At 40.6% G+C, this 57,671-nt stretch carries 54 protein-coding genes and 2 riboswitches (2 of these 56 only partly in view); of the genes, 37 read left to right on the top strand and 17 right to left on the bottom strand.

Annotated features, from left to right (window positions below; translation table 11 throughout):
* A protein-coding gene (yhfZ, locus tag EDD70_RS07565) for a GntR family transcriptional regulator YhfZ (RefSeq protein ID WP_092751400.1) crosses the window boundary here: on the bottom strand, positions 1–344 show its 5' end (the start). The gene continues 574 nt to the left of window position 1, outside the view; the window shows 344 of its 918 coding nt (coding positions 1–344); its start codon is at positions 342–344; its stop codon lies off the left edge, out of view.
* A 421-nt stretch (positions 345–765) separates the two neighbouring features.
* Complete coding sequence (locus EDD70_RS07560) at positions 766–1,338, bottom strand: acetylglutamate kinase (RefSeq protein ID WP_162840772.1); 573 nt, start codon at positions 1,336–1,338, stop codon at positions 766–768.
* Between the two features lie 179 nt (positions 1,339–1,517).
* On the opposite strand from EDD70_RS07560, the gene EDD70_RS07555 reads away from it, so the two are divergent.
* From EDD70_RS07555 to EDD70_RS07530, 6 genes are all read left to right on the top strand, one after another.
* Positions 1,518–2,177 (top strand): sporulation initiation factor Spo0A C-terminal domain-containing protein, encoded by a 660-nt coding sequence (locus EDD70_RS07555; RefSeq protein ID WP_092751402.1) that lies wholly within the window; start codon positions 1,518–1,520, stop codon positions 2,175–2,177.
* A gap of 467 nt (positions 2,178–2,644) precedes the next feature.
* Positions 2,645–7,180 (top strand): glycoside hydrolase family 97 N-terminal domain-containing protein, encoded by a 4,536-nt coding sequence (locus tag EDD70_RS07550; RefSeq protein WP_092751404.1) that lies wholly within the window; start codon positions 2,645–2,647, stop codon positions 7,178–7,180.
* Positions 7,181–7,444: 264 nt separating this feature from the next.
* The gene (locus tag EDD70_RS07545; protein ID WP_092751407.1) at positions 7,445–9,079 is read left to right on the top strand and encodes a response regulator transcription factor; all 1,635 of its coding nucleotides are present in this window, start codon (positions 7,445–7,447) and stop codon (positions 9,077–9,079) included.
* A gap of 52 nt (positions 9,080–9,131) precedes the next feature.
* Complete coding sequence (locus EDD70_RS07540; RefSeq protein WP_092754448.1) at positions 9,132–10,865, top strand: sensor histidine kinase; 1,734 nt, start codon at positions 9,132–9,134, stop codon at positions 10,863–10,865.
* 4 nt (positions 10,866–10,869) lie between these two features.
* On the top strand, positions 10,870–11,817 hold the full coding sequence (locus EDD70_RS07535; protein WP_092751409.1) for a substrate-binding domain-containing protein: 948 nt from the start codon (positions 10,870–10,872) through the stop codon (positions 11,815–11,817).
* A gap of 71 nt (positions 11,818–11,888) precedes the next feature.
* Positions 11,889–12,935, top strand: coding sequence for a galactose ABC transporter substrate-binding protein (locus EDD70_RS07530; protein ID WP_092751411.1), 1,047 nt, complete (start codon positions 11,889–11,891; stop codon positions 12,933–12,935).
* 303 nt (positions 12,936–13,238) lie between these two features.
* On the opposite strand, the gene hisIE is transcribed toward EDD70_RS07530, so the two are convergent.
* The 8 genes from hisIE to EDD70_RS07490 form a co-directional block, all read right to left on the bottom strand.
* Positions 13,239–13,889 carry a bifunctional phosphoribosyl-AMP cyclohydrolase/phosphoribosyl-ATP diphosphatase HisIE gene (gene hisIE / locus EDD70_RS07525; protein WP_092751413.1) on the bottom strand — a complete coding sequence of 217 codons (651 nt, stop codon included), beginning with the start codon at positions 13,887–13,889 and terminating at the stop codon, positions 13,239–13,241.
* A 16-nt stretch (positions 13,890–13,905) separates the two neighbouring features.
* On the bottom strand, positions 13,906–14,178 hold the full coding sequence (locus EDD70_RS07520) for a hypothetical protein (protein ID WP_092751415.1): 273 nt from the start codon (positions 14,176–14,178) through the stop codon (positions 13,906–13,908).
* Positions 14,179–14,243: 65 nt separating this feature from the next.
* On the bottom strand, positions 14,244–14,999 hold the full coding sequence (hisF, locus tag EDD70_RS07515; RefSeq protein WP_092751417.1) for an imidazole glycerol phosphate synthase subunit HisF: 756 nt from the start codon (positions 14,997–14,999) through the stop codon (positions 14,244–14,246).
* Between the two features lie 2 nt (positions 15,000–15,001).
* Positions 15,002–15,727, bottom strand: a complete 726-nt coding sequence (hisA, locus tag EDD70_RS07510) for a 1-(5-phosphoribosyl)-5-[(5-phosphoribosylamino)methylideneamino]imidazole-4-carboxamide isomerase (protein ID WP_092751419.1) — start codon at positions 15,725–15,727, stop codon at positions 15,002–15,004.
* A 35-nt stretch (positions 15,728–15,762) separates the two neighbouring features.
* Positions 15,763–16,371 (bottom strand): imidazole glycerol phosphate synthase subunit HisH, encoded by a 609-nt coding sequence (gene hisH / locus EDD70_RS07505; RefSeq protein WP_092751421.1) that lies wholly within the window; start codon positions 16,369–16,371, stop codon positions 15,763–15,765.
* A complete protein-coding gene (gene hisG, locus EDD70_RS07500) occupies positions 16,368–17,009 on the bottom strand; it encodes an ATP phosphoribosyltransferase (RefSeq protein WP_092751423.1) in 642 nt (213 codons plus the stop codon). The genes hisH and hisG overlap by 4 nt, the downstream gene beginning before the upstream one ends.
* A gap of 1 nt (position 17,010) precedes the next feature.
* On the bottom strand, positions 17,011–18,135 hold the full coding sequence (locus tag EDD70_RS07495) for an ATP phosphoribosyltransferase regulatory subunit (RefSeq protein ID WP_092751425.1): 1,125 nt from the start codon (positions 18,133–18,135) through the stop codon (positions 17,011–17,013).
* 135 nt (positions 18,136–18,270) lie between these two features.
* Positions 18,271–19,677: an MATE family efflux transporter gene (locus EDD70_RS07490; protein ID WP_092751427.1), complete on the bottom strand. Its 1,407-nt coding sequence runs from the start codon at positions 19,675–19,677 to the stop codon at positions 18,271–18,273.
* A gap of 278 nt (positions 19,678–19,955) precedes the next feature.
* On the opposite strand from EDD70_RS07490, the gene EDD70_RS07485 reads away from it, so the two are divergent.
* The 6 genes from EDD70_RS07485 to EDD70_RS07460 all read left to right on the top strand — a co-directional run bounded on the left by EDD70_RS07485 (position 19,956) and on the right by EDD70_RS07460 (position 25,998).
* The gene (locus tag EDD70_RS07485; protein ID WP_162840773.1) at positions 19,956–20,543 is read left to right on the top strand and encodes a DUF4358 domain-containing protein; all 588 of its coding nucleotides are present in this window, start codon (positions 19,956–19,958) and stop codon (positions 20,541–20,543) included.
* A gap of 144 nt (positions 20,544–20,687) precedes the next feature.
* A complete protein-coding gene (locus EDD70_RS07480) occupies positions 20,688–22,271 on the top strand; it encodes an ABC-F family ATP-binding cassette domain-containing protein (RefSeq protein WP_092751431.1) in 1,584 nt (527 codons plus the stop codon).
* A 186-nt stretch (positions 22,272–22,457) separates the two neighbouring features.
* Positions 22,458–23,855 (top strand): S1C family serine protease, encoded by a 1,398-nt coding sequence (locus EDD70_RS07475; protein ID WP_092751433.1) that lies wholly within the window; start codon positions 22,458–22,460, stop codon positions 23,853–23,855.
* 23 nt (positions 23,856–23,878) lie between these two features.
* Complete coding sequence (ispD, locus tag EDD70_RS07470; protein ID WP_092751435.1) at positions 23,879–24,595, top strand: 2-C-methyl-D-erythritol 4-phosphate cytidylyltransferase; 717 nt, start codon at positions 23,879–23,881, stop codon at positions 24,593–24,595.
* Positions 24,592–25,068 carry a 2-C-methyl-D-erythritol 2,4-cyclodiphosphate synthase gene (ispF, locus tag EDD70_RS07465; protein ID WP_092751437.1) on the top strand — a complete coding sequence of 159 codons (477 nt, stop codon included), beginning with the start codon at positions 24,592–24,594 and terminating at the stop codon, positions 25,066–25,068. Before ispD ends, ispF begins: the two co-directional genes overlap by 4 nt.
* Before the next feature lie 93 nt (positions 25,069–25,161).
* Positions 25,162–25,998: a DegV family protein gene (locus tag EDD70_RS07460; protein ID WP_205408576.1), complete on the top strand. Its 837-nt coding sequence runs from the start codon at positions 25,162–25,164 to the stop codon at positions 25,996–25,998.
* A 143-nt stretch (positions 25,999–26,141) separates the two neighbouring features.
* Here the strand turns inward: EDD70_RS07460 and EDD70_RS07455 are convergent, their stop codons facing one another.
* Positions 26,142–27,371, bottom strand: a complete 1,230-nt coding sequence (locus tag EDD70_RS07455) for an MFS transporter (protein WP_092751441.1) — start codon at positions 27,369–27,371, stop codon at positions 26,142–26,144.
* A gap of 450 nt (positions 27,372–27,821) precedes the next feature.
* On the opposite strand from EDD70_RS07455, the gene EDD70_RS07450 reads away from it, so the two are divergent.
* The 17 genes from EDD70_RS07450 (at position 27,822) to EDD70_RS07370 (ending at position 46,669) form a co-directional block, all read left to right on the top strand.
* Positions 27,822–28,058, top strand: coding sequence for a putative Se/S carrier protein (locus EDD70_RS07450; protein ID WP_092751443.1), 237 nt, complete (start codon positions 27,822–27,824; stop codon positions 28,056–28,058).
* Positions 28,055–29,209: an aminotransferase class V-fold PLP-dependent enzyme gene (locus EDD70_RS07445; RefSeq protein WP_092751445.1), complete on the top strand. Its 1,155-nt coding sequence runs from the start codon at positions 28,055–28,057 to the stop codon at positions 29,207–29,209. The genes EDD70_RS07450 and EDD70_RS07445 overlap by 4 nt, the downstream gene beginning before the upstream one ends.
* Positions 29,210–29,345: 136 nt before the next feature.
* On the top strand, positions 29,346–30,215 hold the full coding sequence (gene cdaA / locus EDD70_RS07440) for a diadenylate cyclase CdaA (RefSeq protein WP_092751447.1): 870 nt from the start codon (positions 29,346–29,348) through the stop codon (positions 30,213–30,215).
* On the top strand, positions 30,212–31,483 hold the full coding sequence (locus EDD70_RS07435) for a CdaR family protein (RefSeq protein ID WP_092751449.1): 1,272 nt from the start codon (positions 30,212–30,214) through the stop codon (positions 31,481–31,483). Before cdaA ends, EDD70_RS07435 begins: the two co-directional genes overlap by 4 nt.
* A 61-nt stretch (positions 31,484–31,544) precedes the next feature.
* Positions 31,545–33,134: an NAD(P)/FAD-dependent oxidoreductase gene (locus EDD70_RS07430; RefSeq protein WP_092751452.1), complete on the top strand. Its 1,590-nt coding sequence runs from the start codon at positions 31,545–31,547 to the stop codon at positions 33,132–33,134.
* A 263-nt stretch (positions 33,135–33,397) separates the two neighbouring features.
* Complete coding sequence (locus EDD70_RS07425; RefSeq protein ID WP_092751455.1) at positions 33,398–35,185, top strand: N-acetylmuramoyl-L-alanine amidase; 1,788 nt, start codon at positions 33,398–33,400, stop codon at positions 35,183–35,185.
* Between the two features lie 151 nt (positions 35,186–35,336).
* Positions 35,337–36,227, top strand: a complete 891-nt coding sequence (locus tag EDD70_RS07420) for a MurR/RpiR family transcriptional regulator (protein ID WP_092754451.1) — start codon at positions 35,337–35,339, stop codon at positions 36,225–36,227.
* Positions 36,211–37,452, top strand: coding sequence for a BaiN/RdsA family NAD(P)/FAD-dependent oxidoreductase (locus EDD70_RS07415; protein ID WP_092751457.1), 1,242 nt, complete (start codon positions 36,211–36,213; stop codon positions 37,450–37,452). Before EDD70_RS07420 ends, EDD70_RS07415 begins: the two co-directional genes overlap by 17 nt.
* A 28-nt stretch (positions 37,453–37,480) precedes the next feature.
* Positions 37,481–38,152 (top strand): (d)CMP kinase, encoded by a 672-nt coding sequence (cmk, locus tag EDD70_RS07410; protein ID WP_092751460.1) that lies wholly within the window; start codon positions 37,481–37,483, stop codon positions 38,150–38,152.
* A gap of 20 nt (positions 38,153–38,172) precedes the next feature.
* Positions 38,173–38,766 carry a lysophospholipid acyltransferase family protein gene (locus tag EDD70_RS07405; protein ID WP_092751462.1) on the top strand — a complete coding sequence of 198 codons (594 nt, stop codon included), beginning with the start codon at positions 38,173–38,175 and terminating at the stop codon, positions 38,764–38,766.
* A 3-nt stretch (positions 38,767–38,769) separates the two neighbouring features.
* Positions 38,770–40,725, top strand: a complete 1,956-nt coding sequence (locus EDD70_RS07400; protein WP_092751465.1) for a bifunctional 4-hydroxy-3-methylbut-2-enyl diphosphate reductase/30S ribosomal protein S1 — start codon at positions 38,770–38,772, stop codon at positions 40,723–40,725.
* A 229-nt stretch (positions 40,726–40,954) separates the two neighbouring features.
* Positions 40,955–41,809, top strand: a complete 855-nt coding sequence (locus EDD70_RS15145; RefSeq protein ID WP_242943066.1) for a transporter substrate-binding domain-containing protein — start codon at positions 40,955–40,957, stop codon at positions 41,807–41,809.
* A 112-nt stretch (positions 41,810–41,921) separates the two neighbouring features.
* Positions 41,922–42,575: an amino acid ABC transporter permease gene (locus EDD70_RS07390; protein WP_242943067.1), complete on the top strand. Its 654-nt coding sequence runs from the start codon at positions 41,922–41,924 to the stop codon at positions 42,573–42,575.
* 3 nt (positions 42,576–42,578) lie between these two features.
* Positions 42,579–43,328 (top strand): amino acid ABC transporter ATP-binding protein, encoded by a 750-nt coding sequence (locus tag EDD70_RS07385; protein WP_092751467.1) that lies wholly within the window; start codon positions 42,579–42,581, stop codon positions 43,326–43,328.
* A 123-nt stretch (positions 43,329–43,451) separates the two neighbouring features.
* Positions 43,452–43,964, top strand: a complete 513-nt coding sequence (locus EDD70_RS07380) for a DUF4358 domain-containing protein (RefSeq protein WP_162840774.1) — start codon at positions 43,452–43,454, stop codon at positions 43,962–43,964.
* A 145-nt stretch (positions 43,965–44,109) separates the two neighbouring features.
* Positions 44,110–45,486 carry an MBOAT family O-acyltransferase gene (locus EDD70_RS07375; protein WP_092751471.1) on the top strand — a complete coding sequence of 459 codons (1,377 nt, stop codon included), beginning with the start codon at positions 44,110–44,112 and terminating at the stop codon, positions 45,484–45,486.
* Between the two features lie 16 nt (positions 45,487–45,502).
* The gene (locus EDD70_RS07370; RefSeq protein WP_162840775.1) at positions 45,503–46,669 is read left to right on the top strand and encodes a DHHW family protein; all 1,167 of its coding nucleotides are present in this window, start codon (positions 45,503–45,505) and stop codon (positions 46,667–46,669) included.
* A gap of 57 nt (positions 46,670–46,726) precedes the next feature.
* Here EDD70_RS07370 and EDD70_RS07365 read toward each other — a convergent pair whose 3' ends face one another.
* The 5 genes from EDD70_RS07365 to EDD70_RS07345 form a co-directional block, all read right to left on the bottom strand.
* On the bottom strand, positions 46,727–47,047 hold the full coding sequence (locus EDD70_RS07365) for a hypothetical protein (RefSeq protein WP_092751475.1): 321 nt from the start codon (positions 47,045–47,047) through the stop codon (positions 46,727–46,729).
* A 50-nt stretch (positions 47,048–47,097) separates the two neighbouring features.
* Positions 47,098–47,640 (bottom strand): hypothetical protein, encoded by a 543-nt coding sequence (locus EDD70_RS07360; protein WP_092751477.1) that lies wholly within the window; start codon positions 47,638–47,640, stop codon positions 47,098–47,100.
* A 33-nt stretch (positions 47,641–47,673) separates the two neighbouring features.
* A complete protein-coding gene (locus EDD70_RS07355) occupies positions 47,674–48,294 on the bottom strand; it encodes a J domain-containing protein (RefSeq protein ID WP_092751479.1) in 621 nt (206 codons plus the stop codon).
* Complete coding sequence (locus EDD70_RS07350; protein WP_092751481.1) at positions 48,278–49,156, bottom strand: DUF5685 family protein; 879 nt, start codon at positions 49,154–49,156, stop codon at positions 48,278–48,280. Before EDD70_RS07350 ends, EDD70_RS07355 begins: the two co-directional genes overlap by 17 nt.
* A gap of 137 nt (positions 49,157–49,293) precedes the next feature.
* Positions 49,294–50,154, bottom strand: coding sequence for an NAD(P)/FAD-dependent oxidoreductase (locus EDD70_RS07345; RefSeq protein WP_092751483.1), 861 nt, complete (start codon positions 50,152–50,154; stop codon positions 49,294–49,296).
* Between the two features lie 198 nt (positions 50,155–50,352).
* Between EDD70_RS07345 and EDD70_RS07340 the strand changes: the two genes are divergently transcribed.
* The 6 genes from EDD70_RS07340 to EDD70_RS07315 all read left to right on the top strand — a co-directional run bounded on the left by EDD70_RS07340 (position 50,353) and on the right by EDD70_RS07315 (position 55,749).
* Positions 50,353–50,922, top strand: a complete 570-nt coding sequence (locus EDD70_RS07340) for a manganese efflux pump MntP (RefSeq protein ID WP_092751485.1) — start codon at positions 50,353–50,355, stop codon at positions 50,920–50,922.
* 172 nt (positions 50,923–51,094) lie between these two features.
* On the top strand, positions 51,095–52,834 hold the full coding sequence (gene iorA / locus EDD70_RS07335; protein ID WP_205408577.1) for an indolepyruvate ferredoxin oxidoreductase subunit alpha: 1,740 nt from the start codon (positions 51,095–51,097) through the stop codon (positions 52,832–52,834).
* Between the two features lies 1 nt (position 52,835).
* The gene (locus EDD70_RS07330; protein WP_092751487.1) at positions 52,836–53,423 is read left to right on the top strand and encodes an indolepyruvate oxidoreductase subunit beta; all 588 of its coding nucleotides are present in this window, start codon (positions 52,836–52,838) and stop codon (positions 53,421–53,423) included.
* 4 nt (positions 53,424–53,427) lie between these two features.
* Positions 53,428–54,735, top strand: a complete 1,308-nt coding sequence (locus EDD70_RS07325) for a phenylacetate--CoA ligase family protein (RefSeq protein WP_092751488.1) — start codon at positions 53,428–53,430, stop codon at positions 54,733–54,735.
* 187 nt (positions 54,736–54,922) lie between these two features.
* Positions 54,923–55,354 (top strand): ACT domain-containing protein, encoded by a 432-nt coding sequence (locus EDD70_RS07320; protein WP_092751490.1) that lies wholly within the window; start codon positions 54,923–54,925, stop codon positions 55,352–55,354.
* 44 nt (positions 55,355–55,398) lie between these two features.
* A complete protein-coding gene (locus EDD70_RS07315) occupies positions 55,399–55,749 on the top strand; it encodes a hypothetical protein (RefSeq protein WP_123811021.1) in 351 nt (116 codons plus the stop codon).
* 49 nt (positions 55,750–55,798) lie between these two features.
* Here EDD70_RS07315 and EDD70_RS07310 read toward each other — a convergent pair whose 3' ends face one another.
* Positions 55,799–56,041: a hypothetical protein gene (locus tag EDD70_RS07310; protein WP_092751494.1), complete on the bottom strand. Its 243-nt coding sequence runs from the start codon at positions 56,039–56,041 to the stop codon at positions 55,799–55,801.
* 128 nt (positions 56,042–56,169) lie between these two features.
* On the opposite strand from EDD70_RS07310, the gene EDD70_RS07305 reads away from it, so the two are divergent.
* Positions 56,170–56,802, top strand: a complete 633-nt coding sequence (locus tag EDD70_RS07305; RefSeq protein WP_162840776.1) for a stage II sporulation protein M — start codon at positions 56,170–56,172, stop codon at positions 56,800–56,802.
* Positions 56,803–56,848: 46 nt separating this feature from the next.
* Positions 56,849–56,948: riboswitch (TPP riboswitch) on the top strand.
* A gap of 72 nt (positions 56,949–57,020) precedes the next feature.
* A riboswitch (TPP riboswitch) is annotated at positions 57,021–57,119 on the top strand.
* Between the two features lie 63 nt (positions 57,120–57,182).
* On the top strand, positions 57,183–57,671 hold the 5' portion of the coding sequence (thiD, locus tag EDD70_RS07300) for a bifunctional hydroxymethylpyrimidine kinase/phosphomethylpyrimidine kinase (protein WP_092751498.1). It continues 321 nt past the right edge of the window; the window shows 489 of its 810 coding nt (coding positions 1–489); the start codon lies at positions 57,183–57,185; the stop codon falls past the right edge of the window.

Raw genomic sequence — 57,671 nt, 5'->3', positions numbered from 1 at the left:
CCATCTGCATTAATGCAGGAATAAATACCTGTTGCCAGCCCTTCATAACGTTTAGAATAGGGAAGTGGCATAACTCCTACAAACCCGTCCTTCCCGCATATTTGCAGCAACTTGAGATAATCAATGTTAGAAACGAATGTACCCAAATGTCCACGCGGAGTTAACTCGACAGCTCCCATTTTTTTTAAATTATCCAGCCCAAGCTGAATGTTGCCCCGTGCAGTTTCTAAATTGGTGCTCAATTGTGTAACAGTTGGCAACCTGTCTCCGTCGTTTAATGTGGCAATAATGCGAGCAATGTCCCTAGTTGCGAGCCCAGCCTTTTGCATCAAAATAGAATCCAATGCAGCTCCTCCATTACCAAAAGACTTTAATATACAAAATTTTGTATATTGTATTTTTATAATATCATAAACTCATAAAAAACGATACTGTTAATTTTGACGAATATATATTGCGAATTTCGTAATCATTATACAAAAAATAATTTGCACACAAATAAATTAGTTACTATAAAGCATAAGCGATAAGCCCAGTGTAGGGTTTATCGCTTGTGCTTATTCCTTTATAAGCTGTCCATTTTCTATAGGGAAATACATAATCACTATATTCAATAGTGACTCGGTACAAAGATGAGCAAACAGCTCAAATACTATGCAGAGAGGACTTGCACAAAGAAGCAAAAATCAAGCCATCATCAAGCCTTCCGAAGCGGAGAAACCGATAAGATAAAAAACCTCCTGCATTTTAACAGGAGGAAAATTGTTATTGAATATAAAACTGATTGATAATACCATAGGACATCTGATCTGCCATTGCTAAAGCTTGTTTTTCCATACTATCAAATAGGGAAACGTTTTCATTGTATTGACCTGAAATTCTTGTAACAGCCTCGTTTTCCACCAACTTCAAGTGTTCATAAAGCATCATTTGCCACGTTTGCTGATTCCAGTAAGGATTGATTTGTGCTAAAAACATAGCAATCTGATCCGCATTTTCGTACCATTTTTTACGCAATGAATCAACAGCCTGAGTGTCTCCTTTTTTTGCAGCGGTAACCAGTTGAGATGCAATCAGCAAATGGTCTTTCAGGAGTTGTTCGAACTTAGCTGCCTTTTCATTACCATAAAACGGTCTGAGCGAATTTGCAAAATCAGTTGGATTGCGTAAAAGCCGTGTGGTTACTGGGTCCAAATCCCCCAAATCATTTACCAAACTGATAATAAACGATCTAGTCCACATGATATGCTGCTCCCAAAGTTTTCTGAATTCGTTTATTAGTTGGATTTGGTTGTAAGTATAGCAAATATTTTCATTTGCATAATTAGAATTATACATGCGTACCCTCCTAACATTTCTATATTATATGTAAAAAAACAACATTGGTTACTGCCTTTTGTAATAGAAGTAGCTATAAAATACAATTATTTATCTTTCGCAAACTTAGAATATAAAGGATAATAAAAAGATGTCTACATAAAAGTGTAGATAAATTGACATCGAGGAGAAATCACTAAATGAACAAAAAAGACATTCAACACATTATTCTTGAATTGGGAATCCCGACATCAATTAAAGGCTTTACATTGCTGACCGATGCAATAAGCCTGTACGGTGAAGCAGACAGCATAATGGACTTATATGCAAAGTTGGCTTGTAAATGCGGAACCACACCAAGCAGAGTTGAACGAAACATAAGGCACGCAATTAATGCGGCTTTCAGCTGCGGGAACACAGAGCTGCTGAGGCACCTGTTTAAATCATCAACCGGAAAACAACCCAATAATGCGCATTTTATCTCGAGAATTTATTTAAGCCTTTTATCACAAGAACTGCAAGAACAATCAGTTGCAGAACTTGAGTCTTGCACGTTTGTTTATATATGCTCACCTTGCAGGGGCAACGTAGCCGAAAATCTCAACCGCGCACAGATGTATAGCATTTACGCGCTTAGCAAAGGATACACGCCAATCGCACCGCACCTCATGTACCGTGATTTGCTCAACAATGATAAGCCGAAAGAGCGTGAGCGGGCACTTGCAATAGGATTGCATCTGCTGAGCATTTGTTCTGAAATGTGGGTATTTGGCGGCACCATCTCAAAAGGAATGCAGGGCGAGATTAATTTTGCAACAAAGCACAACATTAAGATAGCATATAAGAATGTGATTTTTTAGGAGAACAAGCCTATAAAATGGAATCAGACATGTGCAAGCAACGTAAGGTGTATGTGCTTTGCATCAGTGCAAAGACATCTTGTCTGTAAATAACTTTACACAACCAGCAAGGGCTCAGCGCATTGGATAAACGGGTCACACATCGCACGACAAAGGGCGGGGGACAAGGTATAGTGAAAAAAGACCGATGATTTATGTTCTTGAATTTACTCCAAGATTAAACCATCGGTCTTAATTCTTATAAAATATTCAGTTTATTTGGTAGGGTGCGGGTTCATGTCCCACTACACCCTCAAAAACCCAAATGTTATCCTTACCCTAACTCTCCAAAACCGGCAATTATTTTGCTTAAACTTACAATTTCTTTCTATACATCATAGATTTTATATTGAGTTTGCTAGAATTTGTTGAATTAAAATAACTGGTTCAATATAATTGATGTAAGATAAAGGAAAGAGGGGGATATCGTGGGCATTAAAAATTGGAAATCGGTTATAGCACTTACCTTAGCACTTCAGATGTCATTGGGCAGTGTGATAAACACATTTGCACAGACAGCAGAAAAAAATGTTATGGATTCTGGAATAACCGTAAACAGCGGTTATTCAGATAGCGGTTATTTGGACAGTGGTTCTTTACAGAATTCAATTGTAAAATCGCCGGGGCAGAGGTCTACATTTAGTATTAGCTTAGAAGAAGGTAAAATTTATTATTCTGCAACCCAAGATGGTAAAACGATTATTGAAAAATCTCCTATTGGTATGGTAACCACGCTTGGAGACTTCTCTGAAGGCCTTACTTATAAGAGCACCAGTGAAGTGAAAGAGATTAATGAAACGTACAAAATGTATTCCGGCAAAAAAGCGGAGTACAAAGACCATGCCAACGAAGTCACCTACACCTTTACAAAAGGCAATATGGAATTTGATGTAATTGTAAGAGCATATGACGACGGTATTGCTTACCGTTGTGGAATTTGTAAAGCAGATGGTACTCCAGCAGCTATTGAAATATCAGATGAGACTACCAGTTTTATAATTCCTGCAAACTCCGATATTACAACACAGGCTCACACACCTGACTCGCAAGACAGATTTAGCCATGAAGGTCCTTTTGAACAGAAAAAAATAGAAAATTTAAACAATAGTCTACAAACACTTCCGTTTCTGTACAAAACGCCTGACGATGCCTGGACTTTGCTTACTGAAGCAGATCTGGACGGAAGCTATACAGGGTCAGCTGTAAAACGTAAAGGTTCTACTACCGAACTTAACCTGGATTTTGTATCTCAGCAGAAAACAAATGTAAAAACTAAAGTACCCTTTAAATCACCTTGGAGATTGGCAATTTCGGGCAATTTGGGCGACATTGTAGAAAGCACTATGGTGCAAAACGTAAGCCCTGCAAATAAAATTGATGATGCTGATGAGTGGATTAAACCCGGTGTTACCGGATGGGGATGGCTATCACCAGAGGGCAGCAAATCAGAGGCTCAATACGATGAGCATTTTGTAAGGAGCAATATTGATTTTGCATCTAAAATGGGCTGGAGTTATTATATAATGGATGAAGGCTGGCAGCCGCAAGCAAAGGATAAGAGTAGCGGTAGAATTTACGAAGGTTACTTCCCGTTTTTCTATGATCCTGCTAATCCGGACGACCCAAATAGTATACTTAACTATGCAAAAGCCAAAAATGTAGGGCTGATTGCGTGGACCAATTGTAGAGATTTAGATAGTCCAGAGGAACGTCAAATTTTAAAAGAGTGGTCAGATTTGGGTATCAAGGGTATCAAAGTAGATTTCTTTGATAGAGAATCTCAAGATCGCATACAGTTGATGAACGACTTGTATAAAGAATGTGCAAAGCAGCATATGCTCATGAATCTTCACGGATGTAATAAGCCTACAGGTGAAGTTAGAACTTGGCCGAACGCAATCAACCGTGAAGCAATTAGGGGTGAGGAAGGCTCAACTAATGCAAGCCAATTTACGATGCAGGCTTTCACACGTGGCGTAGTAGGTCCTACGGATATTACTCCGTTCATTTATCCAAAAACTAATACCAACATTACAACCGCACAACAGCTGGCAATTAACTTTGTGTTTGAATCCGGTCTGCCCTGTATGGCAAGCCCCATTAAAGATTATGAGAGGAGCCCGGGGCTGCCTTTACTTCAAAATCTTCCTGCTGCATGGGATGAAACAAAATATATTGACGGACTGCCGGGGCAGTTTGTAACGGTTGCACGCAGAAGCCAAGATATTTGGTATACTGCATCTATCAATACCTACAATAACGGAAGCGATTCTGAAAAACGAGATGCAGTAATACCTCTTGTTTTTCTAAAACCCGGTGAAAGTTATCATGCAACGATTTATAAAGATGGAGCAACTAAAAATGATTTGCTTGTAGAGCAAAAAGAAGTAACCTCTGAAACCACGCTGACAATTCCCATGTCCCCCGGAGGAGGATGTATCGTCAAAATTACACAGGGTGAGGCACAAACAATAGGTACGATACAATTAGATAAGACAAATGAGACACTATCGATTAATCAATCTCTCAGCCTGTTTGTAACTACAGATATCAATTGTTACGATTATGATCAGGTAGTATGGTCTACCAGCAATCCTGATGCCGCAATTGTAAGCAATAGTGGCGTAGTTTCTACATTAAAGCCCGGCAAAACAACAATCACAGCTAGTTCCTCAAAAAACCCTGCTATAAAAGCAGAGTGTAAAGTAACTGTTTTGGACGACCCGTATAAACTGGCAGATGGTTGGAGTTTTGTAAAGGAGATACCCATATATAGAAAGCTTTTGGCAGAAAACCAGTTAGAGTTAACAATATTACCAGGTGAAATTGGAAGTGCTCTTACTTTTAAAAATTTCCTTTATAGGGATGCACCGGAAGGTGACTTCACTATGACGGTAAAAATTAAAAGTTCACAGTTGGATCAACAAAATCAGGCAATTGGTTTGTCAGTTTTCCAAGATGATAAAGTGAATTTATCGCTTAGAAGAAGATTCACGGGAAGAAACTGTTTTGAAACTTATACACTTAATGAATCTGGATGGCGTCCTGATAATAGAACTTGGACGACCGACCAAGCAGCAGATACAATGCCAAGTCAGGAAGCAGTATGGCTGAAGATTGAAAAAATCGGAGACACTATAAAATCTTCATTTAGTTACAATAATACTGACTGGACTACGATTAAAAACTCACATGAACCACAACAGGTATCAAAAGAGGGCAAAAACCTTAAAATTGGTGTTCATGCTGTTTGTGGCAACAATAAATACGGTCCAATACCCGTTGTCTTCGAAGACTTTACAGTAAACGGTAAGGTTATAAATTTTGCAACCCCAACAAATGTTTCGGTTATGTCAGTTTCAAAGCCAAGCACCATTACAGTAAAACAAGGTACAGCTTTTGAGCAATTAACGCTGCCTGCAACAGTAAACACAACTCTTTCAACAGGTGTTAAAAAAGACATTGCTGTTGTGTGGAGCAAAGATGGCTACAATCCAAATGCTGCAGGTACCTATGAACTTACCGGTACGCTTACTATGGCTGACGGCATTACCAACCCATCAGACCTGAAGGCAAGCATCAGCGTAGTGGTGCAGCAGAATACCTCATCCACAACAATTACCGAAGTTTCAAAACCAAGCAGCATTACAGTAAAACAAGGCACGGCTTTTGAGCAATTAGCACTGCCTGCAACAGTAAATGCAACTCTCTCAACAGGTGCTAAAAAAGACTTTGCGGTTGTATGGAGCAAAGATGGATACAATCCAAATGCTGCAGGTACCTACGAACTTACCGGTACGCTTACTATGGCTGACGGCATTACCAACCCTTCAAATCTGAAGGTAAGCATCAGCATAGTGATGCAGCAGAATACCCCATCCACAACGATTGCCGACATTTCAAAACCAAGTAGCATTACAGTAAAACAAGGTACAGCTTTTGAACAATTAGCGCTGCCTGCAACAGTAAACACAACTCTTTTAACTGGTGCTAAAAAAGACTTTGCGGTTATGTGGAGCAAAGATGGTTACAATCCGAATGTCGCAGGTACGTATGAATTTACCGGTACGCTTACTATGGCTGACGGCATTACCAACCCATTAAACCTAAAGGCAAACATCAGCGTAGTGGTGCAAGGCATATCTGAACCTAAACATTCCGCAAAAAGTTCTTCCAATAATTTTGTCCCCAATATGGCTTCAGTATCGGATATAAGACAAAAGCTACAGAGTGCGCCTGACAATGCCAATGTATTGGTAGACGTTAGCAGTAATTATAATTTCAGTACAAGTATATTCGATGAACTTCAAAGAAACAAAAATAAATCCATTACACTGAATGGTGAATGGTACAAATGGATATTTGAAGGCAAAGATATAATCAACTCTATGCCTGGTGTGGTTTACTTTGATACAAGAATCAGCGTAGACTCTCCTAATGAAACAGCAATTTCCAAGTTAGTTGGTAATGCAGATATCACAAATCTTTACTTTAATTATGAGGGCAAGCTTCCCGGTAAAACCACAATTTGTGTTCAGTCGGAACAATATAAGGGTAAGACGATTTATATTTACTACTATAATCCGGTCAAGAACCAGCTGGAACTTGTTAAATCGAATGTCATAGTAGATGCAAATGGTTGGTTTGAGTTTTCCGTTACCCATTGTTCTGACTATGTAATAAGTACCACACCGATTACAAAAGCAATTAAAGGCACAACAGTGCAAAACAATAATCCTGAAACTGGTGGTATAAGCGTAGAAGCCCCATTATCCAATACAGCAGTGCTCAATACAATACCCGAAGAAACAGTTCCTGCAATACCGGATGAACAGATTGTTTCCAAACCGATAGAAACAACTCATAAAATACCATGGGTAGTTATGATTGTTGCAGGTCTTGCAATTCCAAGTATTGCTGCTTCCATTATTTATAAAAGACATAAAAATGGATTGGATAAATAGAATTAACTTACCCTATTTTTCACTTTTCTTCGCAACAGGCGGTACATTTTGTGCCGCCTGTTGTTCCATATTAAAAATTAGTTTATATTTATAATGAAAACAACATAGTTCTGCAAAAACAAAGTTTTTTATGAGATAGAGAGATGAATATAAAACTAAAATAAGAGCCTCTTTTGAGTTGCCTGTCAATAAATATCTAAATATTAACATAAATTTTTTAGTTCCATCCAATTATTATTTTAATTGCAGAAAGGATACAACGATATGTTTTTATACAAAATTATGATTGTAGACGATGAAGAAAGCATTCGGGAAGGAATTCGGCAAAAAATTGATTGGAAACGCAGCGATTTTGAGCTGGTGGCAACTGCCGGAAATGGGCAAGAAGCGTTGGAACTAGCGCAGAACTTGCATCCTGATGTAGTAATGACGGACATTAAGATGCCGTTTATGGATGGATTAGAGCTATGCGAGCGCCTTCACCGTATGATGCGTGACGTAAAGTTGGTGATATTTACAGGGTTTGATGATTTTGAATATGCACAGAAGGCAATCAAGGTAAATGTAACAGAATATGTCTTGAAACCAATTGATTCTCAAGAACTAATTGGTGTTTTAAACAGAGTTAAGGATAAATTGGATAATGAATTCGCCCAAAAATGCAATATTAAGCAGTTAAGCGAACAGTACGAAAGAAGCCTTCCTATTCTTCGAGAACAACTCTTCAATCGCTTGTTTAACGGAAATGTATCCGAGCAGTGGATTTTGGAGCAGGCAGGGCTCTATGAAATATCTTTTGCGGGCTCGTTTTGGGCGGTTGCGCTAGTAGAACCACATTATGGCATTCACAAAAATGAAACTCAATATACCACAACTAGTCGAAAAGAACTTATTCCGCATATGATTAAGCAATTAATTGAAGAAAACTTACCGCCCTATTGCTCATTTAAAACCACTCTCTATCAAGATTTTGTTGCAGTGCTGGCAATGCTCAGCGGACAGGATGAAATGGTTAGCTTTATTAATGGGATGGACCAGGTTTGCAAGCAAGTGCAGCGCTATCTGCTTTTTGACATTTCAGCTGGAATAGGCTCGCTTTGCACATCTCTTTCCTCATTATGGTGTTCTGTCAGAGGGGCAAAAAGTGCATTACGATATTGTGTATTAGCCGGTAGTAGTGGAGCAATCTATATAGATGATATGGAGCCTAAGAATGTAGCAACGCACGATTATGTAGAATACAATTTTAACGAACTTATTTCTGCAATAATAATTGGAGATTTCAAAGAAATTACAAACGAGATTTCAAGATTTTTATCATTATTTTATGCTAAACGATATCAGCTTTTACAGTACCAATTGCTCTTGATGGAGTTAATAACAGAGCTACTAAAAATTATTAGGGACTATCATCTCGAAAGTACTGAGTTTTTAGAAAAAGGTTTTGATAGTTTACTATCTATAGCAGATTTTAATTCACTGGAAGAATTGAAGGAATGGCTGCAATATATCTGCAGTAAAATTAACAGACTCATCAGGCAAGAACGGATGAACATGACCAAGCGAATCGCAGAAGAGGCAAAACAATATATACAAGCACACTATTCAGATGCTGAGATGTCGCTTGAAAAAATATGTTCCTATCTCCATTTAAGTACCAGCCATTTTTCTACCCTATTTAAACGTGAAACCGGAATAAGCTTTGTAAGTTATTTAACACAGGTACGATTGAATGAGGCAGTAAAGCTGTTGAACACAACGGAATGCTTGTTAAGCGAAATCGCTCAGAAGGTAGGCTACAATGAATCTACATATTTTAGTTACGTTTTTAAAAAACAGTTTGGAATGTCACCTGTAAAATATCGCAGTAGGGGAGTAATGAAATGTGAAACACATTAAACAAGTGTGGCACAAGTTGATTATACCTTACCGCCAAAAAAGTATTCAGTATATGATTTCTCTTTCTTTTACAGTGGTAGCTTTAACCGGAATGCTATTGCTCGGTGTCGCACTCTTAACGAGTTTTTTTTCTACAGGCGAGATTATGATGAAACAGAACAACAGGCGGGTAGTTGAACAAGTAAATCTCAATCTTGATGTATATCTTCGGAATATGCGGCGAGTATCCGATTCAATATACTACCGTGTGATTAAGCGAAACGACCTTTCGTACAATTCAATTGATGATGAAATGACCCTGCTTTACGATGCCAACAAGGACCTTTTAATCAGTATTGTGCTGCTGAGTGAAAATGGCAAGCTCATTAGCTGTGCCCCGCTGGCAAAGCTTAAAAAGGATGTAGTGCCCACGCAGCAGCAGTGGTTTCAAAACGCATTTGATAAAATTGAAAATATGCACTTTTCAACTCCGCACGTACAAAATCTTTTTGACGACCCTGATTGCCGCTATCGCTGGGTTGTGTCTCTTTCACGTGCTGTTGAGCTTACACAAAATGGCGAGGTGCATCCTGGAGTTTTATTGGTAGATATGAATTTTTGGGGTATCGAACAACTCTTTCGAGACGTTAATCTCGGAAAATCAGGGTATATTTATCTTATTAACAATGAGGGGGATATTATCTATCATCCACGCCAACAGCTGATCTACTCAAAACTGCTTAAAGAAAACAACATTAACATGGCAGAATATGACGATGGAGATTTTGTGGAGACTTTTCACGGGGAAAAACAGGTAGTTACAGTAAAATCAGTAGGGTATACAGGATGGAAGATTGTAGGGGTAATGCCTATGAAGGATATTACTGCGAACTATTCTCATATCCAACTACTTTCATTATTTATCATAATGTTACTCATTATTTTAACGATTTTTATCAATCAGCAGGTCTCATCTAAAATTGCAGAGCCGATTAAAAACTTACAACGATCCGTGGAACGGTTGGAAGAAGGCAACTTAAATGCTGATATAGCGGTCGGCGGATCGTATGAAATTCAGCACCTTGGCATCACCATTCGCTCAATGGCCACTCAGATGCGTAAACTGATGGATGATATTGTACTGGAACAAGAGGCAAAAAGGAGAAGTGAATTGGACGCGCTGCAAAGCCAGATTAATCCTCATTTTCTCTATAATACGCTTGATTCAATCGTATGGATGGTTGAGAACCAACGCACTGCCGAGGCAAATAAAATGGTAACTTCGCTGGCAAGGCTATTTCGCATTAGTTTGAGCAAAGGTAAGAATATTATTTGCATCGCGGATGAATTGGAACATGCCAAGAATTACCTCACGATCCAAATGGTTCGCTACCAGAATAAATTCTCCGTCAAGTTTGACACAGATCCACGTGCACTAAATCTTTCTACGGTTAAACTGATTGTGCAGCCTTTGCTAGAAAACGCGATCTATCATGGAATGGAGCTGATGGAAGGGGAGGGAGAAATTATGGTGAAAACCTATTTAAATAACAATGATTTGTACATTGATGTGGCAGATAATGGGGACGGGATTTCTCCGGAGGTTTGCCGGCTGCTGCTTATGGGAACGGAAAAGATACGCTCTAAGGGTTCGGGAATTGGGCTGAAAAATGTACATGAACGCATACAGATTGCCTTTGGTTTACAGTATGGTCTTGAAATATTGAGCCAACTTGGGTATGGAACAACGGTGAGAATCCATCTGCCTTGTATTGAGTATAATACGAAGCAGAACAAGGAGGATTAAGTGAATGACCCCTAAAAAGCTGTATCAATTTCTGGCGGTGCTCTTTATCTTTTTGCTGCAAACACTTGCCCTTGTGGGTATTTTACAAGATAAAAATCATGCACAGGCTTCTTATGCAATTTCTGTGATTGTAAGGGGTCAAAGCGGTGACAACTGGTTAGGGATTAGGCAAGGGATAAACCAGGCAGCGCATGATCTTCACGCTAACATTACTTTTATTACTCTTTCAGAAGAAAACAGCTTGTTAGAACAGAAAGCTTTGATACAACGAGAAGTTGCCGGAGGCGCACAGGCTATTGTACTGTCAGCGGCTTCTTCAACTGGTCTCGTAAGGTCTGTGGAGGAAGCTGCAACACAAGTGCCGATTGTTTGCATTGAGTCAAGTATTCATAGCAATGCCATTCTATCTTATATATCAGCCAATAATTATGAAATGGGGGTAAAACTAGCAGAAAATATTATAACCTCCGGCATTCCAAACGGCAAGGTTTTACTGGTTGGGGGGGACGAAGCGTGCAGCAGCATCCTAGAACGACGCAGGGGTCTGCTTTCGGTGTTAAAAGCCAAAAAAATTCATATTAAAGAAGTAAATAAAATGGATGCCTTGCTTTGCTCAAACCTTCAAGCGTACAACTTTGATGCCGTTGTGACGCTCGACTCCATTTGGTTGGAGAATACAGCAAAGCTCTTTCAAAAAAATCATATCCAAGGACAGAATCTTTTTGGTATTGGTGCCACCAATCAGATTGCTTATTACATGGAGCAGAATATCATCTGTGCAACGGTGGTGCAAAATGAGTTTAGTATTGGTTATCTAGGGGTAGAGAAAGCGGTAGATGCAATTAACAGGAGAAGGATAGATAAGATTGTTACGGTGGAATACAGGATAATTTCCAAGGACAACATGTACGACACAGAAAACCAAAGATTACTATTCCCCTTTGGTGGGTAAAATACATCCATTTTTGGGGCTCTCTACATTAAAATGGATTTGCAAATTCTGCATAAAAAAGGAGTGGCAGTATGAAAAAAATAATCAAGTGGTTGGTAGTATCAGTCTGCTTGGGTATTCTCCCAGTCACTTGTCTTAACAGCGGGGGTGCGGTCAAGGAAGACAAACAGATAAAAATCGGTGTAACGGTGTACCAGATGGAGGACCCCTTCATCTCGACTATTCCTGCCCATATTGAGAAATTCGCAAAGAATAAGGAGTTTTCTGAAAACAAAAGAATTATAGTTAACATCATGGATGCTATGGGCAGCCAAAACCTACAAAATGATCAGGTGAATCAGTTTATAGAGCAGAACTACGATGTCATTTGTGTTAATATGGTAGATCGCACAGCAGCTTCCGTTATTATTGACCATGCAAAAGCCAACGATGTGCCGATTGTTTTTTTTAACCGCGAGCCAGTGGAAGAGGACATGCAGCGATGGGACAAGCTTTATTATGTCTGCTCGTTAGCAAACGAATCGGGCGTTTTGGAGGGTGGTATTGTCGTTGAATCCTATCGAAAAAACCCAAAACGGTGGGATAAAAACGGTGACGATAAACTGCAGTATGTCATTTTGGAAGGTGAACAGGGGCATCAAGATTCTCTCATCCGCACAGAGTCAACAATCAAAACCATTACAGAGGCTGGTATAAAAGTAGAAAAGCTTGAAAGTGAAACAGCTAATTGGCAGAGGGCACAGGCTGGTGTGGTAATGTCACAGTGGCTGAACAAATATGGCGACAGAATTGAGATGGTGCTGAGTAATAACGACAATATGGCATTGGGTGCGATTGACACTTTCCGAGAAATGGAATGTGAGAACTTACCGCTGATTGTTGGGATTGACGCAATTGCTCCGGCGTTAGAGGCAATTAAAGACGGTACATTAATGGGTACTGTACTAAACGATGCCAAAGGACAGGCAGAAGCTATTTTTAATTTGGCGTATGCGCTTTCTACGGGTGGAAAGACGGTGGAAAATCCACCGGATTTAAAACAACGCTACATATGGATACCTCATAGGACGGTTACAAAGGAGAATGTAGATGAAATTGAAAATGCTATTGCTTTGTAGACTTTTTCTGGTGTACCACGGCAATTCAAATCCGAACCTTGAGCCTGCCCATCAAGCTCGCTCTTTCCCCTTATCTTGGTGACCAGTTTATTATACCACTTCCAATTGGCTTTTCTTTTTCCTGTGTATTCCTTCTGGGGCGGCTCACGGAAGGCCTTTTTTAAACAATAGCGATATGTTAAAGATTATCAAATGGGATGGATAGAAATAATTGCAAAAATAATGAACTTTACGCAATATGTTTTAGGTAGTGTCCATCAAAAAGATACAATATTAAAGTCGCGTGTTTTTCATCAAAGATATTCATTCTGCTTTACATGTTTCCTGTTTAACCTTTTTATCAATCACATGGCGTTTTGCAAGTTCGTTTGCAATATCCGCAAGAGAAATCCCACGCTCAACCATCAGCACCATAATGTGATAGGTAAGATCTGCAATTTCGTATATGGTTTCGGCATTATCATTATTCTTTGCCCCGATAATTACTTCGGTGCATTCTTCGCCAACTTTTTTAAGAATTTTATCCAACCCTTTATCAAAGAGGTAAGTGGTGTAGCTGCCCTCTTGTTTGTTTGTTTTTCGTCCTTCAATCAATTCGTATAGTGCATCCATCGAAAAAGCGTTGCTTTCTTCACTTTGATAAATAGCTTCATTAAAACAGCTGTCTGCCCCGGTGTGGCAGGCAGGCCCGTTTTTAATCACCTCAACCGTAAGGGCATCATAATCACAGTCCGCAGTGATGGATACAATCTTCTGTACATTGCCGCTTGTTGCGCCTTTGCGCCAAATTTCCTGTCGGCTTCGGCTCCAAAAGCAGGTGTGCCCTTCTTTTATACTAATTTGCAGGCTCTCGTGGTTCATGTAAGCTACGGTTAGTACCTTTTTCGTGTAATAATCTTGTACCACAGCGGGAATAAGACCGTTTTCGTCGAATTTCAGCTTTTCTATTTTCATTGTTCAGTTCAGCCTTTCAAATATGATTGCAATCCAGCAGGTAAAGTGCATCTTCATAATCTTTGTTTTTTACATAAACATAATAAAGCAATTCCACTTTTTTATTTGTAAAAAGATTCCCATAATAAATACGACTTTTGTCGGCTCCAAACAGCCCACCTCTATGGCTTTGGTTCACAACGCGGTAATGGTAGCGTATACCTTTTGCACCAAGGCAATTTCGTACAGCAGCAAATGTTTTCAGATTGTCTCCGAAATAAACCTCTTTCCAACGCCAAAACAAAAGCACAAAGCATCCTCCTTTACCACTATACAGAGTATTTGCTTACACAATAGCACTGCGTTGGTGCTATGTCAAACTCTCGTTTCAATTTGCTGCGCTTTTAAGTATTGTTTTAAATCACGGATGACAAGTTCTTTGTAATGGAAGATAGACGCAGCTAATCCGGCATCCACACTCTTTAAGCGAAAAAGTTCTGAAAAATCTTCTTTTTTGCCCGCACCGCCGGATGCAATAATAGGGATTCTGACATGCTTTGAAATTTCTTCAAGCATTTCAAGGTCAAACCCCTGTTTTACCCCATCGGTATCAATCGAGTTTACCACCAATTCACCTGCGCCGTTTTGCTCTCCGCGCACCGCCCAGTCTATTGCGTCCATTCCGGTATCTTCGCGCCCGCCCTTAGCAAAAATGTGAAATTTGCCGTTTACACGCTTTACATCCATCGATAGCACTACGCATTGATTACCGTATTTTTGTGCTGCTTGAGCTATCAACTCTGGGTTACGGATTGCACCCGAATTGACGCTGACTTTATCCGCACCGCAGCTCAAAACATGTGCAAAATCTTCAACGGTATTAATGCCGCCGCCCACCGTAAGCGGAATAAAAATCTGGCTTGCCACGCGGCGCAATACCTCAGTAAATAGGCTTCTTTGCTCTACACTTGCGGTAATATCGTAAAAAACAAGTTCATCTGCACCGGTATCGTTATAATATTTGGCTAGTTCCACAGGGCCGTTTACATCCTGAATTCCTGTAAAATTTTTACCCTTTACCACGCGCCCGTCCCGCACATCAAGGCAGGGGATGATTCGTTTTGTAATCATGCCTATACCTCCTGTTTGCCGTCTGCAATTGCAATGGCTTTTGCAAGGTTGATTGCACCTGTATAAATGGCTTTACCAATGATAACACCGTAAGTACCCAGTGCACTGAGCTGAGAAATTTCATGCTCAAAACAAACACCGCCCGAGGCGATAATACGGCAGTTTACTTCTTTGGCTAGCTGATGATATATTTCCATATTCGTACCGCTCATGGCACCGTCTTTAGAAATATCGGTATAAATAATGGTTTGTACGCCGATGTCTGCAAGTTCACGGCAAAACTGTACCGAGTCGATGTCGCATACCTCTCGCCAGCCCTTAATTGCTACTTTACCGTTCTTGGCGTCCACACCCACCGCAATTTGCGAACCGAATTTTGCAATCATATGGGTGAGAAACTTTCTGTCAAGTGCAGAGGTGCCTAAAATTACGCGTTCTACACCAAGGTTGAGGTATTTTTGAATGCGCTGTTCATCACGGATACCGCCGCCTACCTGCACCGAAAGCCCGCCTGTTTTAATAATTTCGCAGACAGTATCAAAGTTTGAAAGTGAGCCGTCTTTTGCACCGTCTAAGTCCACTACGTGTAAGTTGCGTGCCCCTTGTGCTTTAAACTCCTGCGCAACATCCGCAGGGGAAGAAGAATATACGGTAATCTGGTTGTAGTCGCCCTGTTTTAAACGCACCGCCTGTCCGTTGCGCAGGTCGATTGCAGGAAAAATCTCCATAATGTCATCCTTTCAAATCACTGCAATGAATTGAGTCACAGTTCTGCAAAAGCAGATAAAATCTTTAACCCTGCTTCACCGCTTTTTTCGGGGTGAAACTGTGTGCCCATAACATTTTTATTCGCCACTACGCCTGTTATGGGAATACCATAATCTGAAACCGCCGCAATGCTTTCTGCGCAGTTCTTAGCGTAAAAGCTGTGTACATAATAAACGTAATCACCGTCTTTGCTGCTTTTTAGCAGGGGGCAGTCACGTACAATTTTTAATTGGTTCCACCCCATGTGTGGGATTTTAAGCTTCTCTTTCAGGTCGTCAGCTATCGGTACAACTTCACCTTTCAGCAGCCCCAAACCGTCGTGCTCGCCGTATTCCAAACCTTTTTCAAACAGTATCTGCATCCCCAGGCAGATGCCCAAAAGCGGCTTACCAATTGCAGCCTGCTCTTTCACTGTAGCGTCCAAGTTGGTTTCGCGCAATTTGTTCATTGCGTCAGCAAATGCGCCAACACCCGGTAGAATAATGTGGTCTGCCGCGCATATCTCATCAGGTTTGCCAGTCACTTTAGCGGTAAGCCCCAAATATTGCAGCGAGCTGACGAGAGAAAACAGGTTTCCCACGCCGTAATCAATTACAGCAATCATTTGTTTGCCTCCTCACGTTCTTTTAGCAGTGCAGTGAGCTTTTCGAGCATCTCCTCGATTATTGCATTTTTAAATTTAAAGCTGGATTTGTTAGCGATGAATCGTGCCGAAATAGGTACAATATCTTGGAAAACACATAAATTATTCTCTTTCAACGTACTGCCGGTTTCCACAATATCTACAATTACATCCGCAAGCCCTAAAATAGGTGCTAACTCGATTGAGCCGTTGAGCTTAATAATTTCTATTTCGCGGTTGATGCCAGCGTAATACTGCTTTGCAATGTTTACATATTTGGTTGCAACACGCAAAATACGGTCGGGTTGTTCTATATAATCGTTTTTGCCCGCCACAGCCACACGGCATCTGCCAATGTTCAAGTTCAGCAGTTCGTATACATCGGGTTGGCTCTCCAACAAGATATCTTTGCCTACCACACCGATATCTGCTGCGCCGTGTTCCACATATATCGCCACATCTGAGGGTTTTACAAGCAGATAGCGCACGCCGTTATCGGCGTTTTCAAACACCAGTTTGCGGTTATCCTCATAAATTGCCTTGCAATCGTACCCAATCTGCGAGAATATCTCATATACTTGGTCACCCAGTCTGCCTTTTGGCAGTGCAATATTCAACATATCAGATGTCCTCCTTTTTGAGCTCGCTATTGGCATAACGCAATACGGTTTTACAACGCAATCCTTGCGGTTTTACACGCTCTACACGTACCCGAAGCCCTTGTGCAATTTTATCTTCTATCAATGCTGAAAATTCCTTATAATTATCAATTGTATCGTACAGTACCAAAACATCTGCATCGTTGTTTATGTCACGGCGGTAAAATTGTTCCAATTCATCAAGATATACCGCAAACCCAATCGCACCTTTATCTTTGCCCAATTTATGCAGCAAGTTGTCGTATTGCCCGCCTGCAAGCACGGCTTTGGGGATATTTTCGACATATCCTTGAAAGATAATTCCATTGTAATAGTCAAGGTCATTCACAATGGAAATATCGAGATTTAACTTTTGCGAGAGGGGAGTTCCCTCAAACGAGGTATACAGTGTTTTCAGTTCGTCCAGTGCCTTTTGCATCGTGTCGTTCACCACAAGTGCTTGTGCGGACAGAAGCACCTTGTTAAAATCACCGTATAACTGTGGGATTTGCAACAGTTTATCTTTGTAAAAGTCGGATAGTTTAATTTTGTCTAATCGCGTTTTGAGTTCATATATATTTTTGGCGCGGATGCATTTTGCCAGTTCGTATTTTGATTGTTCATCAATCGCAATCCCTTCCAATAATCCAGACAGAAAACCCATGTGCGAAATATCCAGCAGATAGTTTTCGCTGATTGCCCCAAGGCTTTTTACAGCAAGACGGATGACCTCAATCGTTGCATACTCGTCTATTTTACCAATGCACTCCAACCCCATCTGGCCAATTTCTTTGTATTCTCGGTTCTGGCGAGACAATCGGTACACTTTTTCAAGATAATAAAGTTTTTCAAAGCTGTCGGTTTTCTGTGCGTCCAAATTTTTTACAATCGATAGGGTAACATCAGGCCTTAATGCAAGCAGCTTACCGTCAAGATCCATAAAGGTGATGATGTTTTCTGTTTTCAGAAAATTCTTATTATCAATGTAAAGGCTGTATTCTTCGAATTTATGCACGCGTACTTTTTTATATCCATGATGTTCAAATAACTTTCTAAGCTGAAATGTAACACGTTCTTCGTCCTTTAGATTTCCTAAAAACAAATCCATATCCACCATCCTGTTCTGTATTTTTTATAAATATATCACGCTTTAGTATATTAGTCAAGTAAAGCGATTGTTCTAATAATTTTTTTCAATAAGCACAAAAAATAAGAGGGCGACCACTGGTCGCCCTCTTATTTGCTAAAGTTTAATTTTAGTCCATCGGTTGCTGGCAAAGCGAAAGTAAATCAATGTCAGCCGCAAAGCTTGATCGATTAAAAGCCCAATCCATGCACCATTCAGCCCCCATCCCACAGGGTAGCACAGCACCCATGATATCAGTGGGCGCACAATACCAATACTAACCAGCGATACAACGGCAGTGTAAGTGGTATCGCCCGCGCCGCGCAGGCAGCCTGAAAGTACAACCTGTGAAATTTGCCCCAAACATGTAATCGCTATAATTACCATCAATGGGCGCGACATTTCAATAATTTGGGGGTCTTTTGAAAAAAGTGATACAAAGAAAGTATTTCCTGCAATAAAAACGGTAAAAAGAAACACTGATACTGTGAAGGCAAACCTTTGCCCCACCTTAGCATATATAATTGCTACGTCTGGGCGTTTTGCGCCAAGGTTTTGCCCTACCAGCGACGAAGATGCAATGCCGAAGCCGTCACCGAATGAAAATGATATGTTAAGTATATTCATGCATATTTGGTGAGCAGCAAATGCTACCGTACCAAGGTTGGCAACTACTTTAGCATATGTAAAAAAGCCAATGCGCATAAACACCTGCTCTACCATCGCACTGGAACTAACCTTTGCAATGCCTTTGATGGTTTTGCTGTCAAACCGCCAGTTATGGTTGCGAAGGATGTTGAGAAAACTGTCATGCTGCATAATCGAACGTATTGACATAATGAAACCAACAATGTTGCCGATAACCGTTGCCACGGCAGCGCCTGCCACGCCCAGTGCGGGGAAACCCAAATTTCCCCCGATTAGAAGAAAGTTAAAAACAAGGTTTACGCCGTTGGCGGCGAGATTGGTGAGCATAGAGATTTTCGTGTTGCCGATTCCCCGCTGAGCAGCATTTATAGTAAGCCCAAGGGATGAAAAAAAGTTGCCTACCAGAATAATTTTGAAGTAAATAGTTGCATCTTTTAAAATGTCGCTTGGAGCACCTGCGAATTCGATAATTTGGCGGGCGTAAAAAAAGCCAAACAAAGTCATAATCAGGGAAAGAGCAGTTGAAATCATAAGAGCCTGTTTTAAACAGCTGTTTGCACCTTCTTCGTCATCTTCGCCCTTACGCCGTGCTACCAGCGCCGTAACACCCACGTTCAACGACAAAATCACTGCAAGAATAACAAATTTGGGTTGCACCGTAATTCCTACTGCGGATATTGCTTGCGGCCCAAGCACCCCAACCATAATTATATCCACCGAAGAAATCAGTGACACCAATACAGCCTCAACAGCAGAGGGCCACGCAATGCCAAAATTAATTCGATATGCCTCGCGTGTTGAGGGGATGCTGCCGATTGCCTGACCTTGCTTCAGCATTCGGTCGGTAGTATAAAAACGGTGTAAAAGGTTCGCCATCCGGATATTTCAGCCTACTTTCTTAAATCTAAATATTTGATACATAAGCGAAACCGCAGAGATATCCCTGCGGTTTGAAGAACTCAAGTAATACTACTATAACATATTTAACAAGTACTCTCAAATTTTTAACAGCTAAATCAAATTTTTTTACATAATTCACAATTTATTAGCAAATATCACAAAAAGTTTATTTGATTTTTGTGCTATTTAACGATATGCTAAATATAGTCGGTACGTTGCTACCGCAAAAATTAAAACTAGAGGAGAAAATCATAATGAAAAAACTACTTACATTTCTTATTATCGCAGCACTTGCCGTATCTATGGCAGCTTGTACCCCCAAAAACAATGACAGCTCGCCTTCCGAAAGCAGCTCTGTATCTGAAAGTACCGATACATCAACTGAAACGGATTCATCTGAAGAAAGTGAACCGGATATTGAAATTCCAGAAGAAAACAAAAAGCTTGGCAATATAATCAGTGCGGCACGTACGGATGAAATGAACGATGCTGTTAACATAATCATGTCGAAAGATGATCCGCAGGCGAAATTGGTTTTTGAAACGACTGGGCTTAACCCCGATGATATGGATGCATACGCAATCAGCATTTCAATGGTGAATATAAAAGCATACGGCGTTGCAATCATTAAACCTGCCGAGGGTAAAAGTGAAGCGGTTCTCGCCGCCGTCAACGGGTTTGTAGAACAGGAGAAAAAAGCATTTGAGCAGTATCTGCCCGACCAAAAGGAGATTGCAAATTCTGCAACCGTAGATACACTTAAAGACGGTACAATTGTACTGGTAATGTCTGAAGATGGAGCAACGGTGCAAAAATCGATTTTGGATGCATTAAAAAAATAAATTAAAGCAATCAAAGGGGCGAACAGTTCGCCCCTTTTTGCATGATGCAATTGCAACAAAAGGCTTTGTATGATATAATATTACGGTATGTGTTTTAATATATAATATTGCGATAAGCGGCATAGCCGTAAATATGGAGGAACTATGATTACTGTATCTGATTTGGCGCTTTCTTTTAACGGGCAAAATTTATTTTCCAACGTGAACCTGTTGTTTCAGGGGGGAAACTGTTATGGCGTCATCGGTGCAAACGGCGCGGGAAAATCCACCTTTTTAAGGATTCTATCCGGAGAATTGGAACCCTCAAAAGGTGAAATTTCAATGGATGCGAAAGTTCGCATGTCGGTACTTAAACAGGACCACTACGCTTTTGATGAATTTACCGTACTCGAAACCATTTTGCAGGGCAATCCTCGTCTATACGAAATACTCAAACAAAAAGACGAGCTTTATAATAAACCAGATTTCTCTGAAGAAGACGGCAACCTTGCTGCTGAACTTGAGGCAGAGTTTGCCGAAATGGGCGGATGGGACGCAGAAACCGATGCAGGCAAACTACTGCAAGGCTTAGGGCTCGATAACATGATGCTCTATTCACAGATGTCTGCTCTTTCTGAAAAAGAAAAGGTAAAGGTTTTGTTAGCACGTGCGTTGTTTGGGCAGCCCGATATTATCTTGCTCGATGAGCCTACCAACGGTTTGGATATCAAGTCAATCTCTTGGCTTGAAGATTTCTTGCTTGACTATGAAGGCGCTGTCATTGTTGTTTCGCATGACCGCCACTTTTTAAATAACGTTTGTACCCATATCGTCGACATCGACTTTACCAAAATCAAGATGTATGTCGGCAACTACGATTTCTGGTACGAATCCAGCATTATGATGCAGCGCTTGATGAATGACCAGAAAAAGAAAGCCGAAGATAAAATCAAAGAGTTGCAGGCATTTATCCAACGTTTCTCTGCAAACAAATCCAAATCAAAACAGGCAACCAGCCGTAAAAAGTTGATTGATAAGCTAACGGTTGAAGAAATGCCTGCTTCTTCCCGAAAATACCCCTATGTGGGCTTTGTTATGGATAGAGAGCCGGGTAAAGAAATTCTCGCGGTTGAAGGTATTAGCAAAACCATTGATGGTGTAAAAGTGCTTAACAATGTATCGTTCCGTGTAGCTAAGGGCGATAAAATTGCTTTTGTAAGCGAAAACGAAATTGCAAATACCACCTTGTTTAAAATCCTCACTGAAGAGATTGAACCAGATGAAGGTACCTTTAAATGGGGTGTTTCCACCTCGCAATCTTATTTCCCTGCGGATAACTCTGCATATTTTAACAATTGCGACCTTTCTATCATCAAATGGCTCGAACAGTATTCAAGCGATACACATGAAACGTATCTGCGCGGTTTTCTCGGTAAAATGCTTTTCTCAGGCGATGATGTTAATAAGCCGGTTAAGGTACTTTCAGGCGGTGAAAAAGTACGCTGCATGCTTTCGCGTATGATGATGTTTGGCTCTAATGTTCTGTTATTGGACCAGCCAACCAACCACCTTGACCTTGAATCGATTACCGCGGTAAATGACGGCTTAATTGATTTTAAAGGTGTAATTTTGTTTGCTTCGCACGACCATCAGTTTATACAAACCATAGCAAACCGTATTATTGAGGTTACCGAAAATGGGTGTATCGACCGTATGTGCACCTACGATGAGTATCTCGAAAGCAAATAAAAAGCAAATTTTATACTATAACGCACTCTTTGCCGCAGGCAAAGAGTGCATTTCTTTTGGATTTGAAATATATTATGGACTATAAGTAAATTTTGTTTGGTTTGCTATTAATTACAAGCATTTTGCTTGTAATATTATGCATGTTGTATTATCATAAGACTATGACATTGATAAGGTGGGGATACTATGCCAGAGAGTTTTGAAAACAATCAAGCGGGAGAACCGTTTGATGAAAATTCAATATCAAACGAAGTACAAAATACCCCGTTAGAACAGCCGACTTTGGCAAAACCACGAAAACACACATTAAAAGTGATTGGTATAGTTGCCGGTTCAATTGTATGCATTTGTGTGTTGACACTTGCAGTTTTCGGTGCTATTTCAGCCTTAAACTATTATAAGGGTATAACAACAAGGCATAGCAGTGAGATGGCAGAAACCCCTTACAAAGGGCTTGCACTTAACAGTAAACCGCAAACAGACCAAGAAAAAAGCACTACGTTCGCGGCGTTTTCAAGCGAGGCGGCTGCACAAAAAGCGCTACCAAGTGTTGTTACCATCAAGGTGAAAATTTCGATGATGGGAGAAACTCTAAGTGGGGTAGGCAGCGGTATTATTATGGAAAAAGACGGCTATATAATCACAAACGCACATGTGGTGGATTATGCCGATACGATCAAGGTTGTGCTTGATGGCGGAAAAGGAGATTATAAAGCCGAAATTGTTGGTGTAGATCGCCGAACCGACCTTGCAGTGATTAAAATTGATGCAGAAAACATCGGATTGGAACTTACACCCGCCGAAATGGGCAATTCTGCCGATGTTAAAGTAGGGGAACGAATTCTAATCATCGGTACGCCGCAAAGCGAAGATTTTGCAGGCAGCGTAACACAAGGGATTATTTCCGGTCTCAATCGTTCGGTTTCGTCGGGAAACACGCTTTATTCAGGTGCCATTCAAGTGGATGCGGCAATCAACCGCGGTAACTCGGGCGGGGCACTTGTAAACAGCTACGGGCAGGTAATAGGCATTAACTCTGCAAAGCTCATTGATATCGGTACGGAGGGATTGGGCTTTTCAATTCCAATCAGCGACGCAAAACCGATTATAGACGACCTTATGAATCACGGCAAAGTGATGGGCAGAGTTTGCCTTGGTATTACAGCGCATGAGGTTACCGAAGAAATGGCACGCATTAAGCGTATGCCGGTGGGCTTATATGTTGAGGCACTGCGTGAAGGCAGCAACCTTTCAGAGAAAGGTGTGTTGATAGGTGACGTGATTACGGGATTGGACGGCAAAGCAGTTGCTTCATTTAAAGATGTGAAAGATGCAATCAAAGGTAAAAAAGCAGAAGATAGCATTAAGCTAAAAATCAACCGTTATAATACAGATACCAACGAAAATGAGTTTTTGGATATAACAGCTGCACTAATCGAGGATGAGGATGAACCCAATTTAATGGATTTATATAAAGACCTTTTTCCCGATGGAAAAGGCGGCGAAGATGAATCTAAAGATATTGAGGAAATTCCACCCGAGACGGATGTGCTCCGTTCACCAGAACAGGTATTGGCGCTCTAAACAGTACTATTTGGAGGTTTGTGATGTTAGGAAAGAAAAAAAATCGACCGTTTGTTTCGGTGGTAGTAGTTGCCGCAGGTAATGCAAGCCGTATGGACGGTATTGATAAACAATTGGTTGAAATAGATGGTATGCCTGTTGTCATTCGCAGTATATTGGCATTCGAACATTCTAATAAAGTGGATGAGATTATTGTTGTTACCAAAAAAGAAAGCATTCCCGAGCTGAACCGTCAGGTGCGCGAGTTCTTTGCAAATAAGGTAAAGTTTATTGTAGCGGGCGGCAGAACACGCCAAGAATCTGTTTTTTGCGGGGTGAATTGCATCGATGACCGCTGCAAATACATCGCTATCCATGATGGGGCGCGGCCTTTGGTGCTGACAGGTGCAATCGATGCCTGCATTGAAGATGCAATGGTGTATGGTGCCGCGTTGTTGGGCGTAAAAGTAAAAGACACGATTAAAGCGATAGATAAAGAGCGGTTTGTTGAAAAAACCATCGACCGCGAGAATTTGTTTATTGCGCAGACTCCGCAAATTTTTGAAATTTCGCTGTATAAACAGGCAATGCAGCAAGCCGATGAAAACGGCACCGATTTTACCGACGACTGCCAGCTGGTGGAGTCTATCGGGCATAAGGTATATGTTTCGCACGGGCACTACAACAATATTAAAATAACAACACCCGATGACATTTCTTATGCGCAGGCTTTGTTGGAGCAGATGGAGGATGGTATATGAGAATAGGGCACGGATACGACGTACATAAGCTTGTACCGAACAGAAAGCTGATTCTAGGCGGAGTGGAGATACCCCATACGCTTGGTTTGCTCGGGCATTCGGATGCCGATGTTCTTACTCATGCGGTAATGGATGCTCTTTTGGGAGCGGCAGCATTGGGCGATATCGGCAAACATTTCCCCGATACAGATGAGGCTTTTAAAGGTGCAAACAGCATCATACTTCTTCGTGCGGTAATGGATAAGCTTAAAAAACTGGGCTATGCTATCGTTAACATTGATTGTACTGTCATTGCACAGCGCCCTAAGCTGAAAGATTATATTATGCAAATGCGTCATAATCTCTCTGCGGCATGCAGTATCCCTCTTGAAGATATCAACATCAAAGCAACTACCGAAGAGAATTTGGGCTTTACAGGCAGAGAAGAGGGGATATCGGCACATGCCGTATGTTTGCTTGAACGCTTATCGTAGCCCAAGACTGGTTAAAAACGTTGACAATGCAATACAAAAAAGCTTTGCTATTAGTAAAAGATTGCGGCAAATTGCCGTTGACAAAGGAGAAATATGATGCGCTATAAACTGGTTGTAGATAGTTGCTGTGACGTAACCCACGAACTCAGAGAAAAACTGCCTGTTGAAGTAGTACCTTTAACGATGAAACTTGGTGACGATTCTTTTGTAGATAACTGCAAACTGAATTTACAAGACTTTCTTGCTAAAATGAAAGCATATAAAGGTCAGGTACGTTCGGCTTGCCCGTCACCTGGTGACTATGCCGAAGCATATCAGGGTGCGGACAATATCTTTGTGGTTACACTTTCATCCAATCTTTCTGGTTCATACAACAGTGCAGAGTTGGGTAAACGCCTTATGGATGGGGATAGTACGAATGAGGTACATGTTTTTGATTCAAAAAGTGCATCTGCAGGTCAGCTACTGATAGCATTGAAAATCAGTGAATTTATTGAGCAAAAACTTGAAAACAAAGAAATAATTAAAAATATCGAAGCTTTTATCAACGGCATGAAAACTTTTTTTGTTCTTGATAATCTTGACAATTTAACTAAAAATGGGCGAATGAATAAAATTGTCGGAAAAGTCGCGTCTGTTCTGGGTATTCGTCCGATATTAGGCGCAGATGGTGAAGGTAACATTGCATTTTTTTCCCAAGCGCGAGGGGCGGATGCTGCCATAAAAAAACTTGCTGCAACCATCGGCGAGCATTGTTCGAATACTTGTGAAAAAATTATGGTAATTACACACTGCAATAACTTGAAACAAGCCAATAAGTTAAAAGAGCTTGTTTCGGCAGCATACTCTTTTAAAGAAATTTTTATTGCCCCCACAGGTGGATTGAGCAGTATGTATGCCAATGAAGGCGGAATTATTGTGGCGTTTTAATTATTGAGATGTACAGCAAAATAGAATTCCTGTTTAAATTGCAAAATTTTATTGTATAAAAGCAAAGATAACACCAAAAAAAGACAAAGTATCTGCCATAGATACTTTGTCTTTTTTACATGGATTATGAATGCAATTTTAAATTATTTGTCACAGTCACGAATACTTGGTAAAAGCCAGCAAAGTGCACCAGAAATTAAAATAATAATGCCGCATATTAAAAAACACTTCATAACTCCCAGTGTTTCAGAAAATAAACCAGCGAAAGCTAGCCCAATAGGGGTAGCTAATACCATAATGCTGGTAGAAATAGACATTACTCTGCCTAAATATTCCGGCTCTACTCTTTGCTGAAACAGTGCAATGGCAATTCCCGAGTAAAATGGTGCGGCAAGCCCCATCACCCCCGAAAGCAACACAAACAGAATAAAACCGCTTGCAGGCAAAAAACCGGATAAAACAAGGCTTGCACCCATCATGATGATTGATAATATGATAGTGTGTATTTTGTTTTTAAAACCGCCCCAAAAACCCAATATAATTGAGCCAATCAGCATCCCTGCTGAAAAAGCAACCTCTACAATGCTTGCAGATACCGGTGTACCTCTAAAATAATCCATTGATACCAACGGAAACAATGCGTTGATTGGCATAAAACCCAAAAAGTACAGTCCGGTTACCAGTGTCAGCGGCATCAGCCCTTTGTGGCTGCGCAGCACAGCAAGGCCTTCTTTTGTGTCGTGCCATATATTGGTGCTTTTCGCAGAGTCTTGGGCAGTGGCAAGTATGGGGATGTAGACCACTGCAAGGGTGATTACACCGACTGCTGCACCGAGCACATCAAGAATTATGATGTCGGAGATATTCCAAGCCGCGTACAGTACAGCCGCAATGGGCGGAGAAAGCAGCAGCGAAACCGATTGCAGGGTTTGTGAATAGCCCGCGCAGCGTGTAAGTTCGTCCGTAGGCACGATAAGCGGCGTAACAGCCGAAAGCGATGGCGAATGAAAAGCCGAGCCGACAGAACGGATAAATAAAACCCCCATCACCAGCCAAAGTGGTATTTCTCCAAACCAGCCCACAATCACAATAATAAGGCTGGCTATGGCAATACAACTGTCCGATACAATCATGATGTGTTTACGGTTGTGTCGGTCAATAAAAGCACCTATGAAGGGGCCAAGAAGCCCCTGTGGCAAAAAGCCCAATAATGTTGCAACAGAAAGCACCATTGCAGACTTGGTCACATCGGTAAGGTACCAAATGATGGCATATTGGATGATTGCACTTGTGAGAAGTGAGATAGCCTGCCCCGACCAAATTAAGAAAAAAGGGATCTTCCAGTTTGTTGATTTTATGAGATGAAATTTCATCTGTTTGTCTCCTATAAATTCTGTTTAATTAAAATTTTTTAAATCATCGAAAAATAAAAAGCGCATACAACAGGATGTTGTATGCGCAGACAAAAGCAGAGATAACTTGCAGGCATAAAGCTCCTGTAAGCACTCGGTTTGAAATCTGTACAACAACAAAACCCATTTTCACAGGTATTTTCGTCTAAAACAGTATTTTCAAATCAATTGCATATTACAGAAACATGGATGCCATAAAAATCTCCTTACTATTTACAAACTTTAGACTATTCTAACTTAATCTTTTATTCTTGTCAACCCTTCAACAGAATTACAAACGCCCCCTTTTGTAACCGCACCATTTTAGCAGCACAGCATAAAATAATAAAGCAACAGGTTTATAATCGGCGTTGTAATGTATCCGCAGGGCATACAACGTCTTTACGATAAATAAGGAGGTTGATTAAAGAGATGGGAAAAAGCATTATTGTTGTAAAGTCCATCACCTATGCAATGCGGGGGCAACAGCTCTTGAACAACTATGGAATCAGCGCATATATTGAACGCAACCTTGGTGCTGCAAGTAAGTATGGCTGCGGCTATAGTATCCGGGTAAAAACGAACGAGGCTGCCCGTGCTGCTGAAATTTTAAAAAGCTACGGCATTCGCGTTGTGGATATTCTTCCTATAGGGGGTGGCGGGGCATGATTTATTTTGATAATGCTGCCACTACCTACCCGAAACCTCCGCAGCTGCTGCGTGCTTTTACCGAGTATTTGAACTTTTACGGTGCAAATCCCGGTCGAAGCGGGCATACAATGTCGCTTGAAACTGCAAAACAAGTGTATAAAACGCGTGAGGCAGTACGTGAACTGTTTGGGGTGAAAAATACCGAGGATGTTATCTTCACTTTAAATTGCACGCATTCCATCAATCTGGTGCTCAAAGGTTTGCTGCATTGGGGCGATCATGTCATTATTTCCGATCTTGAGCATAATTCTGTATTGCGGCCAATCCACAAACTTTGGATGCAGCATGGTATACAGTACAGTGTTGCAACAGTGGTTGAAGGCGATGACAATGCCACGGTAGAAAATTTTCGCAAATGTATCCTCCCCAATACCAAACTCATTGCTTGTACCCATGGTTCCAATGTGTTTGGTATCAAACTGCCAATTGCAAGGTTGGCAAAACTGGCACATCAAAACGGAGCTTTCATATTGGCAGATTGTGCGCAAACCGCTGGTGTTGAGGATATTGATATGTCCTCCATGGAAATTGATTTTATTGCTGCTCCGGGGCACAAAGGGCTGTATGGCCCAACTGGTACCGGTATATTACTGATTGGCAATGAGAATATTACCCTTGACACCCTTACTGAGGGCGGAACAGGAAGCAACTCACTGGTATATGAACAGCCCGATTTTCTTCCCGACCAACTGGAGAGCGGAACTGTCAATACTGCAGGTATCATTGCGCTAGAAGCAGGAATAGCCGATATTAAACGAAAAGGGATTGCGAATATCCGCTCACATGAACTGCAGCTTACGCAAATGCTCTACGATGCTATGTCGGCTATGCCGCAAATAAAGCTGTATACACGCCGGCCTACAGAGAGTTACCATTTACCGGTTCTGTCGTTCACTTTGGGCAACGAGCATTCAGAAGAAACTGCAAAACGGCTAAGCGAGTATGGCGTAGCCACTCGCGGAGGTTTTCATTGCGCACCGCTGGCACATCAAAAAATGGGTACACTTCAAACAGGAACTGTGCGTATAAGCCTAGGCATGTATAATGGTACAGAAGATGTAAGAGAATTTTTAACAATTCTAAAATTATTACAAAATAGCAATGATTAGGATTGAAATACTGCGCAGATGTGATAAAATATATAAATAAGCTTTTTTTGCAAAAAGCTGAATTTTTCACGTTCTGCGCCGCCTTTGGGCGTTATTTGATAGAATCGTATTTAAATATAATAGAGGAAGTTGAAGAATGGAGATATTGGACAAATTTTGGGTACAATTTGCCAGTAGCGTTAAAGCGATTGGTTTTACCGACGTGATTGACATGCTGTTTGTGGCATATCTTATATATAAACTCGCACACTTGATGAAGGAGACCCGTGCTGCTCAGCTTGTGAAAGGGCTGGTTGTTTACATTGCGGCATTTTTAATTGCGATGGTTGCCGAAATGAAAACAGTACAGTTTATCATGAAATACTTGCTTGACAACGCTCTGATTGTATTGGTTGTTATTTTTCAGCCTGAACTTCGCCGCGCATTGGAGCAGGTGGGAAGAAGCAAGCTGCCAATTGGGCTGTTTTCATCACACGCAATCAGCGAAGAAGCAGTAAAACAACAGTGGCAAACAGCGATTTCTTCTATTTGCGAGGCTGCATCTTCTCTTTCCAGAACACAAACAGGTGCATTAATGGTAATTGAACAGCAAACAAAGCTGGGCGATATCATTAAAACAGGTACCATCATTGATTCTGACCCGAGTATGGAGCTTATTGGAAATGTTTTCTTTCCCAATTCTCCGCTGCATGATGGTGCTATGATTATTCGTGCGGGCAGGCTTTATGCGGCAGGGTGCTTTTTGCCGCTTTCTACCAATTACGAAATCAGCAAACAGCTTGGTACCCGTCATCGTGCTGCACTGGGTATGAGCGAAAACTCCGATGCAATTATCATCGTGGTTTCTGAAGAAACAGGTTTTATATCAATAGCGCGAAATGGTACTCTCGAAATCAATCTTTCCATAGATCGGCTTCGCAAAACCCTTGAGGAATCTATATTAAAAGAGGACAAGGATGAAAAGGGTGAAAAAAAACCAGGTTTTTGGAAGGTGATGAATAGATGAAAAAAATAAAAGGAAAGGTAAATGACTTTTTTTTCAATAATGGTCTTCTTAAGCTTGTTTCTCTGTTTTTGGCTTTTATTGCTTATGTTGTTGTTGGAATCTCTATTAACCCTGTTAAGAGATGGACAGTATCGGATATACCGATTAACATTGACGTAAAAAATGCCTCCATTGAAAAGCAGGGGCTGAATCTGCTCAGTGCAAACATAGCGGTAGCCGATGTAAAGGTATCGGGCGAAACATATATTGTTGCAAACCTTGATGAAAGGGATATTGCCGTTAATGCTTCACTCAGCACCGTATCAGGTGCAGGCTCTTACGATTTAAAGTTAGAGGCGGTAAACAAATCGGGCAAAAATTTTCAAATTGATGAGGTTTCACCCGGAGTAGTCAAAGCAAAATTTGATAAACTGCTTAACCGCAAATTCCCTGTAACGGCGCAAATTGAAAACTTTACAATGCCCGAGGGCTATATGTCACCGGACGAAAAACCTCTCGTAACTCCAGGTGAAATCACTATTACCGGGCCTGAGGTAGAGCTTGATAAAATTGCAAAATGTGTTGTTAAAAAAGATTTAGAGAATAATCCGCTTAATAAAACAACCGTGCTAAAATTGCCGATTGAATTACAGGATAAAGACGGAAAACCCATTGAGTCGGATGAACTCAAGTTGGAATACGACAGCGCCGATGTAAAAATCACTATCTTTAAAAACAAACAAATACCGCTTAGCATTGGGTTTACCAATGTGCCCCCCAATTTCCCAATCGAAGATTTAAAGTATACCATCTCCAATGAAAAAATTTGGGTAGCAGGGCCCACCGATCAGGTTGATAACCTGACAGGTGTAAATGTAGGCTATGTGGATTTGAAAACGCTGACGCCTGAAAACAATACGTACAACTTTGATGTTGTGATTCCATCCGACTTTACTAATGTGCAGCACATCGAAAGCGTAGCAGTAGAATTTAATACTGCGGGTATGGCAGAAAAAAACTTTTATGTAAACAATCTAAAAGTAATCAACGCGCCCGCCGGATACAATGTGACATTGCTGACAAAGCAACTTAACAATGTTAAAATTGTAGGATCTAAAAAAATAGTAGATAAACTTACAGCAAAAGATATTGTGGTTGAGATTGATTTGTCAGACCGTAAAATTACTTCTGGACAGATTGAGATGCCGGTAAGTGTAATTGTACCGGGTAAGGGGCTGGCATGGTCAACGGGCAGTTACACCGTTGTTGTAAATATTAAAGAAAAATAAAAGACATAGGAATGGCTTGTCAGCGCTGTTGGCAAGCCATTCTTTGGTTATGGAGATTATTATGATTGTTATTACAGGAATTCGCACTGGTATATCGCAGGGCGCGGAGGCAGCAACAGAAAAAGCGATTGCCGAACTTGGCGTAAAACAAAACTGTGTAAAAAACAGCTATATTATCAAAGCATCGGTAGATGCTCGCCGCCGTACCAATATCAGTATGGTTTATTCTGTTGGGCTGGAGCTCACATGTAACGAAGAGGACGCTGTAAAAGCTGCCAATAAGCCTACCGTTACATTGCGCAGTTCGCTGCAAACCCCTCTGAAATTGGGTACACAAAAGCTCAACTCTCGCCCTGTAATTGTCGGCTTTGGCCCTGCCGGAATGTTTGCCGGGTTATTACTGGCACAAAATGGGTATCAGCCGATAATTCTTGAAAGAGGAAGTGATGTGGATGCCCGTGTAAAAGCGGTTGAAGGCTTTTGGAACGCTGCAAAGCTGGATACCTCAACCAATGTACAGTTTGGAGAAGGCGGTGCGGGTACTTTCTCAGACGGTAAGCTCACTACCCGAATCAACGACTCGCATTGCGACTATGTATTACGGCAATTTGTGCGTTTCGGTGCTCCGCATGAAATTTTATATAAAGCAAAGCCTCACGTTGGCACCGACTTGCTGCGGGGTATTGTAAAAGCAATACGACAAGAAATTATATCGCTGGGCGGAGACATTCGTTTTTGCTCAAAACTTGATAATTTTAATATATCCGAAGGCAGATTAAGAAGCATTGCTTCGGGCGATGAGACCCTGCGCGCGCAGGTGTTGGTACTGGCTGTTGGGCATAGTGCGCGTGATACGTTTGAGTTGCTGTTAAAAAAACAACTTGCTATGGCTGTAAAACCTTTTTCGGTAGGCGTTCGTATTGAACACCTGCAATCAGACATTGACCAAGGCTTATTTGGCGAGTTCGCGGGCCACCCTGCACTTGGTAAGGGTGAATATCAGTTGTCGCATAGGCGTGGTGACCGTGCTGTCTATACATTTTGTATGTGCCCTGGGGGGACTGTAGTGCCTTCCGCTTCGGAGCAAAATAGTGTCGTGGTAAACGGCATGAGTGAGTATGCACGAGACCAAGTGAATGCCAATTCTGCTTTAGTGGTATCCGTTGATAGCCGCGATTTTGGTGAAAACCCATTGGATGCCATTAATTTTCAACGCAAACTGGAACACGCTGCATTTGTGGCAGGCGGAAGCAACTACAAAGCACCAGCCCAAACAGTAGGGGACTTTTTAAAAGGACGCACAGGGCTTAACCTAGGCAAGGTGCATCCGTCTTATTCCATAGGTACCAAAGCTGCTAATATGCTGGATTTGTTTCCGCAGCAGATTACCGATATGATGCGTTTGGGGCTTTTGGTGTTTGACAGTAAAATAAAGGGCTTTGCTGCACATGATGCTGTTCTCACCGGCGTAGAAACCCGCACTTCGTCTCCTGTACGTATACTACGCAATGAACACGGCGAATCAATATCAGCAGAGGGCTTATACCCCTGCGGTGAGGGTGCGGGGTATGCGGGCGGTATCATGAGTGCTGCGGTAGACGGTTTAAGAATTGCCGAAAGTATTATGCAAAAGTATGCGCCGCTTGGGTAAAACAGAGATGAATATCAATGAAGACAGGGATTTTAATAGCTCAGTATAAAAGGATAGGCTGTTTAAAGTGCTCATAAAAAATTAGATAATATTAAAAATTAACAAAAGGGGTTGTTGTCTGTAGAATGCAGGCAGCAACCCCTTTAATATTTGTGTTTGTTATTCTCATGTTTACAAATAAAGGGTATATTTTTGTCGATATTTGTGATAGCATAATAAATATATACAAAGAATTTAACAAAACAATGCAAAGGAGAATTTGAATGAACAAGATTATTAAAAAAACTGCTGCTGTTTTGACAGCCGCCTGTTTAGCTGTAGGCGGTTTATCGGTGCAAGCACTAGCAGCATCCGAATACAACGATTTTGATTATATTACAAATCATGTTTCTATTTGGGTACCACAAAAACTGAATATTACAAGACCAAGTAAAAATGTAAAAACAAGCGCAACTGCTTATTATATTACAGGTAACTCCAGCCCTGAATATGAACTTTATATGAACGGTGAGACCGTTGAAAATCGCGGTAAAAGCGGAACCTTCGGTGTTTATGTATCGTTGGATGCAGGCGAGAACGTTTTTGAGTTTACACAAGAAAACGGTGCAGCCAAAGCTGTAACGATTACACAAGGCAAAGGATATAGTGTAGATATACCAACCACCAATAAAGTTTCGTCGATGTTCCCTTCTTATGATGTTGGTGAACTTGCGGGTACTACAGTAACTCTGCAATGTGTTGGCCCTGCAGGTGCAAACATAACCGCAACTATAAACGGCTCCAGTTATCAAATGCGTCAGGTTGCTGCTGCGCAAACAGGTATTCCCGCTACATTTAAGGCAGAATATTCGGTGCCTTCTGTAGATAAAACAACCAACCTTGGCAATGTAAAATATACAATGTCCTATAACGGTATGAATAAAACATTTACTTCTGGAGGCAAGCTGTATGCCGGCGGAGACACGCTTTTGGTACAAGTAGCCGACACGTCGTCCAGTATTTTTACAGAGGGTAAAAGTAACAGCAAGTTTATCACTACTGCTAAAATAGGCGCGACCGATTATGTGGTTGATTCTAACTCAAGCATGTACAAACTTGGTATGGGCGGCTGGATTTATAAGAATACAACCAAACCCATCACTGGGGGGACAAGCGATAACGTTGTATCTAATGTTTCTTATAAAAACACAGCGCACGGCGAACGTTTTATTTTTACCGGTACTGCGCAGCCTGTTGTAACAACATCTCGCAGCGAAGACGAAATTAGCATTACAATGCATCACACTACAGGCGTTGACAGTGTTTCTACCGAAAACAGCAAATTATTTACCGATGCATCTGTATCAGAATCTGGCGGCGATACGGTTATAACTTTTAGCCGCAACACAGATTATGATTTATGGGGTTATGTCGTAGAATACAAAGATAATGTAACAACGCTTTATTGTAAATATAAACCTACATTATCAGGTGATAGCAGCAAACCTTTAGCTGGTATTTTGGTTGCACTTGATGCAGGGCATGGAGGGTCTGACCCTGGTGCTCTGGGTGTTATGAATGGTTTGGGTATCAGCGAGAGCGATATCACCGCAAATACCGCTATTGCTGTTAAAAAACGTTTGGAATCTTTGGGCGCAGAGGTTTTGCTCGAAGGCAGCGGTGTTACCAAAAAAACAAAAGCAGATTATGTTGAACGTATGATGCCCGCCTATACCAACAAAGCAGATTTCTTTATTTCATTGCATTGCAACAGTATTGGTACCAATCAAAATGGATTGAAACCCAACGGAATTGAAATCTATTACTATGAGAACATTGCAAAATCTTTTAGCAATACATTGCTTTCGCATATGGTTACCGAAACGGGAAGAGCATCCCGTGGTGTGAAGTTTACAAACTTTCGTGTAACGCTAAACAGTTGTGCACCGTCCGTTTTAGTTGAGATGGGATTTGTTACAAACCCCACCGAATTTGATGACCTTGCAAGCAAACGCGGAATGTTTAATATGGCAAATGCCATCGGTGATGGTTTAATCGATTATTTGTCTTAATAGAATATTTACATATAAAAGCAGGCTGCCGTTGCGGTAAGCCTGCTTTTTGCAAGAACATTTTGCAATCTTGCAAGATATTAGGCTTATTTTAGCGTTTTGCTTGATTTTTGCAAGAATACAAGATAAAATAGAATGCGAGGTGATCCATTTGAATAAAGATTTAATTAATCTAATAAGTGGTATGATGGCCGGCTTTTCAAAGGGGCAAAAAATGATTGCCGACTACATAATTAACCATTATGATAAAGCAGCTTTTATGACGGCATCGAAACTAGGCAACACAGTTGGAGTCAGCGAATCTACTGTTGTTCGCTTTGCTTCCGAGGTGGGGTACGAAGGCTATCCTCAGCTGCAACGTGCCCTGCAAGAACTCATTCGCAATCGGCTTACAGCGGTACAGCGTATGGAAGTTACTAACGACCAAATCGGTGGCGGCGATGTACTTGCCAAGGTTTTGGGCTCTGATATTGAAAACATCCGTAGAACACTGGAAGAATCCTCATCGGATAACTTTAATAACGCAGTGGATGCACTTTGTGCTGCCAGAACCATTTACATTTTAGGCATCCGCAGTTCATCTGCATTGTCTCGCTTTTTGTACTTCTACTTCAATCATATTTTCGATGACGTACGGATTATCAATACCAACAGCTCCAGTGAGATGTTTGAACAGATTTTGCGTATTGGTAAAGAAGATGTATTTATTGGCATTACATTTCCGCGTTACTCGCAGCGCACTTTTAATGGTGCAAAGTTTGCAATGGATAATGGTGCCAAAGTAATTGCAATTACCGACAGTCCACAGTCTCCTATAGCAGAAATATCTGATACCGTACTATTGGCACGAAGTGATATGGCATCTTTTGTGGATTCGTTGGTTGCTCCGCTGAGCCTTATCAATGCGTTGATAGTTGCGGTAGGTTTGCGCAAAAAGAATGAAATTTCAGCAACATTTTCTCGGCTTGAACAAATTTGGGATGAGTATAATGTTTACGAAAAAATAGAGGGGACTCATGATATAGATGTCACAAAAATATGATGTGGTTGTCGTAGGTGCGGGCGCAGCCGGTGCCATGGCTGCCGGTACAGCTGCACAGCGTGGTCTCAATACGGTTATTATCGAACGCAACCCACGCATTGGGCGCAAAATTATGATTACAGGCAAGGGGCGTTGTAATGTCACAAATAACTGCGATAATCCGGCTTTTATCAACGCGGTAAAAGTAAACGGTAAATTTTTATACAGTGCCATCAATACTTTTTCTACGCAAGACACCATGTCCTTTTTTCAAAATTTAGGTGTACCGCTTAAAACAGAACGCGGCAACCGCGTTTTTCCGGTATCCGATAAATCTGTTGATATTGTAGATGCTCTTGCAAAGTTCATCCGAACCAGTGGTGCAAAGTTGGTGGAAGGGCGATGCAAGGCTCTGATAATAAAAGACGGCGCTGTTTCAGGCGTTAAATTGGAGGACGGCACCAGCCTGCAGGCAGATAATGTGATTGTTGCAACCGGAGGTTTAAGCTACCCTACAACCGGGTCTACAGGGGATGGATACTTGCTTGCAAAGCAAGCGGGGCACAACATTGTTACTCCTACGCCGTCGCTTATTCCTATTGTAACGAATGAGCTTTGGTGTAAAGATTTGATGGGGCTTTCTCTTAAAAATGTTACGGTAACGCTTACCGATATGCAAAAAAACAAAGTGCTTTACCATGAAATGGGGGAAATGTTGTTTACTCATTTCGGTGTTTCCGGTCCGCTTATTTTAAGCGCATCCAGCCACATGAAACAAGAAAATTTGCACAATTATGTTATTGAAATCGATTTGAAACCCGCATTGTCTGTTGAGCAGCTTGATGCACGTTTATTGCGTGACTTTGCAAAAAATTTGAATAAAGACTTTCTCAACAGCCTTTCGGAGTTATTGCCGCGTAAAATTATCCCCATTATGGTTGAGCTTTCTCAAATAGATGGTTGTGAAAAGGTAAATCAAATTACCAAAGAACAACGCAGAGCATTTGCAGAACTAATAAAGCATCTGCGTATCACACCGCGGGCGTTCCGTCCTATTGACGAAGCAATTATCACTTCCGGCGGGGTTCATGTAAAAGAAATCAATCCAAAAACAATGGAATCCAAACTCGTAAAGGGATTATACTTTGCAGGTGAAGTGATGGATGTAGATGCTTACACAGGTGGGTTTAATCTGCAAATTGCTTTTTCAACAGGCGCACTTGCAGGTATGCATGTGGGACTTTGAATTATTCGTTTGATTTGGAGGCTACTTAATGATTGCTGTTGCTATAGACGGACCTGCAGGTGCAGGAAAAAGTACAATTGCACGCGCTTTGGCAAAGCGCCTTGGTTATATCTACGTAGATACAGGTGCGCTTTATCGTGCAGTGGGTTATTTTGCAATAAAAAACGGTGCAGATACAACATCTGAAAGTGATATTTTGCGTCTTTTACCTAAAATAGATGTTGCATTAAGGTTTGTAAATGGAGAACAAAGAGTTTTTTTAAATGGTGAGGATGTATCCGATTATATTAGGACACCTGAGATGTCAATGGCGGCGTCCAATGTGTCGGCACTGCCCGCTGTTCGAGATTTTTTATTTTCCCTTCAACAAAATCTTGCAAAATCAAATCATGTTGTAATGGATGGACGGGATATTGGTACAGTGGTGCTGCCCGATGCACAGGTAAAGATTTTTCTTACTGCTGCTGCAGAAGATCGTGCAGGCAGACGCCAGCATGAATTGCAGCGCAAAGGTTTAGATGCAGATTATAATGAGGTTTTGAAAGATGTTGTTCAACGAGACTACAACGATTCACATCGTGCCATAGCACCCCTGAAACAAGCCGATGACGCTATTTTGGTGGATACGACCGGTAACACGAAACAACAATCAATCGATCAATTGATTAGCGTTGTAGAAGACGCGCTTTCTAAACTGTAGTAATATGGGAGATTCACTTTATGAGCTTATTGTTTCGATTTGGCAGAGCGTTGCTCGCAGTTTGCATGTCATTGTGGCATAAAATAGAATTTGAAGGATTAGAAAATATACCCGATCGCGGTGGCTTTATTGTGTGCTCCAATCACCGTACCGATATGGACCCGCTTTACCTTGCATGGAAAATGAAAAGGCAGCTTTATTTCATGGCAAAAGCAGAGTTGTTTCGCATTCCCGTGCTTGGCTTCTTGGTAAAAAAATTAGAGGCTTTTCCGGTAGAACGGGGTAAGGGCGATACAGGTGCGGTTAACTACGCTATCAATATTGTAAAAACAGGCAAAATACTCGCTATGTTTCCCGAGGGAACTCGTTCAAGGGATGGGAAATTGCTTAAAGGGAAATCTGGTATATCTGTTATCGCCTCTAAATCGGGCGGAGATGTATTGCCTGTGGGCTTAAAGTTTACCGAGCCTGTGCGATTTCGTTCCAAAATTGTAATTCGTTACGGTAAAATTATCCCCAATAGTGATTTGCATATTGAGGATAACAAACCATCTGATATTAAAGCAGCGACAACACGTATCATGTCAGAAATTGCTTCCTTACTGGAGGATTAGTTCGTGAAAATTACAGTAGCAAAAACAGCTGGCTTTTGTTTTGGTGTAGACCGTGCAGTGAACCTTGCTTTTGAATATGCCGACAAGCACAAAAATGTATGTACACTGGGGCCTATCATTCACAACCCACAAATTGTTGAGCAGCTACGTCAAAAAGGAGTTACCTGTGTAAATAAGGTAACTGATTTACCGAAAGATGCAACTGTTGTAATTCGCTCACATGGTGTGGCACAGGCTGTATTTGATGAGATAGAAACGCAGCAGCTTTCGTATGTGGATGCAACTTGTCCATTTGTACAAAATATTCATCATATCGTTAAAGAACAAAGTGAACAGGGCAGAGTGATTTTAATAGCAGGCGATTCAGCCCATCCGGAAGTTCTTGGCATCAAAGGGCATTGTAACGGTGCGGTTTGTGTTTTTAAAACTGCCGAAGAGCTTCAAAATGTTTTAAATCAATCGTCAAATTACACAGAAAAGCAATGCTCAATGGTAGCACAAACAACATTTAACACGTTAGAATGGCAAAAATGCGTAGAAATTGCAAAAAAAGTGTGTACAAATCTAAGAATTTTTGATACAATATGTATTGCTACTGCGAAACGGCAACAAGAAGCGATTGAGTTAGCACGAAAAAATGACTTGATGGTTGTTGTCGGCGGGCGTACAAGCTCCAACACTGCAAAGCTTTTTCAAATTTGCAGTGATATCACAAGATGTATTCTTGTGGAACGCGCGGAGGAGTTGTATGATTACGATTTTGCGCAGGTCACCAATATTGGTGTTACAGCTGGGGCTTCCACTCCGGCTTGCATAATTAAGGAGGTACAAAAAACAATGAGTGAGATTCTTAAGAACCAAGAGGAAGAAATTAGTTTTGAGGAATTGCTGGATCAATCCTTCAAAAGTACATATAACGGGAAGAAGGAGACAGGCGTCGTAGTTGGTATTGCACCAAACGAGCTGCAGGTAGATATTGGTACAAAACATGCCGGATATGTTCCATTATCTGAGTTCACAGATGACCCCAATGCTAAGTTGGAAGACCTTGTGAAAAAGGGCGATAAGCTTGAACTGTTAGTAGTCCGTGTAAATGATGTTGAAGGTACTGTCATGCTGTCCAAAAAGCGTTTGGATCAGATTGCCGGCCTGGAGAAAATCGAAAATGCATACGAAACAGGCGAAGTTTTAGACGGTGTAGTTGTTGAGGTTGTTAAAGGCGGCGTAATTGTATCTTGCTTGGGTTCAAAAATATTTGTTCCCGCTTCTAAAGCTACTTTGTCGCGTAACGATGAGCTTGAATCTTTGTTAAAGAAAAATGTACAATTTAAAGTAATTGATTTGAAAAAAGAGCGCGGCAGAAAACGCGCTATCGGTTCTATCAAAGATGTAGCTTTAAAAGCAAGAGAAGAAGCAGCTGAAAAGTTTTGGGCTTCTGTTGAAGTTGGCAAAATTTACAAAGGTGAAGTTAAATCGCTTACATCTTATGGCGCATTTGTTGACCTTGGCGGCGTAGACGGTATGGTTCACATCTCTGAACTGAGCTGGAACAGAATCAAACATCCCTCTGACGTTGTTAAAGTTGGCGAGATTCTTGAAGTTTATGTTAAAGACATCGATAGCGTGAATAAAAAAATAAGCCTTGGTTATAAAAAAACTGAGGATAATCCTTGGGAAATTATCAAGAGAGATTATCCGGTTGGCACCGTTGTAAAAGCGAAGATTGTATCCATTACTACCTTTGGTGCATTCGCTCAGATTATTCCGGGTGTTGACGGCTTAATTCATATTTCTCAGATTTCGTATGAGAGAGTCGACAAAGTTGCTGATGTCCTTTCAGTGGGTAACGAAGTTGATGTTAAAATTACTGAAATTGATACGGATAAAAAACGTGTTAGCCTGTCTATGAAGGCTTTGTTGGAAGCCCCTGTTCAAGCAGAGGATGAAACTGCTGAATAATTGTTTTAAATTTGTATAGTTTTAAGGGTATGTATGTTTGTACATACCCTTTTTTCTTATAATTTTTTCGAAATTCTATGCCAGAGCGAGAAAAAATGCAAAAAATGAAGAAAACAGTTGTTAATCTCAAACATTAACCTGATATCACATTAGCATATTAGCACACTAAAGTGATAGAATGTATCTAACATAAATAATGTGTTTAGTTTACAATAAGGGGATTAACATAATGAAAAAGTTTTCTGTTTGTCTTATGGCAATAATAATGGCAGCAAGTGTATTTGCGGGCTGCGGTTCTAAACCGGTTGCCCAATCGTCCGATAAAAGTGTGGAATCATCATCGCAGCAGCCTTCAACAGGTATTTCATCTAAATCCGACCTTGAAGGAAAAATTGTTGCATTGCAGGCAGATTCTTCGGCTGAAGAAGCACTTGCTGGCGATGAAATATCATCAAAAGTAAAAGAAGTTATCAAATTCCCTGATAATATCGCGGCACTCAACGATTTAAAAGCGGGTAGGGTAGATGCAGTGATTCTTGATGAAGTCGTTGCAAACTATTATGCTACAAAAGATTCTTCCAGCTTTAAAGTGCTTGATGATTCGATTGCGGCAGAAGAATACGGCATTGCTTTTAAAAAAGGGAATACTGAGCTATACGATAAAATGGTTGCAGCTTTGGGAACAATGCAAGCAGACGGTACTGCGGCTAAGATTTCAACAGAGTGGTTTGGCAAAGATATCTTTAAAAATAACTTTAATGCCCCTGCGCAGGCTATTGTGCCCGATACAACCGGTAAAAAGCTTATTGTAGGGTTGGATGATAGTTTTCCGCCTATGGGTTTTCGAGATGAAAATAACGAGATAGTCGGTTTTGATATTGACCTTGCTAAAAAAGTGGGCAGCGTTATGGGTTATGAAGTTGTCTTGCAGCCTATAGATTGGGCATCCAAAGAGCTTGAGCTGGAAACAGGTAATATCGATTGTATCTGGAATGCTCTTACCATCACACCTGAAAGACAAGAGTCTATGCTTATTACCAAGCCATATCTTGCAAACAACCAGGTGATTGTCGTAAAACCTTAATTTAGCCTAGCATTTTTATTTACAATATGCAGACAAAAACCGGATGATGAATCCGGTTAGTCTGTTTTATATAGTTTTTTTTGAATACATAGTCAAGGAGAAACGGTTATATATGATGACGGTAATTTTAACCCTGCTTAAGGGCGCTCAAACAACGCTGATGCTGTTTGGTATCACCATAGCAGCATCATTGCCTCTTGGTTTTTTATTCACACTATTAGCGCGCTCTAAAGTACCTCCGGTGCGTTGGGTGATGAACGCAATCATTTATATTATTCGTGGCACACCTCTGTTGCTTCAGTTGATGTTTGTCTATTTTGGTTTGCCGTTTATACCCGGTATTGGCAGTGCGTTGGCTATGAGCAGATTTACCGCATCCTGCGTTACCTTTGTCATCAACTATGCCGCTTATTTTGCCGAGATATTTCGTGGCGGTTTATTGGCAGTAAATAAGGGGCAGTACGAGGCTGCAAAGGTGCTGGGCTTATCGAAAGCCCAAACTTTACTGTATGTTGTTTGCCCTCAAATGATACGTGTGGCATTGCCTTCCATTGGCAATGAGGCAGTTACCCTAATTAAAGACACCGCCTTGGTGTTTACCATCGGTGTAACCGAAATTATTCACTACGCAAAAACAGCAGTCAGCCGCGAAAATGATGTTGTATATTATGCCATTGCAGGTGCAATATTTCTGTGCCTCAACTCGATTCTCACTTATGCCTTTAAAAAGATAGAGGCAAAGTATAATTTTGAAAAGGAGGACTAGCCGATGTCTTTTATTTCTGTCCGAAATCTCAAAAAATCATATGGTAAACTTAAAGTGCTAAAGGACATCAGCTTTGATGTGGAAAAGGGAGATGTTATTGCAGTAATTGGCTCGTCGGGTTCGGGCAAAAGTACAATGCTGCGTTGCTTGATTGATTTGGAGCACATCGGTGGCGGGAGCGTTTCGGTTGATGGTGAACATCTTATAGAAGATGGAAAATATTCTCCCAGAGAAAAAGTAAAAGAAATCACATCGAAAATGGGAATGGTTTTTCAAAGCTTTAATCTATTTCCGCATCTTACTGTTCGTAAAAATCTCGAAATGCCATATAGCCTAAATAATAAGCAGACAGGTATATCCCAAATCAATGCAATTTGCGATTCTATGCTTAGAAAAGTAGGCATGCTCGAAAAAGCAAATGTGTTGCCTTCAAAACTTTCCGGTGGGCAGCAGCAGCGCGTAGCTATAGCACGTGCGATGATGCTCAACCCCGAAATTATGCTGTTCGATGAACCTACATCTGCGCTTGACCCTGAGCTTACAGGTGAAGTACTAAGTGTTATCAAGCAATTGGCAAAAGAAAAAATGACAATGATTGTAGTAACACATGAAATGTCTTTTGCACGAGATGTAGCGACGCGAGTGTTATTTATGGATGATGGACTAATCTTAGAGGAAGGTACGCCTGAAGAAATTTTTACGAACCCTCAAAATCAGCGCACAAAAGATTTTCTGAGTAATTTTATTCAATAATGTCTTATTTAAGCAGGAAGTATAAACTCCCTGCTTTTTTTTGTATGATTTCTTCCTATACTGGAAATAATATCATTACGAACTATAAAAATGTACAACATATATAAGATAGGAGAAATTCATATGAAAAGAATCTTAGCGTTGTTTACGGCATTGGCGATGCTTTTGGTTGTATCATCAGGCTGCAGCAAAAAAAATGAGAACGTTATAAAAAAAGACACAACCTTGCAAAATATTGTTGATAAAGTTGCAGAGGAATTCGGCGATTTTTATGTTCAGATGCCATCGAAACTCGATGCAAATACTTTGAAAGATTTGCTCAATATTGACCCTTCCATAGTTGAAGAATATGCAGGCGATTTTGCTATGTCAATGACTTCTGCAGATAACTTTATTGCAATCAAAGCAAAAGAGGGCAAAGCAGAAGAGGTAAAACAAGCCCTTGAAAACCGACGTGCACAGGTGCAAAAAACTTTTGAGCAGTATTTGCCTGGCCCCCTGCAGGTTGCTAAAGCGGGTAAAGTGATTGTAAAAGGTGATTATGTATTTCTTATTATGCTTGGTAATCCAGAAAAGGGACCGGAAAAAGATGTAGCGCGCACGGAAGAAATAATCAACAGCTTTTTTAACGAATAATTCACGTTAGCAGACTTGCTTTTTTATTAAACATTTGCTAAAGTAATAAGGGTATATAAAACACTTCGGACGAGACTATTCGCCGTGCAGTTGCAAGCGAATAGTCTTTTTATGTAACCAAGATATTATGACAGGGGAATAAGGTATGGTTTTTAGCAGTATTTTGTTTTTATTTCGGTTTATGCCTATTGCGTTTTTGCTTTATTATATAACGCCTCAAAAATTAAAGAATTTAGTTATTTTATTACTCAGCCTTGCGTTTTATTCTTGGGGTGAACCTAAATATTTCCCAATCATGATTGCCTCCATTTTATGCGATTATTTTGCATCAAAAGGCATTGAACATAATCGTGATAAAAAATGGGTATGTAAGTTATTCTTAATGTTCTCTATTGTATTTAATATCGGTATGCTGATGTTTTTTAAATACACCAATTTTTTTATCGAAAATTTTAATGCAGCTACGGGTCTTTCAATACAGCTTTTAAAGCTAACCTTACCGCTTGGCATTAGTTTTTATACTTTTCAAACACTTAGCTACACCATTGATGTTTACCGTGGTGATGTTAAGGCGGAAAATAATATTATAGATTTTGGTGCGTTTGTTTGCTTATTTCCTCAACTAATTGCAGGCCCTATTGTAAAATATACCGATATTAATCGTGAGCTGAAAACACGGAAAGTCAACCTTGATCAGATTCAAGAAGGAATCAAATGGTTTATTTTTGGCCTCGGTAAAAAAGTGCTTATTGCAAACAACATTGGTTCGCTATGGGATGAGGTGCAGCGGCTGGGCTTTGCAAATATTTCTACACCGCTTGCATGGCTTGGTATTCTTGCTTTTTCATTGCAGATTTATTTTGATTTCAGCGGTTATTCTTTAATGGCGATAGGCTTGGGAAAAATGCTTGGCTTTGATTTCCCCCAAAACTTTAATTTTCCATATATCTCACGCAGTATGACAGAATTTTGGCGTCGTTGGCATATGACACTTGGCTCCTGGTTTCGAGAATACCTTTATATACCTCTTGGAGGTAATCGCAAAGGTAAAATCAGAATGTACTTAAACTTGTTTATTGTTTGGGCAGCAACCGGTTTTTGGCATGGTGCGAACTGGAACTTTTTATTATGGGGTATACTGTTTGCCGTGCTGCTTATTTTAGAAAAGGCTTGGTTGCTCAAATATCTTGAGCGCGGTAAAGTCTGGCCGCATATTTATGTAATCTTTCTCTTGCTGTTAAGCTGGGCACTATTTGCTATAACCGATCTTTCTCAACTTAGTATTTTTCTGCAAAAGTTGTTTTCATTTGATGGCGGTATTGATTGGATTTATTATCTGCGCAGTTATTTTGTCACAATTTTTGCAGCCATTCTATTGTCAATGCCACTGGTGGAAAAATTCTATAATAAAGTGGAAGAATTGGAGTGGGCTAATATTGCACTGCTTGCATTGATTTTGATTACTTCGGTAGCATACCTTGTAGATGCAACCTACAATCCGTTTCTGTACTTTAGATTTTAGAGAAAGGGGGAGACGTATGAAAAAAATATTACAATATCCGTTGGTACTGCTTTTTACTCTGTTTATTCTTGTGTTTTTTATTATGGATATGTTTATCAGCCGCCGCGAATTTTCAGAAACCGAAAATCGCTATTTGCAGCTTCGTCCCGATTTTAGTGTAAAAACGCTGATGAACGGCAAATATACCACTACCTACGAAACTTATATTAACGATCAATTTGTTTTACGCGATCATTGGATTAATCTTAAATCGAAAGCAGAGTATTTTATTGGCAAACAAGAAAATAATTCGATTGTTTACGGTAAAAACCACTATATGTTTGAGAAGTTTGACCAAGTTGACCAGCAACGCATCGACAAAAATGTTGCCTCTATAAACGAATTTTTCTCTCTATATAGCGGAACACCCGTTACTTTTGCTATCATACCTAATTCTTATATGATTTTAGAGGATAAATTGCCCTATGGCTTAAACTTAATTAATCAATTTGAACAGATAGATTCGATATACAATCAGATACAAGCGCCAAATGTCTCCACTTTGTCTTTCAAAGAATCTTTATTTGCCCATAAAAACAATTATATTTATTATATGACAGATCATCACTGGACGACCTATGGAGCTTATCTTTCTTATTCCGATTTTGTAAAATCAAAAGGGTTGTCTCCCATAGATTACAACAGTTTAAAAGCAATAGAGGTACCTGGTTTTTACGGCACTTATTATTCTAAAACAAAACTGTTTAATGCATTATCTGATACGATCACTTACTTTGATATACCGATTGACAGCATCACGATTGACGGAAAAAATACTGTTTTAGATGCAGATAAAAAAGAAGTACCTATAAATGGGTTGTACAATACTGCCCAGTTTGCTAAACGAGATAAATATGCAGCTTTTTTATACGGTAATAACGGCGTTACGGTTGTTAAAAGTAAGAGTAACTTAAACCATGTTGATGGCAAAACCAGCCGTATTTTGGTTATTAAAGATTCTTACGGCAACTCTTTTGTTCCGTTTCTTACTTACAATTATGATGAAGTGGTTGTGGTTGACCTTCGCGCTATTCCGTTTAAGATGAGTGAATTTATGCAAACGAATACATTTGATGACATCTTGCTCATTTATAATTTTATGAATTTTACATCCGATACAAACTTTGCAAGATTAAAATATTAATAGAGCAAAAACTGTATAAAAAACGAAAGCTCCGAGGTAATTCGGAGCTTTCGTTTTTTATGAACCATAATATTCAATTTTTACAACATCATCTTTTTTAAAAATTACTTTATCGGGTCTTCTCCCAAATGCCACCAGTGTTTCGGCGGTAAATTCAGCACCATCGTCGATTACGTCTGTAATAGTAACACGCTTACCGTCGGCAAGCAGAACAATATCACGAGCACTAAGTTGGTGCTTCGCAAGGATCTCATCTTTGTTTTCCTTAAATTCTTTATTTTTTTTACGACCCACCAACCAAAGTATCAAAAGAATAATTGCCAATAATGCCATTGTTATTATCAAAAACTCAATATTCTGCATCATTTTTTCTATCATTTCATCACATCCTTACAAAAATTCAGCCCTCCGGTAAAGAGGGCTTAAAGTTAGCCGAAACGACGTAAAAATTTTGGACGAAACCATAAAATATAAGCAGAAATAATACGAGTTAAAGCGATATCGAAAACCACAAATACAAAATTGCCCAATGCTAGGGTGATAACACCGGTGTATTTTCCAAAATCGCCCATCTCAGTCATTACTTCAGGCATTTTCAATACGTAAATCATAAGCAGATAGGCAGCCACAATACAAATATTAAAGAGCGCCATTTTAATTACCCATTCCAGCACTCGAGATTTCAGCTTTTCCAAAGTACCTTTCAAAATAGGGTAGAATCCAAGAAAAAAAACAAAAATAAATGCCGCGGTTTTGTCAGGTGCAATCAATAGAGATAAAATAGAAACAGCGATGTACACCAAAACCGCCCACTTTGTGCCGCATTCAATTACCATAACAACCATTAAAAAACCCGCCATTGCCGGTACAGCGTAGCTTAAAAATGGCAAAATACCGGTCATAAGCATTAATAAAACACATAGTGCTGCTATCATTCCGCCAAGTGCTACTTGGCTAGATTTTTTCAACATTGTCGTGATGCTCCTTTGTTGTTCGGTGGGTTGTTAGCAGCACCTAATTAAGTCTCCGCCCATGCATTCACAACAGCAATCGGCACAAATCAATGAGGTGCACATGTCACATCCGCTGCAGCCTGCCGCAGTTGGCGCGGTACGGTAAGAACCGCTTTGGTTGGTTCCGTTATTGCGCTGCCACATCATTTGGTTAAGTGCTGCACGATATTCTGGGTTGCTTGGTGCCATATTAACAGCTTGCGACATATGGCGGTAAGCTTGATCAAGCCAGCCGCGAGTGTACAGTACACTTCCTTTTAAAAAATACCATTCAGCGTCACGGTTACTGTTGGGTACACCATCCAGCACCTCTGCGGCATCTTCTATACGTCCGTTTTGAATCATTCTGCGAATATCGGCGAATTGCGAGCCGCTTGAAGCATACGTCCCACTGTTATAGCCGCCTTGATACTGGTTTGCACCTTTACGTTGCGCAGTGATAGCATCATATGCTTCATTAATCTCCTTCATTTTCTCGGATGCAAGATCAGATAGGGGATTATTGGCATAATTATCGGGATGATATTTTCGAGCCATCTCACGATATGCTGTCTTTATTTCATCATCAGATGCATTTGGACTGACGCCCAGTACCTTATAAGGATCTGTCATGAATGTTGCTCCTTTTTTCCTCAATCAAATTGAGCGAGTTTTTTAATCCTAAGTAAATTACATTATCGAGAATGGATTTATATCGTTTCAATTTCAAAAGCTCGTACGTTTTTGCAATCTCAGCAGCTGTCTGGTTTAATGTAGCCACAGTTATGGTGCGAATTTTCGAGAGATCACTTTGCGGGGTCAAATGATTTTCGAGTATAAACGCATTATAACTTCCTGTTTTCATATCATTTTCAAGGTCATCAACTGCATCAATCAAATAAATCCATCGCCCTAAAAGATAGCCAAAACGGTTTAAAATACGTTTTTGAATGTCATCTTTACCAAGCATTTCACAAATTTGAGCCAAACTTGTTGCTGTGGGCTCTGCTGCTTCATCAATCGATGTGCAAGAGGCTTGTTCAAGAGCAAATTGCTGCCGCATCATCTCTGCTACGATTGTATCAAGCTCAGGATATTGCAGCATCGCTTTTTTTCGAGCAGATGAAACAAACGGTTTGGCAAACAACATAAGTAGTTTGCCCCAAAACTTCGAATCACGATAATTGTCTTCCACTTTATAATAAAGCATAATCATAGCAGTACAGGCGCTAAAAAGCGAAGATTCATTTAAATGGCAGCAATACTTTTTTTTAAGCGGATTTGCAAAGCATCGTTCCTTACAAAAATGCGGAGTTTTTTCTTCTAAAGCCATCGAAAGAATAGACAAAAATGCGAAGTCATAACTCAATGTAAAACGTGCAGCTAAGCCGTACGAACTGCCCAACTGCTTGCATAGTCCGCAATAAACGGCTTTATAAGTGTCATATTCACAAATGCGCAATTGAGGCTTAAAAGGCTTGATGTAACCAAACAAGGCAGGTGTACCTCTTTATCATTAAACTATCCCTAATTCTACATTAAATGCTACTCTATTGCAATTAAAAAACTGTAAACACTATCTCCTAATATTGAACTTCTTATGGATTTTTAATGATAATCTGTACTTCAATCCTATTTACGAGCATTTTTAATCATCATTCGTGCAGCAAGTGCTCCGTCTGCAACCGCTTTCGAAACCTGTAAAAACCCACCAATGCAGTCACCTGCCGCAAACACACCGTCCACGTTGGTTTTAAAGTTTTCGTCCACTACAATATTGGTGCCTTCAGTAAGAATTCCCATTTTTACTGCAAAATCAAATGCCGATGCAGTACCCTCTGCTATAAAGATGCCATCAAGCTCCAGTGTGTCACCATCGCCAAATACCAAACGTTCTACTTTTGCATTTCCCGTTACCTCTGCAATGGTACGGGTATCAATCTTTACACTTTGAGGAGCTGCATTTTCCCATTCCGGTTCACGCCCATTTGTGCAAATCGTGATATCCTGCGAAAAACGTGTCAACTCGTCGGTTTCAGAAATAGCATAGTTTGCGTTGCCAAGTACAACAAGGCGTTTTCCGCGGTAAAAAAAACCATCACAAACAGCACACATGCTTACACCTTTGCCAAGGAATTCATCAATCCCTTTTATCTTAGTTTTAACGCGAGATTTTCCTGTAGTCAACAAAATTTGCTTGCCTTCGTATTCGCCTTTGTTGGTTCTAACTGTAAAGAAATTATCTTTTATAACAGAAAGAACTTCCTCATCCAATACATCACAGCCTAAAGTTTGTACTTGCTCCACACCGCGCTGCTGTAACTCTTTTCCGCTGATACCTTCGGGAAAACCATAATAGTTATCTATTTTTTCGGCGTTTTCAAGTCCTCCAATTCCCGATCCCAACACCAACGTTTTCAAGTTTGCGCGTACTGTGTACAAAGCAGCGGAGATTCCCGCCGGACCTTTACCTATAATAATAATATCGTACATTTGGTCACTTCCTTTCTAAACTATACTAATTATACATACATTGTAATGAAAAAAGCAAGCATACTTCTTATTATTTCTATAACGTTGAACATAATAAGCTATAAGTTGATATTGCAATTGACAATTTATGGACTTTTGGCTATACTTATAAGAGTTTTGCTCTGCACTTATCAATCTTATTAAAAAAGGTGATTATATTTGGGGATAACTACTCTGTTTTTGCTTGCGGTAGGGCTTTCAATGGATGCTTTTGCCGTGTCTATTACCAATGGCCTTTGCACAAAAAATATATCTAAAAAACAAACACTTCAAGTTGGTTTGGCTTTTGGATTAGCACAAGGTGTTATGCCTATTTTAGGCTATTTGGCTGGTCAAACCTTCAGTAACGCAATATCCAGTTTAGACCATTGGATTGCACTGATTTTTCTCGGTGCAATTGGCGGCAAGATGGTTATTGAAGCTTTGAAAGGCATGAAAGAACCGGAATCTTGTTCGGTGCAAGGGATATTAACCCTGAAGATGCTCATTTTACAAGCGATTGCCACAAGTATTGATGCTCTTGCTGTGGGAGTCAGTTTTGCGGTAATGAATGTAAACATTTGGGTTGCATCTTCATTTATTGCTTGTATCACTTTTATATTTGGTATTATTGGTGTGATTATCGGGAAGAAATCAGGCATATTTCTCAAATCCAAAGCAGAAATTGCTGGTGGAGTTATTTTAATTTTGATTGGCATTAAAATATTTGTTGAACATATGATGGCATAAAAACAGCCTTGTCCATAGTAATGGGCAAGGCTGTTTTTTTATATCTTTACACCAATAGCACTCTTGACTAAAGTGTTATTTAGAGCTATCATAAAAAGTACACATTTTAACGGTTTTAACTGATAAAGCACGAAAACATATCAATTAAATTAGTTAGGGGAGGAACCTGATTTTGAAAAGATTAATGTTGGGCAACGAAGCCGTTGCCCGTGGGTTATATGAGGCTGGGTGCGGTGTAGTATCAAGCTATCCGGGTACGCCCAGCACAGAAATTACAGAGCATGTCAGCGAGTATCAAGAAGTTTATTCTGAGTGGGCGCCAAACGAGAAGGTAGCTGCGGAGGTTGCACTCGGTGCATCCATTGCAGGTGCTCGCTCATTTTGTGCTATGAAGCATGTAGGCTTAAATGTTGCGGCAGACCCTATGTTTACCGCATCTTATACGGGTATAAACGGCGGTTTTATCATCGCGGTAGCAGATGACCAGGGGATGCATTCCTCACAAAACGAACAAGATTCCAGACATTACGCCATCGCTGCAAAACTGCCTATGGTAGAGCCAGCAGATTCTGCAGAGTGTAAAAACTATGTAAAAGCCGCTTTTGAGATTTCAGAGCAGTTTGATACACCTGTTCTGTTGCGCCTGTGTACCCGCGTATCGCATTCGCAAAGTATCGTAGAAGAAAACGACCGCGTTGAAGTTCCTCTTAAAGAATATATCAAAAATCCTCAAAAATATGTAATGATGCCGGGGAATGCAAAGGGCAGACATGTTGTAGTGGAGCAGCGCTGTAAAGAACTTATACAATTTGCCGAGAATACTTCTTTAAACACCGTTGAATATGCCGCAAATAATGAAATCGGTGTTATTGCGGCGGGCATTACTTATCAGTATGCAAAAGAAGCTTTGGGGGATAGTGTCAGTTACCTTAAAATTGGGCTTATCAATCCTCTTCCGCTTAAAAAAATTAAAGAGTTTGCCTCCAAAGTTAAAAAAGTATATGTAATAGAAGAACTGGACGATATTATTGAAACCCACTGCAAAAAGAATGGGATTGATGTTATTGGAAAAGAACTTTTCAGTAATATCGGTGAGTATTCGCAAAAACTGATTGCAGAAAAAATTCTGGGTAAGCAAACAGAGTTTGCAGAGTACAACGAAAATATACCCGTGCGCCCGCCAGTTATGTGCCCCGGCTGCCCGCACAGGGGGATGTTCTACACTTTAAACAAGATGAAACTTACGGTAAGCGGAGACATCGGTTGCTACACATTGGGTGCTGCGCCGCCGTTGGGTGCAATGGATACCTGTATTTGTATGGGTGCTTCCATCTCTGCACTGCACGGCTTTAATAAAGCACGCGGGGCAGAAGACCGCACCGTTGCTGTAATTGGTGATTCCACATTTATGCATTCGGGAATTACAGGTTTAATTAACATTACATACAATAAGGGTTATTCCACAGTAATTGTTGCTGATAATTCAATTACAGGGATGACTGGACATCAGCAGAACCCAACTACAGGCAAAACCTTACGGGGTGATATTGTTGAGCAGATAAGCATTGAAAAAGTATGCGATGCTGCCGGTGTAAAGCGTGTACGTGTGGTTGACCCAAACAACGTGGAAGAGCTGGAAGCAATTTTAAAAGAAGAGCTTGCCGTAAAAGAGCCGTCTGTACTCATTGCAAGACGTCCATGTGCTTTGCTTAAATACGTTAAACATAATCCTCCGTTTAAAATTATTGCAGAGAAATGCAAATCGTGCAAAGCATGCTTTAAGATAGGATGCCCTGCAATCAGTATGGCAAATGGCAAGGCAAGCATAGACAGCACCTTGTGTGTTGGCTGTAACCTATGTAAACCTTTGTGCGCGTTTGGTGCAATAGCAGAACAGGGGGAGGAACTATAGAATGAACAATGTAACAAGCATTATGATTGTGGGTGTAGGCGGTCAAGGAACATTGCTTGCCAGCCGTATTTTAGGCAATATGTTAGTTGGGCAGGGTTATGATGTAAAAGTTTCTGAGGTTCACGGTATGTCCCAGCGCGGCGGCTCGGTTGTAACCTATGTAAAGTACGGTAAAAAAGTATATTCGCCTATTATTGAAAAGGGCGAAGCCGATATCATTATCTCGTTTGAATTATGCGAAGCAGCTCGTTGGGTAAGCTACTTAAAAAAGGGCGGCAAGCTCATTGTGAATACGCAAAAAATTGCACCCATGCCAGTTATTACAGGTGCAGCAAAGTATCCCGAAAATGTAGTACATAACCTCAAGGCAACGGGGTGTCATGTTATCGCGTTGGATGCCTTGTCGCTTGCTGAGCAAGCGGGAACTGCTAAAGCAACCAACGTTGTACTTATGGGTGCTATTTCTACAAAAATGAGTTTTGATGAAACTATTTGGGAACAAACAATTGCCGAGCTAGTTCCCGCTAAGTTTCTTGATATCAATTTAAAAGCTTATCGTCTTGGCAGAATGCTTAAAGTGGAGGAATAAATAAATGCCTGAAAAATATTGGAACAGTATGGAAACTGCACCCTTGCACGAAATTCGCGCTCTTCAGTCTCTAAGGCTGTCTCAAACAGTACGCCATGCGTACAATAATATCTCTTTTTATAAAAAAAAGTTTGATGAGATGGGGCTTACCCCCGATGATATTCAATCGATTGATGATTTGCATAAACTGCCGTTTACATATAAGCAGGATTTACGCGATAATTACCCCTACGGGCTTTTTGCCGTGCCTCAAGACCAGATTGTAAGAATTCATGCTTCCAGCGGAACAACAGGCAAACAAACTGTAGTAGGCTATACAGCAAACGACCTTGTAACTTGGAGTGATTGCTGTGCCAGAGCACTTACTGCTGCAGGCGGTGATTCCAGTGACTATGTACATGTTTCTTACGGTTATGGCTTGTTTACCGGGGGCATGGGCTTGCATTATGGTGCCGAACGCATAAAAGCAACCGTAATCCCCGCATCGGTGGGTAATACTCAGCGCCAAATTCAAGTGATTCGTGATTTTGGTTCGAGCCTAATTTGCTGTACTCCATCTTACGCGATTGTACTTGGCGAAACGATGCGTGATATGGGTATTTCTACCTCAGAACTGAAGCTAAAAGCAGGTATTTTCGGTGCAGAACCTTGGACCGAAGAAATGCGTCATAAAATTGAATCTCTTCTCAACATCAAAGCTTACGATATTTACGGTTTGTCTGAGGTAATGGGTCCCGGTGTATCGTTTGAATGCTCCGAGCAAACAGGCATGCATGTGAACGAAGACCATTTTATCCCCGAAATCATTAACCCCGAAACTGGGGAGGTTCTGCCGGATGGGGAACAGGGCGAGCTGGTATTTACCGCTATTACAAAAGAGGCACTGCCCTTGCTGCGTTACCGTACCCGCGATATTGCCTCGCTAAGCCGCAAAAAGTGCTCTTGCGGAAGAACACTCATTAAAATGACCAAACCGGCGGGTAGAACCGACGATATGCTTATCATCCGCGGTGTTAACGTGTTCCCATCTCAAATCGAAAGTGTCTTGTTAAACCTTGGTATGGCACCGCATTATCAGTTGATTATCGACCGTGTTAACAACTTGGATGTGATGGAAGTTTTGGTTGAGATGAACCAGGATATGGAATTTGATGCTGTTCGTTTGGTTGAAAAAACCGAGGCGAGAATAAAAGCAGCGATAGATTCTACTTTGGGCATTTCTGCAAAAGTACATTTGGTTTCGCCAAAAACAATTGAGCGCAGCGAAGGTAAATCAAAGCGTGTTGTTGATAAACGCAAACTGCATGATTAAGGGTTAGCCGTTCTTTATTTTACCAATTTTTGTGCAATTGAATTTTAATTGATGCATAAATATGATATAATAACCGCAGTGTATGAAAAATAATTGAATTTTAATGGAAAACAGATGCCTACCGCCAAAACCACACATCGCCGATGATGCTTATAAAAGCTTTACTTCACCTAAGGAGGGTACAAGTATGACAATAAAACAATTATCCATTTTTGTTGAGAACAAATCGGGCAGGCTTTCGGAAATTACCGAAATTCTTCACAAAAATAATATTGATATCCGTGCCTTGTCCATTGCGGATACCACTAATTTTGGCATTCTGCGCATAATTGTCGATAATCCCGATAAGGCACAGGATGTATTAAAAGATGCGGGATTTACGGTTTCACTCACCAATGTTATTGCAATTGGTGTTGACGACCAGCCGGGCGGATTGTCAAAAATCATGAAATATCTTTCTGATAAGGATATTGGTGTAGAATATATGTATGCCTTTGTCAGTAAAGAAGATAATTCAGCCTATGTAATTATTCGCGTTGAAGATAATGCAAAGGCATTAGAGGTGCTGCAAAACAATCATGTTCCGATACTTACAGCAGCCAAAATTTATGAGATGTAGCTTAAAAAGGTCCAATTCACACAAAATATCCATATAAGGAGCCGATGATGCACACAAACACAATGAAAAAAATGCTGCCGTATCTGCTGCTTGCGGCTTTGCTTTTCTATGGGGTACCATCTTTGGCGGTAAACATAAAAGAAGGGGCAAAGTCTCTTATGGTGCTTGGTTTGCTGGCTGTAAACACAATTTATTGTTTTATTAGTGGCTTGCTGTTTACATTACGCAATGGCTTTCGCTGGTATTATCCTATACTGTTAGGTATTCTTTTTGTTCCTGCTGTTACTGCCTTTTATAACAGCAGTGCCACTATATACGTGTTTGCATATATGCTGCTTGCGGCTGCAGGCAGCGGGCTTGCGGTGCTGTTTAACAAGACTACACCAAACAAATGAGTAATTAAAAAAGCTTCTCCGTTTTTAGCGGAGAAGCTTTTTGCATTATTTATTCAGGTTCGATTAGTTCTTCTTTTGCCATGTTTGCTTCTATATAAAGTTTCGAAGCTTGTTCAATGGCAGGTAAGGCTTTTTGTAAGCTATCTGCACATCGCGTAATTTTTAGAATCATTCGTTGTTCTAGCACACGTGACACCAAAACAGTAACAATAGTTACCAAAGTAGATATCATTCCTGCCAGCATAATCCATTTTGTAAGCCCTTTTTTGTCTTTCATTCTGTAATGCTTCATAACAATTCGCCTCCCATATTCTGCTATCAGTATATCGCGGATATTACGTAAACGCAATCGGTTAGACGAATATTTTATGAAATCATTTCATATCTATTTGTATAGCAAACTGCAAAGGAATGATAACAATGAGGACAATCTATAAATCATCATCAACGCGTAGGCTGCTTTTGCGCTATTTTCATGCCTATCGTCAGGTCTTTTTTTATGCGACGCTTTTTTTAGCCGGTGTGTTGGCGGGTGCGTTGTTTCTTAAAAGTGTAAGCCCTGAGACAATTAAAAACCTATCTGTAATCGTGGGGCAGTTTGCAAAAAGGCGAGGCGAGCAAGATTTGCTCTCTACCTTTACATCGTCTTTTACCTCAACCGCATTGATGCTGGCAATTTTATTTGTATGCGGATTTTGTGCTGTAGCGCAGCCGGTGATTGTGCTGATGCCGTTTTTTCGCGGGTTAGGGTTTGGGTATCAAGCCGGGTACCTTTACGCACAGAACGGGTTTATGGGTGTTGGATATGTTGCAATGGTTTTGCTGCCCAATATGCTGCTGTCTACATTGATTCTTATCTACGGCTGTGGTGAGGCGTTTACGATGTCAACATCTTATTACAGAGCCGCAAAGCAGGATGGTGCCGCCAGCAGGCTGATAAACCCCCGTGTGTATTGTATGAAATTTGTAGTTTTGCTGGTTTTGGTTTTAATAGTATCTCTTATCGATACTGCCTGTACGTTTCTTTTTAGCAGGCTGTTTACTTTAATTTGAGGTTTTAAAACTTGACTATGATACAGATATGAGCTATAATCAAGATATTATTTTGCGGGGGAACTACGAGGTAGTTGAGAAGGTAAAACCTGACCCTTTGAACCTGTCGGTTAATACCGGCGTAGGGAAGCAATCAATTATACAAAAGTATGATTTAGTCAGAGTGCTTCTCAATAACGAGAAGCACTCTTTTCTATTTTACACAAAACTTAATATAGGCAATTTTGCAGGGAAACTACAAAGTAGTTGAGAAGGTAAAACCAAACCCTTTGAACCTGTTGGCTAATACCAACGTAGGGAGCATTCGCTTTTTCTGTAGGGTGCTTCTCATTTACAAAGAAGCACCCTTATTTTAATGAATATAAAAAGGAGATATTACTATGAAAAAAGTGTTGAGCATTGCCGGCTCTGATTGCAGCGGAGGTGCAGGAATACAAGCGGATTTAAAAACATTCTCGGCACATGGAGTATTTGGTATGAGTGTGATTGTTTCTGTGGTAGCAGAGAACACAAGCCGTGTCATTGATATACAAGATATTGCGCCGGATATGATTGAAAAACAAATTGATGCGGTGTTTGAGGATATTGAAGTGGATGCAGTCAAAATCGGCATGCTTTCCACACCCCGTTGTATGGAGGCAGTTGCTCGAAAACTTGCGCAATACAAACCGCAGAATGTAGTAATTGACCCTGTTATGTATGCAAAAAACGGCTGTCCGCTTATGAACCCCGATTCAATAGATACTCTGATTGAAGTGGTGCTTCCTTGTGCCGATTTGCTTACACCGAATATCCCCGAGGCTGAAAAAATAGCAAATATCAGTATAAACAGCACCAAAGATATGGAAGAAGCCGCAAAGCTGATTCAT

Origin of the sequence: Hydrogenoanaerobacterium saccharovorans (assembly GCF_003814745.1) — a bacterium.
In the GTDB taxonomy this organism is placed as follows: domain Bacteria; phylum Bacillota; class Clostridia; order Oscillospirales; family Ruminococcaceae; genus Hydrogenoanaerobacterium; species Hydrogenoanaerobacterium saccharovorans.
The sequence above is the reverse complement of the archived record's forward strand: the minus strand, read 5'-3'. Positions and strand labels throughout refer to the sequence as shown.

Excerpts from the sequence above, each read along its gene's own strand:
- EDD70_RS07560 (WP_162840772.1), bottom strand. The coding sequence starts at position 1,338 with ATGTATAATTCTAATTATGCAAATGAAAATATTTGCTATACTTACAAC.
- EDD70_RS07555 (WP_092751402.1), top strand. The coding sequence starts at position 1,518 with ATGAACAAAAAAGACATTCAACACATTATTCTTGAATTGGGAATCCCG.
- EDD70_RS07545 (WP_092751407.1), top strand. The coding sequence starts at position 7,445 with ATGTTTTTATACAAAATTATGATTGTAGACGATGAAGAAAGCATTCGG.
- EDD70_RS07540 (WP_092754448.1), top strand. The coding sequence starts at position 9,132 with ATGATTTCTCTTTCTTTTACAGTGGTAGCTTTAACCGGAATGCTATTG.
- EDD70_RS07535 (WP_092751409.1), top strand. The coding sequence starts at position 10,870 with ATGACCCCTAAAAAGCTGTATCAATTTCTGGCGGTGCTCTTTATCTTT.
- EDD70_RS07530 (WP_092751411.1), top strand. The coding sequence starts at position 11,889 with ATGAAAAAAATAATCAAGTGGTTGGTAGTATCAGTCTGCTTGGGTATT.
- hisIE (WP_092751413.1), bottom strand. The coding sequence starts at position 13,889 with ATGAAAATAGAAAAGCTGAAATTCGACGAAAACGGTCTTATTCCCGCT.
- hisF (WP_092751417.1), bottom strand. The coding sequence starts at position 14,999 with ATGATTACAAAACGAATCATCCCCTGCCTTGATGTGCGGGACGGGCGC.
- hisA (WP_092751419.1), bottom strand. The coding sequence starts at position 15,727 with ATGGAGATTTTTCCTGCAATCGACCTGCGCAACGGACAGGCGGTGCGT.
- hisH (WP_092751421.1), bottom strand. The coding sequence starts at position 16,371 with ATGATTGCTGTAATTGATTACGGCGTGGGAAACCTGTTTTCTCTCGTC.
- hisG (WP_092751423.1), bottom strand. The coding sequence starts at position 17,009 with ATGTTGAATATTGCACTGCCAAAAGGCAGACTGGGTGACCAAGTATAT.
- EDD70_RS07495 (WP_092751425.1), bottom strand. The coding sequence starts at position 18,135 with ATGGATTTGTTTTTAGGAAATCTAAAGGACGAAGAACGTGTTACATTT.
- EDD70_RS07490 (WP_092751427.1), bottom strand. The coding sequence starts at position 19,677 with ATGGCGAACCTTTTACACCGTTTTTATACTACCGACCGAATGCTGAAG.
- EDD70_RS07485 (WP_162840773.1), top strand. The coding sequence starts at position 19,956 with ATGAAAAAACTACTTACATTTCTTATTATCGCAGCACTTGCCGTATCT.
- EDD70_RS07480 (WP_092751431.1), top strand. The coding sequence starts at position 20,688 with ATGATTACTGTATCTGATTTGGCGCTTTCTTTTAACGGGCAAAATTTA.
- EDD70_RS07475 (WP_092751433.1), top strand. The coding sequence starts at position 22,458 with ATGCCAGAGAGTTTTGAAAACAATCAAGCGGGAGAACCGTTTGATGAA.
- ispD (WP_092751435.1), top strand. The coding sequence starts at position 23,879 with ATGTTAGGAAAGAAAAAAAATCGACCGTTTGTTTCGGTGGTAGTAGTT.
- ispF (WP_092751437.1), top strand. The coding sequence starts at position 24,592 with ATGAGAATAGGGCACGGATACGACGTACATAAGCTTGTACCGAACAGA.
- EDD70_RS07460 (WP_205408576.1), top strand. The coding sequence starts at position 25,162 with ATGATGCGCTATAAACTGGTTGTAGATAGTTGCTGTGACGTAACCCAC.
- EDD70_RS07455 (WP_092751441.1), bottom strand. The coding sequence starts at position 27,371 with ATGAAATTTCATCTCATAAAATCAACAAACTGGAAGATCCCTTTTTTC.
- EDD70_RS07450 (WP_092751443.1), top strand. The coding sequence starts at position 27,822 with ATGGGAAAAAGCATTATTGTTGTAAAGTCCATCACCTATGCAATGCGG.
- EDD70_RS07445 (WP_092751445.1), top strand. The coding sequence starts at position 28,055 with ATGATTTATTTTGATAATGCTGCCACTACCTACCCGAAACCTCCGCAG.
- cdaA (WP_092751447.1), top strand. The coding sequence starts at position 29,346 with ATGGAGATATTGGACAAATTTTGGGTACAATTTGCCAGTAGCGTTAAA.
- EDD70_RS07435 (WP_092751449.1), top strand. The coding sequence starts at position 30,212 with ATGAAAAAAATAAAAGGAAAGGTAAATGACTTTTTTTTCAATAATGGT.
- EDD70_RS07430 (WP_092751452.1), top strand. The coding sequence starts at position 31,545 with ATGATTGTTATTACAGGAATTCGCACTGGTATATCGCAGGGCGCGGAG.
- EDD70_RS07425 (WP_092751455.1), top strand. The coding sequence starts at position 33,398 with ATGAACAAGATTATTAAAAAAACTGCTGCTGTTTTGACAGCCGCCTGT.
- EDD70_RS07415 (WP_092751457.1), top strand. The coding sequence starts at position 36,211 with ATGTCACAAAAATATGATGTGGTTGTCGTAGGTGCGGGCGCAGCCGGT.
- cmk (WP_092751460.1), top strand. The coding sequence starts at position 37,481 with ATGATTGCTGTTGCTATAGACGGACCTGCAGGTGCAGGAAAAAGTACA.
- EDD70_RS07405 (WP_092751462.1), top strand. The coding sequence starts at position 38,173 with ATGAGCTTATTGTTTCGATTTGGCAGAGCGTTGCTCGCAGTTTGCATG.
- EDD70_RS15145 (WP_242943066.1), top strand. The coding sequence starts at position 40,955 with ATGAAAAAGTTTTCTGTTTGTCTTATGGCAATAATAATGGCAGCAAGT.
- EDD70_RS07390 (WP_242943067.1), top strand. The coding sequence starts at position 41,922 with ATGATGACGGTAATTTTAACCCTGCTTAAGGGCGCTCAAACAACGCTG.
- EDD70_RS07385 (WP_092751467.1), top strand. The coding sequence starts at position 42,579 with ATGTCTTTTATTTCTGTCCGAAATCTCAAAAAATCATATGGTAAACTT.
- EDD70_RS07380 (WP_162840774.1), top strand. The coding sequence starts at position 43,452 with ATGAAAAGAATCTTAGCGTTGTTTACGGCATTGGCGATGCTTTTGGTT.
- EDD70_RS07375 (WP_092751471.1), top strand. The coding sequence starts at position 44,110 with ATGGTTTTTAGCAGTATTTTGTTTTTATTTCGGTTTATGCCTATTGCG.
- EDD70_RS07370 (WP_162840775.1), top strand. The coding sequence starts at position 45,503 with ATGAAAAAAATATTACAATATCCGTTGGTACTGCTTTTTACTCTGTTT.
- EDD70_RS07365 (WP_092751475.1), bottom strand. The coding sequence starts at position 47,047 with ATGATAGAAAAAATGATGCAGAATATTGAGTTTTTGATAATAACAATG.
- EDD70_RS07360 (WP_092751477.1), bottom strand. The coding sequence starts at position 47,640 with ATGTTGAAAAAATCTAGCCAAGTAGCACTTGGCGGAATGATAGCAGCA.
- EDD70_RS07355 (WP_092751479.1), bottom strand. The coding sequence starts at position 48,294 with ATGACAGATCCTTATAAGGTACTGGGCGTCAGTCCAAATGCATCTGAT.
- EDD70_RS07345 (WP_092751483.1), bottom strand. The coding sequence starts at position 50,154 with ATGTACGATATTATTATTATAGGTAAAGGTCCGGCGGGAATCTCCGCT.
- EDD70_RS07330 (WP_092751487.1), top strand. The coding sequence starts at position 52,836 with ATGAACAATGTAACAAGCATTATGATTGTGGGTGTAGGCGGTCAAGGA.
- EDD70_RS07325 (WP_092751488.1), top strand. The coding sequence starts at position 53,428 with ATGCCTGAAAAATATTGGAACAGTATGGAAACTGCACCCTTGCACGAA.
- EDD70_RS07320 (WP_092751490.1), top strand. The coding sequence starts at position 54,923 with ATGACAATAAAACAATTATCCATTTTTGTTGAGAACAAATCGGGCAGG.
- EDD70_RS07315 (WP_123811021.1), top strand. The coding sequence starts at position 55,399 with ATGATGCACACAAACACAATGAAAAAAATGCTGCCGTATCTGCTGCTT.
- EDD70_RS07310 (WP_092751494.1), bottom strand. The coding sequence starts at position 56,041 with ATGAAGCATTACAGAATGAAAGACAAAAAAGGGCTTACAAAATGGATT.
- EDD70_RS07305 (WP_162840776.1), top strand. The coding sequence starts at position 56,170 with ATGAGGACAATCTATAAATCATCATCAACGCGTAGGCTGCTTTTGCGC.